Source organism: Planctomycetota bacterium, from assembly GCA_033763975.1.
Taxonomy (GTDB): domain Bacteria; phylum Planctomycetota; class Phycisphaerae; order Phycisphaerales; family UBA1924; genus RI-211.
In genome coordinates this window covers 230,118-287,788 of the sequence record JANRJM010000017.1, presented here as the reverse complement: position 1 = coordinate 287,788, position 57,671 = coordinate 230,118, and the positions used below count along the sequence as shown (strand labels likewise).

At 70.9% G+C, this 57,671-nt stretch carries 48 protein-coding genes and 1 tRNA gene (2 of these 49 cut by a window edge); 31 read left to right on the top strand and 18 right to left on the bottom strand.

Translation table 11 applies throughout. The features are described from left to right. The 13 genes in view from SFY69_11790 to SFY69_11730 are tightly spaced (at most 23 nt apart) and all read left to right on the top strand, a layout consistent with a single transcriptional unit that may run on beyond the window. Window positions 1–1,107: the 3' portion of a hypothetical protein gene (locus SFY69_11790; protein MDX2132721.1), read on the top strand. The gene continues 270 nt to the left of window position 1, outside the view; 1,107 of the gene's 1,377 nt are visible here — the last part of the coding sequence; its start codon lies off the left edge, out of view; the stop codon is at window positions 1,105–1,107. Beyond that, a complete protein-coding gene (locus SFY69_11785; protein ID MDX2132720.1) occupies window positions 1,104–2,051 on the top strand; it encodes a glycosyltransferase family 2 protein in 948 nt (315 codons plus the stop codon). Before SFY69_11790 ends, SFY69_11785 begins: the two co-directional genes overlap by 4 nt. Further along, window positions 2,044–2,688, top strand: a complete 645-nt coding sequence (locus SFY69_11780; GenBank protein MDX2132719.1) for an acyltransferase — start codon at window positions 2,044–2,046, stop codon at window positions 2,686–2,688. Before SFY69_11785 ends, SFY69_11780 begins: the two co-directional genes overlap by 8 nt. Continuing rightward, entirely contained in the window at window positions 2,685–3,575 is an 891-nt protein-coding gene (locus SFY69_11775) for a glycosyltransferase (GenBank protein ID MDX2132718.1), read from the top strand. Before SFY69_11780 ends, SFY69_11775 begins: the two co-directional genes overlap by 4 nt. Next, a complete protein-coding gene (locus tag SFY69_11770; GenBank protein MDX2132717.1) occupies window positions 3,572–4,036 on the top strand; it encodes a UDP-N-acetylglucosamine--LPS N-acetylglucosamine transferase in 465 nt (154 codons plus the stop codon). The genes SFY69_11775 and SFY69_11770 overlap by 4 nt, the downstream gene beginning before the upstream one ends. Further along, a complete protein-coding gene (locus tag SFY69_11765; protein MDX2132716.1) occupies window positions 4,033–4,512 on the top strand; it encodes a glycosyltransferase in 480 nt (159 codons plus the stop codon). Before SFY69_11770 ends, SFY69_11765 begins: the two co-directional genes overlap by 4 nt. Further along, window positions 4,509–5,852: a nucleotide sugar dehydrogenase gene (locus SFY69_11760; protein ID MDX2132715.1), complete on the top strand. Its 1,344-nt coding sequence runs from the start codon at window positions 4,509–4,511 to the stop codon at window positions 5,850–5,852. Before SFY69_11765 ends, SFY69_11760 begins: the two co-directional genes overlap by 4 nt. A 23-nt stretch (window positions 5,853–5,875) precedes the next feature. Beyond that, window positions 5,876–6,808, top strand: coding sequence for a hypothetical protein (locus SFY69_11755; GenBank protein MDX2132714.1), 933 nt, complete (start codon window positions 5,876–5,878; stop codon window positions 6,806–6,808). Between the two features lie 19 nt (window positions 6,809–6,827). After that, the gene (locus SFY69_11750) at window positions 6,828–7,691 is read left to right on the top strand and encodes an exosortase/archaeosortase family protein (GenBank protein MDX2132713.1); all 864 of its coding nucleotides are present in this window, start codon (window positions 6,828–6,830) and stop codon (window positions 7,689–7,691) included. Then, window positions 7,688–8,422, top strand: coding sequence for an exosortase-associated EpsI family protein (locus tag SFY69_11745; GenBank protein MDX2132712.1), 735 nt, complete (start codon window positions 7,688–7,690; stop codon window positions 8,420–8,422). The genes SFY69_11750 and SFY69_11745 overlap by 4 nt, the downstream gene beginning before the upstream one ends. Beyond that, window positions 8,419–10,689, top strand: coding sequence for an AAA family ATPase (locus tag SFY69_11740; GenBank protein MDX2132711.1), 2,271 nt, complete (start codon window positions 8,419–8,421; stop codon window positions 10,687–10,689). The genes SFY69_11745 and SFY69_11740 overlap by 4 nt, the downstream gene beginning before the upstream one ends. Further along, entirely contained in the window at window positions 10,686–12,101 is a 1,416-nt protein-coding gene (locus SFY69_11735) for a sugar transferase (GenBank protein MDX2132710.1), read from the top strand. The genes SFY69_11740 and SFY69_11735 overlap by 4 nt, the downstream gene beginning before the upstream one ends. 22 nt (window positions 12,102–12,123) lie before the next feature. Next, window positions 12,124–16,311 carry a tetratricopeptide repeat protein gene (locus SFY69_11730; GenBank protein ID MDX2132709.1) on the top strand — a complete coding sequence of 1,396 codons (4,188 nt, stop codon included), beginning with the start codon at window positions 12,124–12,126 and terminating at the stop codon, window positions 16,309–16,311. A 404-nt stretch (window positions 16,312–16,715) separates the two neighbouring features. Here SFY69_11730 and SFY69_11725 read toward each other — a convergent pair whose 3' ends face one another. The 3 genes from SFY69_11725 to SFY69_11715 all read right to left on the bottom strand — a co-directional run bounded on the left by SFY69_11725 (window position 16,716) and on the right by SFY69_11715 (window position 19,269). Continuing rightward, complete coding sequence (locus SFY69_11725) at window positions 16,716–17,648, bottom strand: hypothetical protein (GenBank protein MDX2132708.1); 933 nt, start codon at window positions 17,646–17,648, stop codon at window positions 16,716–16,718. A gap of 398 nt (window positions 17,649–18,046) precedes the next feature. Further along, window positions 18,047–18,766: a hypothetical protein gene (locus SFY69_11720; protein MDX2132707.1), complete on the bottom strand. Its 720-nt coding sequence runs from the start codon at window positions 18,764–18,766 to the stop codon at window positions 18,047–18,049. Window positions 18,767–18,777: 11 nt separating this feature from the next. Next, window positions 18,778–19,269 carry a hypothetical protein gene (locus SFY69_11715; GenBank protein ID MDX2132706.1) on the bottom strand — a complete coding sequence of 164 codons (492 nt, stop codon included), beginning with the start codon at window positions 19,267–19,269 and terminating at the stop codon, window positions 18,778–18,780. Window positions 19,270–19,394: 125 nt separating this feature from the next. Here SFY69_11715 and SFY69_11710 point away from each other — a divergent pair, with 125 nt between their 5' ends. Both SFY69_11710 and SFY69_11705 read left to right on the top strand, forming a co-directional pair. After that, window positions 19,395–19,892 (top strand): hypothetical protein, encoded by a 498-nt coding sequence (locus SFY69_11710; GenBank protein ID MDX2132705.1) that lies wholly within the window; start codon window positions 19,395–19,397, stop codon window positions 19,890–19,892. 162 nt (window positions 19,893–20,054) lie between these two features. Then, window positions 20,055–22,625 carry a serine/threonine-protein kinase gene (locus tag SFY69_11705; protein ID MDX2132704.1) on the top strand — a complete coding sequence of 857 codons (2,571 nt, stop codon included), beginning with the start codon at window positions 20,055–20,057 and terminating at the stop codon, window positions 22,623–22,625. Window positions 22,626–22,647: 22 nt separating this feature from the next. On the opposite strand, the gene SFY69_11700 is transcribed toward SFY69_11705, so the two are convergent. The 3 genes from SFY69_11700 to SFY69_11690 all read right to left on the bottom strand — a co-directional run bounded on the left by SFY69_11700 (window position 22,648) and on the right by SFY69_11690 (window position 27,590). Next, window positions 22,648–23,310 carry a hypothetical protein gene (locus tag SFY69_11700; GenBank protein ID MDX2132703.1) on the bottom strand — a complete coding sequence of 221 codons (663 nt, stop codon included), beginning with the start codon at window positions 23,308–23,310 and terminating at the stop codon, window positions 22,648–22,650. A 174-nt stretch (window positions 23,311–23,484) separates the two neighbouring features. After that, a complete protein-coding gene (locus SFY69_11695; protein MDX2132702.1) occupies window positions 23,485–26,982 on the bottom strand; it encodes a protein kinase in 3,498 nt (1,165 codons plus the stop codon). Beyond that, entirely contained in the window at window positions 26,979–27,590 is a 612-nt protein-coding gene (locus SFY69_11690; protein MDX2132701.1) for an ECF-type sigma factor, read from the bottom strand. Before SFY69_11690 ends, SFY69_11695 begins: the two co-directional genes overlap by 4 nt. Window positions 27,591–27,793: 203 nt before the next feature. Between SFY69_11690 and SFY69_11685 the strand changes: the two genes are divergently transcribed. From SFY69_11685 to SFY69_11660, 6 genes are all read left to right on the top strand, one after another. Beyond that, window positions 27,794–30,061 carry a hypothetical protein gene (locus SFY69_11685; GenBank protein MDX2132700.1) on the top strand — a complete coding sequence of 756 codons (2,268 nt, stop codon included), beginning with the start codon at window positions 27,794–27,796 and terminating at the stop codon, window positions 30,059–30,061. Between the two features lie 351 nt (window positions 30,062–30,412). After that, window positions 30,413–31,300 (top strand): acyl-CoA desaturase, encoded by an 888-nt coding sequence (locus SFY69_11680; protein ID MDX2132699.1) that lies wholly within the window; start codon window positions 30,413–30,415, stop codon window positions 31,298–31,300. Further along, entirely contained in the window at window positions 31,297–32,538 is a 1,242-nt protein-coding gene (locus tag SFY69_11675; GenBank protein ID MDX2132698.1) for an NAD(P)-binding protein, read from the top strand. The genes SFY69_11680 and SFY69_11675 overlap by 4 nt, the downstream gene beginning before the upstream one ends. Beyond that, complete coding sequence (locus SFY69_11670; GenBank protein MDX2132697.1) at window positions 32,535–33,338, top strand: DUF1365 domain-containing protein; 804 nt, start codon at window positions 32,535–32,537, stop codon at window positions 33,336–33,338. The genes SFY69_11675 and SFY69_11670 overlap by 4 nt, the downstream gene beginning before the upstream one ends. Further along, window positions 33,335–34,669, top strand: a complete 1,335-nt coding sequence (locus SFY69_11665) for a cyclopropane-fatty-acyl-phospholipid synthase family protein (protein MDX2132696.1) — start codon at window positions 33,335–33,337, stop codon at window positions 34,667–34,669. The genes SFY69_11670 and SFY69_11665 overlap by 4 nt, the downstream gene beginning before the upstream one ends. After that, window positions 34,666–35,247, top strand: coding sequence for a DUF2878 domain-containing protein (locus tag SFY69_11660; protein MDX2132695.1), 582 nt, complete (start codon window positions 34,666–34,668; stop codon window positions 35,245–35,247). The genes SFY69_11665 and SFY69_11660 overlap by 4 nt, the downstream gene beginning before the upstream one ends. Here SFY69_11660 and SFY69_11655 read toward each other — a convergent pair. Beyond that, a complete protein-coding gene (locus tag SFY69_11655; GenBank protein MDX2132694.1) occupies window positions 35,171–35,500 on the bottom strand; it encodes a DUF1475 family protein in 330 nt (109 codons plus the stop codon). The genes SFY69_11660 and SFY69_11655 overlap by 77 nt on opposite strands. Before the next feature lie 60 nt (window positions 35,501–35,560). On the opposite strand from SFY69_11655, the gene SFY69_11650 reads away from it, so the two are divergent. Together SFY69_11650 and SFY69_11645 are read left to right on the top strand one after the other, a co-directional pair. Next, entirely contained in the window at window positions 35,561–36,376 is an 816-nt protein-coding gene (locus tag SFY69_11650) for a DUF1295 domain-containing protein (protein ID MDX2132693.1), read from the top strand. Further along, a complete protein-coding gene (locus tag SFY69_11645; GenBank protein ID MDX2132692.1) occupies window positions 36,373–37,452 on the top strand; it encodes a cyclopropane-fatty-acyl-phospholipid synthase family protein in 1,080 nt (359 codons plus the stop codon). Before SFY69_11650 ends, SFY69_11645 begins: the two co-directional genes overlap by 4 nt. 61 nt (window positions 37,453–37,513) lie before the next feature. Here SFY69_11645 and SFY69_11640 read toward each other — a convergent pair. Continuing rightward, window positions 37,514–37,586: transfer RNA gene (locus SFY69_11640), tRNA-Phe, on the bottom strand. Between the two features lie 127 nt (window positions 37,587–37,713). Here SFY69_11640 and SFY69_11635 point away from each other — a divergent pair. Continuing rightward, window positions 37,714–38,532 (top strand): ATP-binding cassette domain-containing protein, encoded by an 819-nt coding sequence (locus tag SFY69_11635; GenBank protein ID MDX2132691.1) that lies wholly within the window; start codon window positions 37,714–37,716, stop codon window positions 38,530–38,532. Here the strand turns inward: SFY69_11635 and SFY69_11630 are convergent. The 5 genes from SFY69_11630 to SFY69_11610 all read right to left on the bottom strand — a co-directional run bounded on the left by SFY69_11630 (window position 38,496) and on the right by SFY69_11610 (window position 44,996). Further along, entirely contained in the window at window positions 38,496–39,167 is a 672-nt protein-coding gene (locus SFY69_11630) for a DnaJ domain-containing protein (GenBank protein MDX2132690.1), read from the bottom strand. The genes SFY69_11635 and SFY69_11630 overlap by 37 nt on opposite strands. 95 nt (window positions 39,168–39,262) lie before the next feature. Further along, entirely contained in the window at window positions 39,263–41,116 is a 1,854-nt protein-coding gene (gene asnB / locus SFY69_11625; protein MDX2132689.1) for an asparagine synthase (glutamine-hydrolyzing), read from the bottom strand. A 124-nt stretch (window positions 41,117–41,240) separates the two neighbouring features. Continuing rightward, a complete protein-coding gene (locus SFY69_11620) occupies window positions 41,241–41,591 on the bottom strand; it encodes a hypothetical protein (GenBank protein ID MDX2132688.1) in 351 nt (116 codons plus the stop codon). Window positions 41,592–41,746: 155 nt separating this feature from the next. Then, window positions 41,747–44,542, bottom strand: a complete 2,796-nt coding sequence (locus tag SFY69_11615; protein ID MDX2132687.1) for a DNA methyltransferase — start codon at window positions 44,540–44,542, stop codon at window positions 41,747–41,749. Between the two features lie 58 nt (window positions 44,543–44,600). Further along, window positions 44,601–44,996 (bottom strand): hypothetical protein, encoded by a 396-nt coding sequence (locus SFY69_11610; protein ID MDX2132686.1) that lies wholly within the window; start codon window positions 44,994–44,996, stop codon window positions 44,601–44,603. A gap of 147 nt (window positions 44,997–45,143) precedes the next feature. Here SFY69_11610 and SFY69_11605 point away from each other — a divergent pair, with 147 nt between their 5' ends. The 3 genes from SFY69_11605 (at window position 45,144) to ahcY (ending at window position 48,519) form a co-directional block, all read left to right on the top strand. Then, window positions 45,144–45,872, top strand: coding sequence for a tetratricopeptide repeat protein (locus SFY69_11605; GenBank protein MDX2132685.1), 729 nt, complete (start codon window positions 45,144–45,146; stop codon window positions 45,870–45,872). Between the two features lie 57 nt (window positions 45,873–45,929). After that, window positions 45,930–46,886, top strand: a complete 957-nt coding sequence (locus SFY69_11600) for a metalloregulator ArsR/SmtB family transcription factor (GenBank protein ID MDX2132684.1) — start codon at window positions 45,930–45,932, stop codon at window positions 46,884–46,886. A gap of 100 nt (window positions 46,887–46,986) precedes the next feature. Continuing rightward, the gene (gene ahcY, locus SFY69_11595; protein MDX2132683.1) at window positions 46,987–48,519 is read left to right on the top strand and encodes an adenosylhomocysteinase; all 1,533 of its coding nucleotides are present in this window, start codon (window positions 46,987–46,989) and stop codon (window positions 48,517–48,519) included. A gap of 50 nt (window positions 48,520–48,569) precedes the next feature. Here the strand turns inward: ahcY and SFY69_11590 are convergent, their stop codons facing one another. The 5 genes from SFY69_11590 to SFY69_11570 are packed head-to-tail and all read right to left on the bottom strand — an operon-like array spanning window position 48,570 to window position 53,241. After that, window positions 48,570–49,652, bottom strand: a complete 1,083-nt coding sequence (locus SFY69_11590) for a type III polyketide synthase (GenBank protein MDX2132682.1) — start codon at window positions 49,650–49,652, stop codon at window positions 48,570–48,572. Next, the gene (locus SFY69_11585; GenBank protein ID MDX2132681.1) at window positions 49,649–50,839 is read right to left on the bottom strand and encodes an FAD-dependent monooxygenase; all 1,191 of its coding nucleotides are present in this window, start codon (window positions 50,837–50,839) and stop codon (window positions 49,649–49,651) included. The genes SFY69_11590 and SFY69_11585 overlap by 4 nt, the downstream gene beginning before the upstream one ends. Next, window positions 50,836–51,528: a methyltransferase domain-containing protein gene (locus SFY69_11580; protein ID MDX2132680.1), complete on the bottom strand. Its 693-nt coding sequence runs from the start codon at window positions 51,526–51,528 to the stop codon at window positions 50,836–50,838. Before SFY69_11580 ends, SFY69_11585 begins: the two co-directional genes overlap by 4 nt. A gap of 40 nt (window positions 51,529–51,568) precedes the next feature. Then, the gene (locus SFY69_11575; protein ID MDX2132679.1) at window positions 51,569–52,678 is read right to left on the bottom strand and encodes an alkaline phosphatase D family protein; all 1,110 of its coding nucleotides are present in this window, start codon (window positions 52,676–52,678) and stop codon (window positions 51,569–51,571) included. Next, window positions 52,675–53,241 carry an HD domain-containing protein gene (locus tag SFY69_11570; GenBank protein ID MDX2132678.1) on the bottom strand — a complete coding sequence of 189 codons (567 nt, stop codon included), beginning with the start codon at window positions 53,239–53,241 and terminating at the stop codon, window positions 52,675–52,677. Before SFY69_11570 ends, SFY69_11575 begins: the two co-directional genes overlap by 4 nt. A 153-nt stretch (window positions 53,242–53,394) precedes the next feature. Between SFY69_11570 and SFY69_11565 the strand changes: the two genes are divergently transcribed. The 4 genes from SFY69_11565 to SFY69_11550 all read left to right on the top strand — a co-directional run. Continuing rightward, window positions 53,395–54,771: a DUF5690 family protein gene (locus SFY69_11565; protein ID MDX2132677.1), complete on the top strand. Its 1,377-nt coding sequence runs from the start codon at window positions 53,395–53,397 to the stop codon at window positions 54,769–54,771. A gap of 22 nt (window positions 54,772–54,793) precedes the next feature. Next, window positions 54,794–55,690, top strand: coding sequence for a hypothetical protein (locus SFY69_11560; GenBank protein ID MDX2132676.1), 897 nt, complete (start codon window positions 54,794–54,796; stop codon window positions 55,688–55,690). Window positions 55,691–55,849: 159 nt separating this feature from the next. Further along, a complete protein-coding gene (gene metF / locus SFY69_11555; protein ID MDX2132675.1) occupies window positions 55,850–56,764 on the top strand; it encodes a methylenetetrahydrofolate reductase [NAD(P)H] in 915 nt (304 codons plus the stop codon). A gap of 73 nt (window positions 56,765–56,837) precedes the next feature. Further along, window positions 56,838–57,671: the 5' portion of a hypothetical protein gene (locus SFY69_11550; GenBank protein ID MDX2132674.1), read on the top strand. It continues 546 nt past the right edge of the window; 834 of the gene's 1,380 nt are visible here — the first part of the coding sequence; the start codon lies at window positions 56,838–56,840; its stop codon lies off the right edge, out of view.

The window sequence follows — 57,671 nt, the reverse complement described above, 5'->3', positions numbered from 1 at the left end:
CGCCGAGAGGCGTCGGATGTCTCCTGGAACCGCCTCGACGCGCTCGTCCTCGGGTTCAGCGTGGTCCGTACGGCGATGTACACGCTCCAGCACATGACGCCTCAGGCGCTCATCTTCCAACTCGGGATGACCTTTGACACCGTCGGGCTCTACTTCCTGATGCGAGTGCTCCTTCGCACGCGCGCGGACATCGTCCGCGCGATCGTCGGGTTCGTCCTCGCTGCCGCCCCGGTGTGCGCGTTCTTCGCGCTCGAAAAGTCCACTGGGCGCAACATGTTCTCGGTGTTCGGAGGAGTGCCTGCCGTTACCGCAATCCGAGAAGGCCGCCTCCGCTGCCAGGGCGCGTTCTCTCATCCGATCATCGCCGGCTGCTTCTGGGCAAGTGTGCTTCCGCTCATGGGCGTGCTCTGGTTTGCGCACGGGTGGCTGCGGCTCGCGGGCCTTGTCGGCATCGCGTGCGTGCTGGCGATTGTGTTCTTCTGCGCCTCCAGTACACCTGTGGCTGGCGTGCTCGCCGCCGGCATCGGAGCGGCGTTCTACGTGCTCCGACGGCGCATGTTCGCGGTGCGCCTGGCAGCCGGCGCATTGCTCGTGCTACTTCATTTTGTCATGGAGGCGCCGGTATGGCACCTCATCTCCCGCGTCAGCCTCGCCCAGGGCAGCACGAGTTACTTTCGCTTTCGCCTGATCGACAGCGCCATCCACCGTTTCGACGAGTGGGCACTCATCGGCACGTCCTCCACCGCTCACTGGTTCTGGGGAGCTCAGGACATCACCAACCACTACATTCTCGAGGGCGTGCGAGGAGGGGCGTTGTCGCTCATGCTCTTCATCGCCATCATTGCCGTCGCGTTCGCGATGGTCGGCAGAGTCCGGATGTCGACAGAAGGGCAACGCCTGCCCACGTTCTTCGTGTGGGCGCTCGGCGTCAGCCTCTTTGTGCACTGCATTAACTTTCTGGGCGTGTCGTACTTCGGGCAGGCGCCGCTCGTGTGGTTCTTTACCCTTGCCGCCGTGGCGAGCACATTCGAGCAGTCTACGCCCCGCGTGCGCGCCGCCGAGCCGGCGCCCCCGCGCGGCTTCACGCAGCTCGCGATCTCCGCGTGAATCACGAACTCGCCATCGTGATCATCAGCTTCAACACACGCGAGCTCACGCTCGCATGCCTCCGGTCCATCTTCGAGCAGACGGCGCCGGGCAGCTTCCGCGTAGTGGTGTACGACAACGCATCGTCGGACGGCTCCGCGGATGCCATCGCAGCCGAGTTCGGACGCCGGGTTGACCTGACGCGGTCGGATGTCAATCACGGATTTGCCAAGGCCAACAATCTGGTGGTGGCCACGCTCGGCGAAGAGTGGGTGCTCCTGCTCAACCCCGACACGCTGATCTACGACCGGGCCATCGATCGGCTGCTCGAGTTCGCGAAGTCAACGCCGCGGTACGCAATCTTCGGCGGGCGAACGGTGTTCCCGGACGGCTCGCTGAACATTGCCTCGTGCTGGGGGCGGATCACCCCTTGGAGTTTGTTCTGCCGTGCCAGCGGGCTCGCCGCTGCCTTGCACACGTCTGAGATCTTCAACCCCGAAGGAATGGGTGCGTGGAAGCGTGACTCGGTGCGAGAAGTCGACATCGTCGTCGGCTGCTTCCTGCTGATCCGCCGCGAGCACTGGAACGCGCTCGGCGGCTTTGATGCGTCTTTCTGGATGTACGGCGAAGAGGCCGACCTGTGTCTTCGCGCCCGTCGACTGGGCCTGCGAGCGGTGATCCAGCCGCAAGCCACCATCATGCACCTCGTCGGCGCCAGCTTCGGCAATCGGGCCGACAAGATGATGCTCGTGGCCAAGGCCAAGTCGACGCTCGTGCGCAGGCATTGGTCGGTGCCCGCCCGCTGGTGGGGCCTGCTGATGCTGTGGCTCTGGGCGTTTGGTCGACGGACGATCACGGGTCTTCTGGGCGTTCTGGGCGTGCCTGGCTTTGATCGACGGGCCGCCGTGTGGCGGGAGATCTGGGGGCGCCGGCGCGACTGGCTCGCAGGCTATCCGCATGGCTGACCAATCACCCGTTGATGCATCCCGAGGGCTGTCCGGCGCTTCGCTTCCCACGATCGGCGCACGCAAGCGGTCGTTGTCCAAGCCCGCGCGGGCACTGCGGCTCGTGCTGTCGGCGATCGATCCACGGGCGTACGCACACCTCTTCCGGATGATCAACTTCTACAATCACACGCACGTCATCCCTCGGCGCGCGGCGGCCATTCATCCATCCGCCGCCGTCAGCCCGGACGCGATGTTCTCGCACGGCGAGCGGATCGAGATCGCGCGGGGCGCGCGCATCGGAAGCCGCTGCTGCATCTGGGCCGGCCCCTCGCGGGCCCGAGTTGTCATCGGCGAGAACGCGCTGTTCGGACCGGAAGTAATGATCACCGCCGCGGGGTATCGCTTTAACGACGGCAGCCCCGTCACCGATCAGCGGATGGACGAGGCAGATGTGATCATCGGTCGGGATGTGTGGCTGGCCACCCGCGTCATTGTGTTGCCGGGGGTCACAATCGGCGACGGTGCCATCGTCGGCGCGGGCGCGGTCGTTACCAAGAGCGTCGAGCCGGGCGCGATCGTTGTCGGTGCTCCAGCGCGAGTCGTCGGCCAGCGCCGGATCGTCGCCGCGAGCGGTTCCGTGGGCGAGGCGCGATGAGCGGTCCGATCTCCGTCATTGTGCCGGCTCACAACGAGGAGGCCGTCATTTCGGGCTGCCTTGAGCGGCTCACGCGTGGCGCCCAGCCCGGGGACATCGAGGTGATTGTGGTGCCAAATGGATGTTCCGACTCCACGGCGCAGGTGGCGCGGAAGTTCGGTGCGGGCGTGCAGGTAGTTGAGTTGTCGAAGGGCTCCAAGCCCGCGGCCTTGAACGCCGGCATTGCTCGTGCGAGCGGGGATGTCGTCTTTGTAGTCGACGCGGACGTCCTCGTTGACCTGCACAGTCTTCGTGCCGCCGCCGCTCCGCTCCGCTCTGATGAGGCGTCCGTCGCCGCGCCGGCGCTGCGGGTTGATTGCAGCACGACCTCCCGCGCGGTCAGCGCCTACTACGCCGTCTGGACTCGGCTGCCCTACGTCACCGAGGGGCTCGTCGGTTCGGGGGTGTACGGCCTGTCTCGCACCGCGCTCCGAGCACTCGGCCCGTTCCCGAACATCATCGGTGATGATGCGCTAGTGCGGACCTCGTTCCCCGTCGAACGTCGTCGAACGGTCTCCAGCACCCCCGAAGGGCGCGACGCGTGCTTCGTAGTCACACCTCCCGCAAGCCTGCGCGATCTGCTACGGATAGAGGTGCGTCGGAGAGCAGCGGACCAGGAGATGCGAGAACTCCTCGGCGCGAGCGGCACCGCGCCGGGGCGTCAGCTTGCTCTCGCGATGCGGTTGTGGCGGGCGAAGCAGATTTCCACATTCTCCGTCATCGTCTTTGTCTTCGTGAAGATCGCCTGTCGCGTGCTGTATGCATTTTCCCGTCTGCGGGGCACGAACAAGCGCTGGCGCCGCGACGAGTCGTCTCGGGCGCGGCCATCTCAGCGGGGAGTCACATGAGCGGCTCCCCACCCGTGCGCGTCCTCGCCGTCGCCTCCGCCGGCGGGCACTGGACGCAGCTCCTGCGTCTGCGGCCGGCGTTCGACGGGTGCGACGTGACCTTCCTCACGACGGACAAGGGGGACGGCAACGCCGCGGGCGAGGGGGCGCGTGTGCTCCGCGTCAACGATGCGAGCCGCTGGAACAAGTTCGGCGTGCTCCGCATGGCGGCGCGCGTGCTCTTTGCCGTGCTGCGCGTGCGCCCGGACGTCATCGTCTCCACCGGCGCGGCGCCAGGCTATTTCGCACTTCGGTTCGGTCGGTGGGTGGGCGCGAGAACTGTGTGGCTCGACAGCATCGCGAACGCGGACGAACTCTCGATGACCGGGCGCATGGTGCGTCCGTACGCGGACCTCTGGCTGACGCAGTGGGAGCACCTCGCGGCACCGGAGGGCCCCGAGTTCGCGGGGGCCGTGCTGTGATCCTCGTCGTGGTCGGCACCCAACTCCCCTTTGATCGGATGACGCGCGCGGTCGACGACTGGTGCGGGCGGACCGCGCAGCGCGACGTCTTCGCGCAGATCGGCCCCACAAAGTGGCGCCCCAAGCACATGCAGTTCGCCGAGTTTCTCGATCCCGCCGAGTATCGCCGGCGCTTCGTCGAGTCGACGCTGCTCGTCGCGCACGCCGGCATGGGGTCCATCATCGACGCGCTCACCGCCGCCAAGCCCATCGTCATCATGCCGCGAAGGGCAGCGCTCGGCGAGCACCGCAATGATCACCAGTTGGCGACGGTGTCCAGGTTCTCGCGCTACCCCGGGGTCTACGCGGCCTCCGATGAGAACGCGTTGCCCCGGATTCTTGACGAGGCCCGCGTGCTCACCGCGGGTTCGGCGGTTGGCCCGCACGCATCCCCGCAGTTGGTCGAACGGCTCCGGTCCTTCATCCACCGCACATGACGCAGTTTGAACACGCATATCAGCGGGTTTCGTCCACCGACGCCCTCGTCGGCATCATCGGCCTGGGGTATGTCGGGCTGCCGCTCGCGCACACGCTGCACGCCGGGGGCGTGCGGATCCTCGGCTTCGACATCGACCCCGCGAAGATACTCGCGCTGCAGGAGGGGCGGAACTACCTCCAGCACCTGGGCGACGAGATGGTCACCGACCTCTCGCGCAGCGATCGCTTCTCGGCCACGACCGACATGGGGCGGCTTGGCGAATGCGATGTCATCATCGTCTGCGTCCCCACGCCGCTCGGGCGCCACCAGGAGCCGGATCTCACGTACGTCGTCAAGACGGGCGAGGCGATCGGCCGGACCCTCCGGGCCGGGCAGCTCATCGTGCTGGAATCCACCACCTACCCCGGCACGACGCGCGACGACTTCCTCCCCGCGATCCTCCGCGCCGCGAGCGGCCCGGCGAAGCACTTCAAGGTCGGCGAGGACATCTTCGTCGCGTTCTCGCCCGAGCGCGAGGACCCGGGCCGCAAGACCCACACCACCCGCACCACCCCCAAGCTCGTCGGGGGCATGGACCCGCGCTCGACAGAGCTCGCGGCGATGCTGTACGAGCGTGGCGTCGAGACCGTCGTCCGAGTGAGCAGCGCCGAGGTCGCCGAGGCCGCCAAGCTGCTTGAGAACATCTTCCGCGCCGTCAACATCGCGATGGTCAACGAGATGAAGATCGTGCTGACGGCGATGGGCATCGACATCTGGGAGGTCGTCCGCGCCGCCTCCACCAAGCCCTTCGGGTTCATGCCGTTCTATCCCGGGCCCGGGCTGGGCGGGCACTGCATCCCCATCGACCCGTTCTACCTGACGTGGAAGGCCCGCGAGTTCGGGCGGCCGACCCGCTTCATCGAGCTCGCGGGCGAGATCAACACCTCCATGCCGCACTACGTCATCGATCGGCTCATGCACGCGATGAACGAGCGGGGCAAGCCGGTCAAGGGCGCGCGGGCGCTCGTCGTCGGGCTGGCGTACAAGGCCAACGTGGACGACACGCGCGAGAGCCCGTCGTTCGAGCTCATCGAGCTCCTCCGCGAGCGCGGCGCGCACGTCGAGTACCACGACCCGCACGTGCCCGAGGCCTACCCCGTCCGCAAGCACGACCTGCGCATGCGCAGCGTGACCCTGACGCCCGAGAGCGTCGCGGGCTTCGATGTCGTGCTCATCTCCACCGCTCACAGCGCGGTCGACTACGGGCTGCTCGCCTCGCACGCCGCGCTGGTCGTCGACACGCGCGACGCGATGCGCGCCTTCCGCGCGCAGATGGGCGACCGCCTGGTGCTCGCCTAACGACCGGGCCGGCGCCGATCATCATGGACCAGTCCGTCCCCACCTCGCTCCCGATCACGCAGGCCGATGTCGGTGACGCACGCCCCGCGCCGGCGCCGGCGATGGTCGCGCGGGTCATCCTGCTGGCGGGCGGGCCCAAGCCCTCCCCGCTCGCCGCGGCGTGCGGCGCGACCCCCCTCTTGCTCCCCGCGACGCCCGCGGGCACCACCCTCCTCGCCCACTGGAGCGACGCGGTGGGGCGGGCCTTGGGAGATGGGCCCCTCGACGCCGTCATCTGCGCCGGCGCCGGGTGCCCGGCGCCCATCCGCCAGCTCGCGGCCCGCGAAGGCTGGCGCGTTGTCGAAGACGGCGCCACCTACCGGGGTCCCGCGGGCGTGCTCCGCGACGCGACGGCCGACCTTCCCCCAGACGCGACCGTCTTGGTGCTCGAGGCCGCCCGGATCGCGCGCAGCCCGCTCGAGCCCGCCATCGCCGGGCACGTGCGTTCCGGGGCGGACGCGACGGTGGGCATGAACCCCGACCGCACGCCGGCCGGGCTGCTGCTGCTGCGGGCCGGCACGCTCGACCGTGTGCCGCCGATCGGGTACATGGACCTCAAGGAGCAGTTCCTGACGAAGTTGAAGCTGGCCGGGCTGCGAGTTCGTATAGCAGCCGTGCCCGCCCCGGGGTTGGTTGGTTTCCGGACGCGCGCCGAGTTTCTCGACGCGGTGCTGGGGCGCGACGATGGCGCCCCGGGCGCGGGGGCGTCGGTGCGCTCGGGGATGATCGTGTCAGGTGAGGCGCGCGTGCACGAGGGAGCGCATGTTGTGCGGAGTGTTATCGGCGCGGGGTGCCGGGTGGAGGAAGGGGCCGTGGTGGTGCGGTCGATCGTGACAGACGGCGCGGTCGTCGCCGCCGGACGGGCGGTGAGCGACGCCGTGGTTACGAATCGTGGACTTGTCCGGGACTTGGAATAGAGTTGCCGCAGAGGGGACGATGCAACTGCCACGCACGATGATGCCGACTCAGGTGGCGATGGCGACCGCGCTCGTCGTGCTGTCGGTCGCCGCCGGCTGGGCCGCGTGGCGCGACATGATCTCCGTCGCGACCGAGCGCGAAGACCAGTCCCATATCCTGCTCGCGGTCCCGGTCGCCATCTGGCTGGGCGTGGTGCGGGCCGGACGCCTGCGGTTCGTGTCGATCGAGCCGAGCTGGTGGGGCGCCGCGGCGTGCGTTGGGGGCATCCTTCTCTCCGCCGCCGGCTTCCGCCTGGGCATCGACCTGCTCTGGCACGCGGGCGCCGTCGTGTCCGTGGGCGGGGCGGTGGTGTCGGTGTTCGGCGTGTCGGCCGCCCGCAAGTTCCTGCCCAGCTTCCTCGCGCTGGGCTTCCTGCTGCCCGTGCCGGGCCGGCTGCGCCAGCCCATCGCCCTCCCGCTGCAGGAGATCTCCGCACGCGTCACCGAGTTCGTGCTCGACCTGATCGCGCTGCCCATCGCGCGGTCGGGCAACATCCTGGTTATCAACGATCAGGAAGTCGCCGTCGCGGAGGCCTGCAACGGCATGCGGATGGTCGGGTCGCTCGCGCTCGTCACCTTCGCCTTCGCCTTCTCCATCCCCATGCGCAACCGCATCCGCCTCGCGCTGCTCATCGCCAGCCCGCTCGTCGCGCTGCTCGTCAACATCGTCCGGCTCATCCCCACCACGCTCATGTACGGGTATTCCTCCAAGCCCGCCGCCGACACCTTCCACGACGTCAGCGGCTGGGCCGTCCTCGCCCTCGCGCTGGGCATCCTCTGGCTCATGCTGCACGTCATGCAATGGATGGAGATCCGGACCGTCAACTACGCGGTGGACGCATGACGACCCGACGCACCAGCACCGCCCGCTCCCGCGGGGCGCGGCCCGGCCGCGTCGGCGCCGCGCCCCTCGCCGCCGCCCTGGGCCTGCTGGTCCTCCTGGGGTGGTCGCTCTTCGTCGCCCCGCGTCCGCGCGCGTCGGAGGCGTACCTCGCCGAGATCCGCACGCTCGTGCAGGACATCCCCTACGCCATCGGCCCGATGGTGGGGACCGACATCGAGGTCGTCCCCGCCGCCGCCCGCATGCTCAAGCCCAACGCCATCTTCCAGCGTGTCTACCGCGATCCGCTCAAGGGCCACTCGCTCAGCCTCGTCATCGTCCACTGCCAGGACGTCCGCGACCTCGCGGGGCATTACCCGCCGATCTGCTATCCCAGCGCCGGCTGGCGCGAGTCGGCGCCGCGTGACGTCGCCCCCATCGCGATGGAGGAGCTCCAGATCCCCGTCACCCGGTACGAGTTCCTCCGACGCCAGCAGCACAACGAGGAAACCGTCCGGGTCTTCAGCTTCTTCGTGAAGCCCTCCGGCGAACGCCTCGTGCCCGACATGGGCGACGTCGAGCGTTCCGCCCGCATGCCCGAGGCCGCCTCGCTCGGCGCCGCCCACATCATGATCGGCATCCCCGCCGACCAGGACCCGCAGACCACCGACCGCCTTGTGCGCGACGCACTCCGCGAGATCCGCCCGCTCGTGCGGGCGATCATGCGGCACGACGCCGACGGATCACACTCATGAGTTCCCTGAGCGCGTTCGATCCGCCCCCGTCGCAGTACGACCCCGGCGCCGCCGCGCCCGGGCCCGAGGCCGCCGCGCCCCCGCCCAACCCGCTGCTCCTGCTCCACCGCGGGCTGCGCGGGCGCTACCCGCTGGCCCTCGCCGCCGGCGCCGTGCTCGCGGTGCTGTGCGCCGGCGCGGGGTACGTCGCGGTCAAGCCCGCCTACCGCAGCACCGCCCTCATCCGCGTGGCGCCCACGCAGGCCCGCATCATCTACCAGACCGAGGACAACGGCCAGATGGCCAACTGGGATTCCTTCGTCGGCGCCCAGGTCTCCTTCATCCAGAGCCGCCGCGTCATCCAGCTCGCCCTCGCCAGCGACCGCCTCGCCGGCGTCGGCTGGGCCAAGGACGCCGCAGGTGAGGCCATGCTCGCCGGGGGCCTGCAGGTCAACCGCGGGCGCGGCTCGGAGATCATCACCGTCTCCTTCGACCACCCCAGGCCCGACGTCGCGCAGGCAGCCGCCAACGCCATCGTCGACGCGTACAACGAACTGAAAGACGAGACCTTCGGCCTCGAGGCCGGCACCCAGGAACGCGTCATCCAGGACCGCGTCCGCACCCTGCAGAACCGTCTCGACGGCCTGCGCGAAGAAGAAAACCAGCTCGCCGGGCGGTTCGGCGTCGCCGACATCGAGACGCACCATCGCATCAAGAGCGAGATCCTCTCCGAACTCGAACGCGTCGGCGTCGAGCTCCGCCAGCGCCTCGCCCAGGCCGAACTCCTCGCCCGCACTGCGGCGCCCGGTGCGTCCGGTGCGCCCGGCACGTCCGACCCGGGCGCCCCGGCCCCCGCGGGCGATCTCCCGTCCGACGACCAGCTCGCGCAGACCTCGCCCCGCATCGCCGAGCTGCTCCAGATGAAGCGCGCGATCGAGCACGAGATCCGCCAGCGATTCAACCTCCAGCCCGACCACCGCGCGATGATCGCGCTGCGCGAGAACCTCGTCGCGGTCGAGGAGCAGTTGCGGGCCGCCCGCGAGGCCGTGCTCCGCGAGCCGCCCGTCGTCATCGGCAGGAACGGCGTCGAGGCGCCGATCTCGGCGAGCGCCCTCGCCGAGCAGGTCCGTCTGCACGACGAGGCCGTCACCGCTCTGCGCGAAGAGGTCCGCGCCATCGGCACCACCCGCCAGCAGATCGCCACGCTCCGCGAGCGCAAGGAAGAGGTCAAACGCGACCTCGACATCGCGCAGTCTCGCCTGACCGCCCTCGAGGTCGAACGCAACAACACGCGCACCGGGCGCATCACCGTCCTGCAGATGGGCGACGCGCCCATGCGTCCCCAGTCCGACAGGCGGTTGCCCCTCGCCGGCGCGGGCGGGGTCGCCGGGCTCGGCCTCGGCGTGGGCATCGTCTGGGTGCTCGGGTTCGTCCGCGGGGGGTTCCGCTTCGCCGACGACATCGAGCACTCGGCGGTCTCCACCCCCGTCCTGGAGATCCTCCCGCACATCGACGAGCGCGACGCCCAGTGGGTCGAGATGGCCGCGCACCGCGTGCACCACATCCGCAGCTACCTCAACAGCCAGCGCGCGACCCCGGACACCCCGCTCGTCGTGCTCGTGACGAGCGCCACCGCCGGCGACGGCAAGACCTACCTCACCAACGCCCTCTCGCACTCATTCGCCATCTCCGGACACCGCACCTGCGTGGTCGACGCCGACCTCATCGGCCGCCAGCTCTCCAAGCGCCTCGGCTGCGTCAACGTGCCGGGCCTCAGCGACGCGGCCCTCGCCGACCAGACCCCGTCGACCACGCGCGTCGAGGAACTTCTCGACATCCTGCCGGCCGGGCGGCGCGACGACTACCAGCCCGAGCAGCTCAATCGCGCGTACATCGAGCGCACCATCGACGACCTCCGCCGCAAGTACAACACGATCATCATCGACACCGGCCCCGCGCTGGGAAGCCTCGAGGCGAACCTCCTCGCCCCCATCGCCGACCGCGTGCTCCTCGTCATCTCCCGCGGGCAGCAGCCGGCCCTCGTTCGCGCGGCCGTCTCCCGCATCCGCATCCTCGGCGGGCGCATCGCGGGCGTCGTCTTCAACCGCGCCACCAAGAAGGACCACCTCTCCCGGTCGCCCACCAGCAACTTCGCCAGCTACAGCAGCGTCCTCTCCCGCTCCGTGCGCTCCGCCGGCGGAACGCCCGCCATCACGCACTCCCCCCTCATCACCTCGATGCGACAGTCGCTCAACGCCATCGACCGGAGCAACGGCGGGCCCGGATGACCCAGAGCCTCGCACCAGCGCCCACCCCCCTCGCCCCGCCGCGGCCTCCCGCGACCACGGTCTGGGGGCTTGATGTGCACGCGCTGCACGAGCGGTTCTGGGCCTCACGGTGCGTGCAGGTCGTCCGGTGCGCCGGAGGCCATGTCGACCGCGGGCCGCAGCTCTACCTCCTCACCGATCCGCACACGCTCGCGATCTTCGACCCCGCGGGCCTGCTCGACCAGCTCCGCTGGCTCAAGCCGCGCTGCGTGCGCGTCCGCCTGGTCGATCATCACGAGCAGGACTACGAGGAACGCGTGCTCGCCGAGCCCAACGGCGACTTCCTCGCCATCCAGCGCATCTACCGCGCCCGCACGCGCGCCACCAGAGGCGTCTGGCTGACCGAAGACCGGCGCGTCGCCGAGCGCTGGGCCGCCGCGCCCTCCCGCGACGCCGCCACCCGCGAACTGAAGGCGACCCACCCCCGCGGCACGGTCTTCCCGTGGCGCCAGCCCGGCATCGTCTGCGACGCCGACACCGAGCAGGACCGCTTCCGCACCGCCGTGCTGGGTCGCTGGAAGGACCCGCGCAGCGTCGTCGACACCGTCTACTGCTACGAGCCGGGCGTCTGGCTGCACGAGACGGTGCGCCCCCCGCCGAGCGTGCGGTTCATCCCGCCCGTGTGGGCCGGCGCGGGCGTCCGCTTCAGCCCCGGGCAACTCGTCGTCGGTCCCGCCGTGCTCGCCGACGCCGCGTCGGCGCCCGTCACACCGTCCGACGTCGATTGGCACGACGTGCAGGCCCGCCCCTCGCTCGTGAACCCCGGCGCCGTCACCCGCCTCGCGCAGCAGCGCAAGCGCATCTTCGACGTCGCGTTCAGCGCCACCGCGCTCGCCCTCACGCTCCCGCTCTATCCCCCGATCCTCCTGGCCATTCTGCTCGAGGACGGGCGCCCGTTCTTCTTCGCGCACCGCCGCCAGACCATCGGCGGACGCGAGTTCCCCTGCCTGAAGTTCCGCACCATGGTCCGCAACGCCGAGCGCATCAAGGCGGACCTCGTCGCCGCCAATCTCTCCGACGGCGCGCACTTCTACATCAAGAACGACCCCCGCGTGACGCGCGTCGGGCGCATCCTGCGCAAGTTCCACCTCGACGAACTCCCGCAGTTCTGGAACGTCCTCGCCGGGCACATGAGCGTCGTGGGCCCCCGCCCCAGCCCCGACAAGGAAAACCAGTTCTGCCCCGCCTGGCGCGAGGCGCGCCTGAGCGTCCGCCCCGGCGTCACAGGCCTCTGGCAGGTCCGGCGCACACGCGCCCCCGCAACCGACTTCCAGGAATGGGTACGCTACGACCTGGAGTACGTCCAACGCCAGAGCTTCATGCTCGACCTTCGCATTATCGCCGACACGGTGCGACAGATCCTGCACCTCTAACCGCACGGGGTTCAGCATCGCGATGAAACGCCGAACAAAGAAACTGCTGGTCGTGCTCGCCGTGCTCGGCGTCCTCGCCGTCGGCGCGGGCGGGGCCTACGTCGCCCGTGACGGCGTGCGCGAACGCCGCGCCCAGGCCGGTCTGCGCGACGGCACCGCCGCGTTCGAGGCCCGCGAGTACGCGCGCGCCATGGACGGCCTGGGCCGCTACCTCTCCCGACACCCCGACGACGCCGACGTGCTCCTGCTCATCGCCCGTGCCCGCGCGCAGGTGCCCCTCGAGAACCGGCGGCACCTCGCCTCGGCCGTCATGTTCGCGCGGCGCGCCTCCGACCTCCGCCCGACCGACGTTCCCACCCTCGAACTCGTCATCGACCTGTACGCGCAGCTCGGCTTCAACACCGAGACGCGCCAGTTCGCGCAGCGCCTCATCGCCGCCGATCCCTCGAACATCGCCGGGCACCAGGCGCTCGTCGGCAGCCTCGCCGCGACCAACCGCCTCGACGAAGCGCTCGCCGCCGCCGAGGCCTTTGTCGCCGCCCGCCCCGACGACGTGCTGCCCTACCAGTTGCTGATCGAGGTCATGGTGCTGCGGGGCGACGATCCGCGCACGCTGCTCGAGCGCGCCCTCGCCGGCATGGAGCGACTGCCCGACAGCCTGGCGATGCGCATCCTGGCCGCGCGCGCCGCCGGCGCCGCCGGAAACCGCGCCGAGTTCGACCGCCTCTCGCAGGAGGCCCTCGCGCTGCCCTTGTCGTCCGAGTCCGAACTGGTCGACCTGCTCGCGCTGCTCGAACGCTCGGACGACGCCGACGCGCGCATCGCCGAACTGCTCACCCGCCTCCGCGACGATCCCCGCCTCGGGCCGACCGCGCGCGACCTGGGCGCCGAGCGCGACTGGAAGTTCGGGCGGTTCCTCGCCGCGCAAGAGCCCCTCCGCGCCGCGATCGCCACCCCCCAGACCGCCTCCAGCCGCGCCATCGGCCTGGCGGTGGTGGTGCTCACCGCCCCCGCCGACGCGCCCGGCGTCGACGCGGCCCTCGCCGAACTCTCCTCCCGCGGCGATCCTCAGGACCGCTACTGGAAGACCCTCGCCGAGGGCGTTCGCGCCGTGCGTGCCGAAGACTTCCGCGCGGCACGCGAGCACCTCGCCGAGGCCGTCCGACTCGACCCCCGCCCCGGCTTCGCCCAGTTCTTCCTGGCCGAACTCCTCTTCCCGCTGGGGGAGCAGGACGAGGCCATCCGCCTGCTCGAGAACATCGCGGGCGACGAGCGCGCGATCGCCGACCCCGCGTGGCGCGTGGCCCGCTCGCAGCTCGTGACGATGAAGATCCGCGCCGGACGCCTCAGCGAGGCCCGCACCGCCGCCAACCTCGCGCTGGGCCTGCGTCCCTCGGCGCCCGAGGCGCTCGCCGTCGGGTACGCCGCCCTCACTAGCTTCGACGCGGGCAGCGCGTCCGCCGCCGACATCGAGTCGCTCGCCAAGGCCCTGGCCTCGTTCGATGGTGAACTCGCGCAGGACCCCACGATCCTGGGGCTGCGCGCCTGGGCCGCCTACGGGCTCGCCCGCCCCGCCGAGGCCCGCCCGCTGGTGCAGCGCGTCGTCGCGGCCTCCGCCGCCCCCGCCTCCGAAATCGCCCTGCGCCTCCTCGCGTTCACACGCGCCGACGACGCCACCCTGCACGCGTCGCTGCTCACGCACCTGCGCACCGTCGCCCCGGCCGACATGGCGCTCGTCGAGTACGAGGCCGCCTTCCGCGCGCTCACGCAGGGGCCTCAGTCTGCCCGCGACTTCATCGCGTCGCTCGCGCGCCCCGACGACACCCCGCAGCGTCAGGCCATGCTGCAGTACACCCTCGCCGCGGCGATCGAACCGCTCGAGCCCGCCGCCGCCGCCGACATCCACGAGCGTCTCGTCGCCCTCCCCGACCCGCCCCTGCCCGTCGTCCTCGCGATCGCCAACTCCGACGTCGCCTGGACCCGGCGCGAACTCATCAGCCGCACGCTCTCTCTCCTGCGCGAGCCGCTCGGCTCGGCCTCCACCCGCTTCCGCGTGCTCGACGCGCGCTACCAGCTCGCCTTTGAACGATCCGAGAAGTCCGCCTCGCAGGTCGTGACCTCGCTCGCGCCCATCGCCGCCGCCAACCCGCGCGACCCCATCGCCGCCGTCCTCCTCGCCGACGCCTACACCATCCTCGGCAACCGGCGCGGCGGCATCGAGGCCCTCGAGAGCACCCTCTCCGCCACCGGCTCGCCCCTGCTCTTCCCCCCGCTCATCGCCCTGCTGCAGGCCGATGCCCGCGGCCCGGAGGCCGACCGCCAACTCCGCCAGTTCCTCGTCTACCGCGAACTGCCCGACGAATCCCGTCGTGCCCGGTCCCGGCTCGCCGCCACGCAGGGCTTGCTCAAGGAGGCCGTCGCCGACATCGACGCGCTCGCCGATCGACGCACCGCCGACGATCGCCTGCTCGCCGCGGCCATCCGCGTCCGCCTCGGCGATCTCACCGGCGCCGCCGCCGATGTCGAGGCCGCTCGCGCCGCCTCGCCCGCCTCGCTCCCCGCGATCTTCGCCGCCGCCGAGTTGCTCGCGAAAGGCGGCGATCTCGACGGCGCGGTCCGCCTCATTGAGCAGTCGCCCTCCGCCGTCACCCCCGCCGACCGCCGGAACCTCGTCAACGCCCTGCTGGCGCTCTACGCAGACCCGGCGCGCGCCGAGGCCGCGCTGCGGGATGCGACCCGCGAGGGTGGGAACGCCGAGTCCTGGGCCCAACTCGCGAACTTCCTGATGAAGCAGAACCGCCTCGAAGAGGCGCTCGCCGCCGTCGACCAGGGGCTCAAGGGTTCGCCGAACGACTCGCGTCTGTCCTGGCTCCGCGGCACCATCGTGCTCGCCACCGGGGGCGAGAGCGCGCTCAACGACAGCCTCTCCATGCTCAGCCGCGCCGCCGAAGACCCCAACGCCACGCCGTCGCTCCGCGCCGTCCTCGATGTCATGCGCCGCGTTGCCGTCGAGAAGCCCGATTGGGGCCGCGCCGCACGCGACCTCGAGGAGATCGTCGAGAAGTACCCCACCGAGGTCGACATCCGCTCGCTCCTCGTCGCGGCCCACTTCAACGCCGGCGCGCCCGACCGCGCCATCGCCGCCGCGCTCCTCGCCGCCGACGCCGCCCCGGGCGATCCGCGCGGCGCCAAGCTCGCCGCCCAGTCGCTCGCGTCCGTCGGGCGGTGGGAAGAAGCCCTCACGCAGGCCCGCGCCTGGAAGACGCGCTCCGCCGACTCGTACGAAGCCGACGTCTTCCTCGCCGGCTCCCTCCTCACGCTGGGCCGTGCGACCGAAGGCCTCGACGTCGTGCTGCCGCAGCGCGCCCGGATTTCCGGGGCCTCTCCCCCGGACCTCCCCGCGCTCGACGTGCTCTCCCGCGCCCTCGCCGGGTCGGGAAAGATCGCCGACGCCCGCGCCCTCCTCGAGCCGCGCCTCTCCGGTGATCCGCGCGTCTTCGACCTGTCCGTGTCGGTCATCCGGTCGAGCATCGGCGAGCCGACGCGCGCCGAACCACTCCGCGAATGGCTCGCGAGCCTCGACGGGCTCGCCACGTCGCCCCCCATGCACATGCTCGTGGCGGAGTGCTGGGTCGATCTGGGCATCAGTTCCAACTCGAAGGACGACCTCGCCCGCGCCATCGCCGCCGCCGACAAGGCCAAGGGCGATCCCGCCACGGCCCCGTTCGCCCACCTCGTCACCGCGACGGCGTACGACTACGTGGACGACGCCGATCGCGCCATCGAGGCGTACGACCAGGCCCGCACGCTCCTCCCCGAAAACCCGATCATCCTCAACAACCTCGCCTACCGCCTCACCCTGAAGCGCATCCGTGCCGCCGACGCGGTGCAGTACGCCACCAAGGCCGTCGCGCTCAGCGCCAACGAATCTCCCGCGGCCCGCGCCAACTTCATGGACACGCTCGCGCAGGCCCAGCTCGCTGGCGGAGCGCCCAAGGACGCCCTCGCCACGTTCACCACCGCCCAATCGCTCGCGCCGGGCATGCCCGACCTGTTCGTCGGCCTGGCCGAGTGCCACCAGACGCTCGGCGACGCCGCCCAGGCCCGCGAGCAACTCCGCCGCCTCGACGCCACCCTTGGCGGACGCCCGCTCTCGCCCGGGCTGCAGCGCCGCGCCGACGCCGTCCGCACCGCGCTCGGCCCGGGCTAAGCTCGGCCTCGGCTGACGCCGCCCCGTTCGACATCCCGTCTGCCCACCCCACCGGGCCGCCCTCTCGCAGGGCGGCCCGCGTCGTTTCAGGAACGGTGCTCGCGAGCGGTGCGCGCGGTCCAGCCCCGCCGCCGCCCCGCCGCGCAGCGCGGACGCATCACCGCGCCGGCCGGTCCGCGACGCGCAGGTGCCGGCGAGCGCCGACGCATTGCGCTCAACGGTCGAAACGCCTCCGCCGTCGCGGCGTCGCCGAGCTCCGCCCCTCCGCGCAGCGAGGGCGGCAAACACGGCGCGCGGCCGACACGCTCGGTGCCCCGACAACGAACGGGACAAAAAGAAAAGGACCGGCTCCTTCGAGCCGGTCCTCGGGAATCGCTGCGATGAAGCGATCCGATCCCGCGTGATTAGCGAGTCGTGCGCCGGCGGATCGCCAGCACGCCCATGCCCGCGAACGCCAGAGCGGCGCCGGAGGGCAGGGGGATCAGGGTCAGCTGGTCCTGGCTGTTGCCCGAGTACACACCCGTCTGGGAGTTGAACCCGGTCCACAGGCGAAGCACGCGCACCTGGCCGAGCGTGTTGCCATGCACCGAGGACTGGTTGGCCCAGTTGAAGATCCGCATGCCGAGGGCGCGGACCGTGGCGTCGCCGTACGTGGTGATGTCCGCGTCGCTGAGCTCGTTCTCGGCGTACCAGATGGCCCACTGGACCGCGGACGACATCCGGCGGCCCGCGGCTTCGTTCGAGCCGGCGCCGTAGGAGGGGATGTTGATGTTGCTGTTGACGCCGAAGGCGTTCGCCGCGCCGGCGAAGGCGCTGTAGCCTCCGAGAACCGTGCCGACGCCACCGAAGTTACCGCCGTTGCGGAACTCCCGGTAGATCGCGGCCGTGGCGAAGCTGATCACGTCCTCGCTGGCACCGTTGTTGCGAGGGCCAGCGGCGCGAGCGTTGCTCGTGCCGCTGCCGCCGTTCTTCGCGGAATCAGCGATCTGCGCGAAGTAGCGGTTGCCGTTCGCGTTCGAGTTGCCCAGAGACACGTTCTCGCCGCGCTCGATGCAGAACGTGTAGAACTGATTCCCGCCGAGGCCGTTGTTCGTGCCGAACGTCGACCCGACGTAGCCGGCGTTGAACTGCGCCGTGTGGTAGTAGTTCGTCGACGTGCCGTGGTTCGGGCCGGCAGCGGAACTCGAGTTCCCGATGCGGTTCATGATGAACGCGCCGCCCTGAGCGTCGTGGCCGTTGTAACGGCCCGTCGCGTCCTGGGCCCAGATGCGGCCGTCGGCGTACGCCGAACCAGCCGCGGCGGCGAGCGCGAGGCCCGCCAGAACACACTTCTTCATACCCAAACCCTCCGTCGAGCTGCCCCCGAGATTGGCCACGTATCCGGCAGTGGATCCTGCCGCCGCGAATACGCTTCCCGCACACAAGGTTCCACGGGTTGCCACGCACTCCGCGCAGCTACAAAGACCCGTGGGTGTTTTCTCCCGCTCGACACCCTCAGCATAGTTGCCTAGGTGGATACCCGCAAGTAGTTCCCGGCACATTTCACGGCCGCTTCATACTGGGGAAAGCATTTGGTTCGAGTGGCGCTCTCACCCCAAGTGCTTTGAAGAAACCGGTTTGTGCAGCACCCCGACACCCGTGTCGACCGAAGTGCTCTCCCTGGTACTAACAAAACACGATCTGCGATTTCTGCGCAAATCGTGTGCTTCGGTGCCCCGCCCACGTCACGCGGCGGTCATTCCCCACCCTGCTCGGGCTCCGCCGGCCGCCCGGCCTCGATCCAGCACAGCGTGCACGCCCCGTTCCCGATCCGGTCCGCGATGGCGAAGGACTCCCACTGCGCCGACCGCACCGGTACGCCCGCGTCCACCGCCCGGTGCAGCGCGACCTGCAGGTCGTGCTCCGCCACCTCCCGCGCGACCGTGAACAGCACCACCAGCACCGCGCCGTTCAGAATCGCCGGGTCGCGTGCCAGTTTCCGGACGTCGGTCCGGGCGGCCCGCAGCAGGCTCGACGCGTACGACCGGTTCGGCACAGGCACATCCGCCACGAACTCGAACTGCCCGACGCACTTCATCTCGAGCCAGTACGCGTCTTCGGGCGTCACGTCGCCCTCGGGGTGCAGCGGGGCCCCCTCGAACAGCGTGCCCCGCAGCGCGTCCGCCGCGATGCGCTCCGCCATCGGGTCCACGAGTCTTCTGCCCCCGGACGGCAGCAGCACCAGGTCGCACCGCTCGCGTTCGAACCCCCTGGCACGCGCCCCGGCCGGCCCGGGGTAGACCTGCTCGCGCAGCACCGCAACGCCCGCCCGGGCGAACCCGTCCGCCAGCAGCGGGTGCAGGTCAACCTCGTGGCACGCGTCGAGCCCGCGCACGCTCTGCTCGGCGTCGAGCGCCGCGTCTTGCTCGCGGAGCGCGCCGGTCGCGAGGGACAGCAGTTCGCGGGCATCCCACATCGGCGCGAAGGCTACGCGCCCAGGGCCGCCCGGATGTCGGCGATGATCTCGAGCGCGTGCGACTCCGCCGCCCGGCGCGAGCGTTTCCACAGCCGCACGCACGCCCAGGGCAGGGGCAGCACCGTCACCGGCAGGTACCACATCCACGTGGCGTAGTCGTACCCGGTCCAGTACGACCGCAGCATCGAGTCGGTGAGCCACACGCCGGGCCAGATGGTGAACACCAGCACCGCCGCGAAGATCAGGGGCGTGCGGGGCAAGACCTTCAGCGAGAACGCAAGCCGCGTCCCTTCGGGCGACGCCTCGCCCTGCGCCGACAGCAGGTAATCAAAGGGCTGGCCCGCGGTGGTCACCGAGAAGAGCCCGGGCGGGGGTCCGGCGCGAAACTCCGCCATCTTTCCCCGGCGGGCCCGCTCGTCCAGACGCGCCACGACCTCCTGCGGGGTTTGCGGCACAAGCAGCGGGGGCGGCGGCCAGGCGGAATCCGGGGGGGGCTCGGTCATGCGCCGCTCAGGTTAGCGGCTCGTCCCCGTGAATTCCGTCTATGACGCCCGATCCGACGGATTGTCGGGGCACTTCAGGCCTCAGGACTGGCGAACCGCGCAACGGGCCGTACCGTTTCAGAAGCATGAACGTGCGCGCGGACGGCTTCGGAACGGCGGGTCGACTTCGGCTGATCCGGGCCGAGGACGACGCCGACCCGGCGCTCGGGCAAGCCCCGCCGGCGCCGCCCGCCGCCTCGCGCGTGTCCGACGTGGCACGCGAGAACCACCTCGCCGCGCGCCTCGACGACGCCGACGTGCGGGCCGCCTTCGCGATCGACGTCGCCCGCGCGATCGAGGGCGGGCGGGCGGCCGTCCTGCGCCCCGAAAACCGCCGACGGCTGGTGGCGGCGGCCGTGAAGCAGGGCCTCCGCGAGTTCGATGCGCACCTCGTGATCGCCATCGTGCAGGACGCCGCCCGGCGCGCAGAGCCGGTGCACTCCGGCCCCGTTCACGCCCGACTCTCGATGCTCGCGCCGCCGGCAGACGCGTCGTACGCCTGGCGGTTCGCGATCGCGGTGGCGCTCGCGGGCGCGATGGTGGTGGGGGTGCTCACCTGGCTCCTCGCCGACGTGCCGGGCTGAGCCCGGCGTGCCCGACGCGCGTCCGCCCAGCGCGAACTTCGCGCGAATGTCCGCCTCTGAACCGTCAAGACGCGCGAACTCACTGTCGGATGCGTCGGCGGCGTGCTCCGGTCGAACAACCGCCCACGCACCCGCGGTACCATGTCATTCGGGAGTTTCGTCATGGCGTCCGGGCGCGGTGAGAGCACAGTCGACGTCGCGGCGCAGCGCGCCGCCGCGTTGTACACCTCCCGGCGAGCCAGCGGCGCCAGCGTCACGCTCGAGGAACTCATCCCCGGCACGCCCGGCAGCCCCGAGTTCGAGGCCACGCGCACCCGCGCCATGGCGTTCATCGCCGACGACCCCGCAACGCAGGCCGACGTCCGCCCGGACGCCCGCACCATCGCCGACGTGGGACCCGGCGCGCCCGGCCCGGATGCTCGGTCGACGCGCGCCACCGCCGGCGGCATCGCCGACCGCGCCACGCGCCTCGAGAGCGCCAACACGATCGGGCCGGGCGGCGACGGCGCGGCCCTCCCCGCGATCGAGGGCTACGAGGTCCGCTCGTGCCTCGGGCGGGGCGGCATGGGCGCGGTCTTCGAGGCCGTTCAACTCTCCACCGGGCGGCGCGTCGCGGTGAAGTTGATGATCGACGCGGCGGGGGTGTCCGACGCCGCCCGACAGCGGTTCGAGCGCGAGGTCGAGGTGGTGGCGCGCCTCGAGCACCCGGGCATCGTGTCGGTGGTGGACTCGGGCGTTCGCAAGGGGCGGTACTACTACGTGATGGAGTACGTGCCCGGCGACGCCCTCGACCGGGCGCTCCCGCCGGGCAAGGGCGACGTGCGGCGCGTCGTCGAGATGCTCGTCGAGATCTGCGAGGCGGTCGACTACGCCCACCAGCGCGGCGTGCTGCACCGCGACCTGAAGCCCTCGAACGTGATCGTCGACAAGCGGGGGCGGCCCCGCCTGCTCGACTTCGGCATCGCCAAGCTCGTCGACGACAAGACCGACGAGCGTCACGGGCAGCGGGGAATGACCATCGGCCAGCCGGGCCAACTGCTCGGGACGGTCGCGTACATGTCGCCCGAGCAGGCGCAGGCCCGCAACGACCTCACGAGCGTGCGGACCGACGTGTACGCGCTCGGCGCGATCGGGTACGAACTGCTGACCGGGCACCTGCCTTGCTCGGCCGAGGGCTCGCTCCGCGAGGTGCTGGCGCGGATCGCCGAGGTGGACCCGGCGCCGCCCTCGAAGCTGCGCCGGGCCGTCCCGCGCGACATCGACGCCGTGCTCCTGCGCGCCCTGGAGAAAGACCCGCAGCGCCGGTACGCGACGGCGGGCGAACTGGCGCAGGACCTCTCGCGCTGGCTGCGGGGCGAGCCGGTGTCCGCCCGGCGCGTCGGGCCCACGGGGCGATTCTGGCGCTTCGTGAAGCGCAACCGCACGGTGTCGATGGCGGCGGCCATCGCCGCGGTGGTGCTGTGCTCGGTCTCCACCCTGCTCATCATCCGGATCGTCGACGAGCGCGACCGCGCGGTCGCGAACTTCGCGCTGCTGCGTGGCGTGCTGGAATCCGCCGATCCCGAGCGATCCAACAGCATCGTGCAGCTGCTCGACAACGCGACCAAGAAGATCGAGGAAAGCCCCCCGGGGGTTGACCTCGCCGAGGCCGACGTGCGGGCCATCCTGGGCGTCGTGTACCGCAAGTTCGGCGAGTACGGGAAGGCCCGGGCGCAGCAGCAGCGCGTGCTGGAGATCTACGACGCGCGCGACGAGCACGACACCGACGCCCGCGCCGAGGCGATCCACAACCTCGCGGCGACGCTCTGGTGGGAGGGGAGTTATTCCCAGGCCGAGACGCTCTACACCCGCTCGCTCAACATGCGCCGGCGCCTGCACCGGGGCGATCATCCGGACGTCGCGATGAGCCTGACGCACCTGGCGGCGTGCCGCCTGCGGATGGGGCGCCTGCCCGAGGCGACGCAGCTCTACGCCGAGGCGCTCGACATGCGTCAGCGTCTGTACAAGGGCCCGCACGAGGAGGTCGCCCAGGCGCTGAACAACGTCGCGAAGTGCGAGCTGGACGCCGAGGCGTTCGAGCGTGCGGAGGTGCTGTTCCGTCGCGCGCTCGACATGATCGTGAGCCTGCGGGGCGAGCAGTACGCGGGCACCGCCGCCGCCTCGCAGAACCTGGGAGACTGCCTGCTGCGCCGATGCGACGCGGCGTTGGTGCAGGGCGACGGCGCGGGTGCCCGGACGTTCGCCGAGCAGGCCGACGAGGCGTTCTCCCGCGCGCTCGCCATCCGGCTGCAGATGTTCCCGCGCGGGCACCACCTCGTGGCGATGAGCCGCGCAGGCCAGGCGCGCGCCAAGGCCGCCCACGGGGCCGCCTCCGACGCCCGCGAGGCCGCGACGCAGGCCCTCGCCATGATCCGCCAGACCCGCCCCGCGAACCACCCCGACATCGTGGACGTGCTGGACGCGAACGCCGAGGCGCACCTCGCCGCCGGCGACGTCGCGGGCGCGCTCGACTTCCTCGACCAGGCGCTGGCGATCTCCGGCTCGGTCGAGCCGCGGCGCGCGGAGATCGTCGCGCGCCGGGGCGTCCTGCTCGTACGCCTCGGGCGCACGTCCGAGGGCGAGCAGGCCCTGGCCGAGGGGCTCGCGGCGCTGCGACAAGCGCGCGGCACCACAAGCGTGCGTGTCACACGCCTGGAGCAACTCGCCCACGAGGCCGGCGCGCCGACGAACTGACCACCGTTCGGCCGACCGCCGTTCAGCGGCGACGACGCGCCGAGCGCAGCAGGCCCAGCCCCAGCAGGGCGGCCCCGGCCGGCGCCGGCACGTCGATGTAGCCCACGCCGTCGAGGTCGATCTGGTACGTCCCCCCGACGCCCGAGCCGATCCAGCCCGACAGCGGGTTCAGCCCGCCGGGGCCGTCCGGGCCCGAAAGCTCGGTGCGGCTCTTGAAGTCGAAGATCTCGCCGTTGAGGCCCACGGGGCGGACGTCGAACGTCGTGATGCAGAGCGCGTACTCGCCCGGGTTGAGCACCGCCGCGCCCGTGCCGTCGTTCGCGACGGGCATGGCGATCCCGGCTTCGAACGAGTCGCTCATGAGGTCGTTGTTCCCCAGAAGGCCGAACGCTTCCTTGCCCAGGGTGATGTTGAAGAGGAACACCTGCGAGTCGAACGGCGCGTTGCCCGCGCGGAAGCTGAACGACATCGGGGTCTCGATCCGGATCAGGTACATGTCGACCTGGTCCGGGCCGCCCAGCGAGGTATCCAGCGAGCCCACGATCGCGCGCGGCACGCCAATCCCCAGGATGGCCTGCGCGGTCTCGAGGGCCTCGCCCGCGTCACCGTTCTCGATCCAGTCCGGTCCCGCCACCGCAACGCCGGCCCCGGCGCACACGACCACCGCGGCACAAAGACGATTCATGGTCTTGCTCCCTCCATGCAGACAGCGCGAGGCGCGAACACGGATTCCCCGCGAGGTCTCTCTCGGGCGGCAGCGTATCCAACCGCGAACGGCTGTCGAGAGGATCTGCGTGCGATGTGCCGGAATTTACGTGGTCTGAACGGGGGATGCCCGCCCGGGGTACCGCGGGGTGGGTCAGTGCGCCGTTTGCGCCTCGATCAGCCGCGCCCACTCGAGCAGGCCCGCGCGGTCCGAATCCGACAAGGCGTTTGCATCTTCTTGATGCACAAGCTGATACGGCAGATTGCCCGCGATGTGCAGGTTGTAGTGCAGCAGGTTCCACGACATCATCACCCGCTCGCGGAACATGCCGAACACCTCGTGCCCGCCCGGCGCGAACGCCACCGACGCGCATTCGCCCCGGCGGGGCGTGATCGTCACCAGCGCCCGGTTGCTCGTCGGATCCCACAGACGCAGCAGCCCGTCGTCGCCCCCGGTGGCCAGCACCCGCCCCGATGGACTGAACCCCAGCGCGTAGCACGGCGACGAGTGCGCATCCAGCACGATGCGCCGCTCGCCCGTCGCGAGATCAAAGATGATCACTCGCCCGGCCTCCGTGCCCGCGGCGAGCGACTCACCCCCCGGGGCCAGCGCGATGTTGTGCGTCGGCGAGTCCGTCGGCAGGTGACGCCGCAACGCGAGGTCGGGGAACGACCACTCGCACACGCCCCGCCCGCTGCCGTTGCAGTAGAGCGTCTTCCCGTCGCGGCTGAAGAGCAGCGCCTTGACGAAACTGGCGGGCGACTCGAGGCGCGCGTCGCGCCGGAACTCGAGCGTCTGCGCGTCGTACACGCGGAGCGTCCACCAGTAGCCCCCGACGACGATCTCGCTTCCGTCGGGCGAGAACGCCAGGGACGCCACCTCGCGGGCCCAGTCCTTCGCCCCCGGCGGACAGCCTACGAACGTGCGGCGCGCCTCCAGGGTTGTCGGGTCGAGAATGTGGACCGTGCCGTCCGAGCCGCAGGCGTAGAGCGCCGATCCGTCGGGCGAGAATCGCAGGAATCGCACGCGGGGCGAGCCGGTGGCTCGCTCGGCCAGCAGGCGCCCGTCGCGCGTCCACAGCCGGACGGTCCCCTCGCCCCCGCCCGACGCGACGTTGCCCGACTGCGGGTGGAACGCCGCCTCGAACGCCCAGGTCTTGTGCCCTTCGAACCGGCGTGTCCCGGGCAGCGACCGGGGCTCCCACAGGCGCACGCGCCCGTCCGGGCCGACGGTGGCGGCCAGGCCCGCGTCGGCGCTCAGCGCCGCATCCGTGATCTTTCCGGCGTGCGACGCGATGAGACGCACGCCCCCGCCTGGCGCGAGCGACCAGACCTGCGCGGCGCTCTCGCCCGCGCTGATCGCGAACTCGCCCGACGGCGCGGCCGCCACGCGCCGGGTGGTCTCGAACGCCGGCAGGTGCGGCACGCGGCGCATCGTGCCCGCGGCGAGGTCAATGATCGACAGCGCCCGGTCTCTGGAGCCCGCGAGCAGCAAGCCGGCGTCGGGCGTGAACTCGAGCGACCACACGGGCACCTCGGCCACGTGCCAAGCGCCGACCTCCGCGCCGTCCGACGCGCGCAGCACGCGCACGCCACCGGACTCCGAGGCCAGGGCGATCAGCGTGCCCCCGTTCGACACGGCGAGAGCCATGAGACGCTCGCCCGCGGCGTAGGACAGGGCGCCGGGCGGGTCGGCGCCGTCCGTACGCCGCACCTCGATTCCCCCGCCCGCACGCGCGTACGCGACGTGCGCGCCGTCGGGCGCGAGGGCGAGGAGCTCCACCCCGGGCAGCGCGACGCCCGCCTCGTTCACACCCGGGGATGCGAACCGGGCGACGGGCTCGACGACGCAGCGTCCGTCGGCGACCGGCGAGACGCTCCAGGTCACGACGTTGCACCCGGGCGCGCCGCCCCCGCCGCTGGGCGCACCCCAGCCGACGCCGACGAGCCGTCGTCCGTCCTGGGTGAACCGCAGTTCGAGCGCGTTGGGCAGTGCACCGCCGAGAGTCGCGAGCGTGTCGCCGGCGCGTGCCCCCAGCAGCACGAGCGTGCCGTCCGCGGCGATCGTCGCGACGACGCCGTCGTTGCTGAGCGCGACCACGTTCAGCCGCACCGCCCCGGGGGTGGGCACGCGCGTCCAGCGGCATGGATGACGCTCGTACAACTCCCACAGCGCCCAGCGGGCGCGCGTGTCCTTCGGGCGCGCGAGGTATGAGCGCCACAGCATGTCCTCGGCCAGCGAGACGTTCCCGGTCACGCCCTCCAGGCGCCCGCGCTCGAGCATGCTGAGCCAGAGTTCGTTCTGCAGACGGGCGGCCTGCTCGTTGGCGCGGGCCGCCTCGTCCGCCGCCAGCTTCAGCGCCGTCTGCGCCGCCTCGCGCGCCGAGGTCTCGCGGTCGGCCAGGCGCCCCATCCGCCCCGCCTGCACCCACGCGTACGCCGAGAAGACCAGCAGCGCCGCGAGCAGCGTGCCCCCCGCCGCCACGACGACCTTGTTCCGTCGGAGCTGCTTGGCGAGCACGTACAGCGCCGAGTGCTCCTTCGCCATGATCGGCAGCCCGGCGATGTGCCGGCGGAGGTCCTCGGCCAGGTCCGCGGCGGACTGGTACCGCCGGGCCTTGTCCTTCTCCAGCGCCTGGCTCACGATCGTCTCGACGTCGCCCCGGAAGACCCGGCTGACGGCGCTGAGGCGGCTGGGCGCTTCCTCGCGGATGATCCGGGCCGCCTCGGGCAGCGACCGGCTCGACACGTCGTGCGGGAGCTTGCCCGTGAGCAACTGGAACAGCAGCACGCCGAGCGCATAGACGTCGCTGCGCGTGTCGACCTCGCCGGGGTCGCCGGTCACCTGCTCGGGGCTCATGTAGGGCAGCGTGCCGATGAGCTGGCCCACGCTGGTCTGCATGGTGGTGACGCGCAGATCGGCGTCGGCGGCGCGCGCCACGCCGAAGTCCAGGATCTTCGGCTGACCCCGCTCGTCGACCAGGATGTTCGCGGGCTTGAGGTCGCGGTGGATGACGCCCCGCTGGTGCGCGTGGTGCACCGCGTCGCACACCTTCGCGATCAGTTCCATGCGCTCGCGGGGCGTCAGGTCCAGCCGCGCGCAGTGCTCGGTGAGCGACTGCCCGCGGACGAGCTCCATCGCGATGTACGGCTGCGCGGGCTTGTCGGCGTCCACGCTCGCCGAACCCGCCTCGAAGATCTGCGCGATCCCGGGGTGATGAAGCCGCCCCAGCATCTCGGCCTCGTGCTCAAAGCGCCGCAGCAGCGAGGGGCCCGCGTACCCGCGCCGAACAACCTTGAGCGCCACCGTCCGGCTCGGGCGCTCCTGGCGCGCCACGTACACCGTGCCCATGCCCCCCGCGCCCAGCACCCCCTCGATCACGTACTCGCCGAACTTCGTGCCCGTGCGCAGCTCCGCGTCCTCGTGCCCTCCGCGGCGTCCGAAGAACCCGTGGCGAAGGTCCACGATCTCCGCCCCGTCGAGGAAGCCCTCCGCCCGGACGTGACATTCCAGCAGGCTCCGCACTTCCTGCAGCAGCGCCTCGTCCCCCGCGCACCGCGCGTTCACCGCGTCGGTCCACTCTTCGGGCGGTAGCTCGCAGATCGCGAAGAACGCCTCCTCTGCGCGGCGATTCCGGTCCGTCGTGTTCATGCCCCGCCCGCCGGCCCCATCTCGCGCGTCTGCGAGCTGCTCAGTTCCCGCAGCAGCCACGCCCGCGCGAACGTCCATTCGTTGCGCACCGTCGCGGACGAAACCCCGAGCGCCGCCGCGGCCTCGTCGTTCGTCAGGCCCGCGAAGTACTTCAGCATCACGACCTCGCACTTGCGTCGGTCGTACGCCGCGAGTTTCTCAAGCGCATCGTCCAGCGCGATCAGGTCGGTCCCGGGAGACTCGGAGAGTGCCGCGTAGTCGTCCAGGTCGACCCGCTTGCGGTCGCCCCCGTGCTTCACGCGCTTGCGATGGCGGGCCCGCTCGACCAGGATCCGGCGCATCGCCATCGCCGCCGCGGCGAAGAAGTGCCCGCGGTGGTCCCAGGAATACTCCTGCCCGCCCACCAGACGCACATACGCCTCGTGCACCAGCGCCGTCGCCTGGATCGTCTGCCCGGGCTGCTCGTTCTGCATGTACCCGCGCGCCAGACGACGCAGTTCCTCATACACGAGCGGGAGCAGGCGGTCCGAGGCGCCACGCTCCCCGTCGCGTACGGCGTGCAGGATCTGCGTGACCTCGGTCTGGGCGCTGGTCGGTTCGGGCTGCATGCTGGCGTAAAGGAGGATACCACGCGCCATCGCACCCGAGAAAAAAACGCGATTGTCCTTAGCGCCCCGCGCGCCCCGCGTCGCATGATGTCCGTCAGCCCTCAACGGGCACGAACACAACCCGGCGACAGGCAGGATCGGACGTGGACGCGTGGTCCACGTTTCGCCCATCGTGCGCGCCGGTGAGAACCTCGGGGACACCCATGAAGACCTGTGCAACGTCCATTCTCTCCGCGTCGCTCCTCCTCGCCTGCGCGGGCACGCAGGCCTCCGCCCAGTGCGCTACCACCCAGAAGCTCCAGCGCGTCGCGGCCGAGCCGTTCGACGTCTTCGGCTTCTCGGTGGCGATCGGCCCCGGCCCGAGCAGCACCCGCCTGGTTATCGGCACCCCGAACCAGGAAGGGCCCGCGGGCGTCGACACCGGCGCGTTCAGCGTCTGGGGCTCCAACGGCGGGGCGTGGACCTCGCTCGGCGGCGCGTTCAACGGCACCGGGCAGCCCGGCGACTGGATGGGCTACTCTGTCGACCAGGCCGACCCGTACATCATCGCTGGTGCGCCGGGCGCCTCGAACTTCCGGGGCAAGGCCCTCATCTACGTGCGCTCCGGCAACAGCAACTGGGTCCTCGAGGACACGGTGACCTCGAACCTGCTCACCGACGGCAACCGCTTCGGCGAGTCGTCGGCCATCAGCACGTACGGCGGCGGGTGGGCCGTCGTCGGCGCGCCATACCACTCCTTCCACGGCGTGAGCAACGCCGGCGCCGCGTTCTTCTACACCCGCACCGCCGCGGGCGACTGGGTGAACGCGTACACGATCTGGGGCGGCGACTTCGGCGGGGACACGAACGAGAACCGCGGCTCGAGCGTGGCGATGTCGAAGACGTCGCGCTGGGCCGCGGTCGGCGGGCCCAACGCCACCTACTCCGACAACCCGGCGCAGAGCGGGGTGGTGTACGTCGTGCAGCGTCTGGACAACGGGCTGGTGGGCGCGCCCGAGATCATCGAGCCGCCGATCCCGCAGCTCGACGCCGACTTCGGGCGCTCCGTCGCGATCGAGGGTAATGTCCTGGTGGTCGGCGCCCCCGCGCAGGACATCACGGCCAACGAGAACTTCCCCGCCGGCGCCCGCACCGACGCCGGGCGCGTCTTCGTCTTCGAGCACAACGGCACGTCGTGGGTCCACACCGCGTCGCTGCGCCTGAGCCCCGCCGTGTCGAGCACGTTCCTGGGTCACCGCGTCACGACCGACGGCAACCAGATCCTGGCCTATGCCGCCGGCACCTCCGAGGTGTACGTCTTCGAGAAGCTCGAAGGCACGTGGACGCAGACCAGCAAGCTCACCGACCCGGACGTGGAGAGCGGGCTCGGCGGGCCGGTGGGCATCTACAACGGCTTCGCGGTGGTCGGCGACCCCTCTGACAGCGAGGGCAACATCGCCTCGCGCGGCGCGGTGTACTCCACCCGCCTGATGCCCGGCCAGCCCGCGGACACCTGCGGGGGCGCCACCGAACTCCCGACCTCGGAGTTCACCGTCTGCACGCGCTTCGCCACGCCCAGCTCGCCGGCCAACGTCTCGACCTGCGGCACGGGCGGCAACGGGCAGGGCAACGACATCTGGTACAGCTTCAGCCCCACCTGCTCGGGCAATGCAATCATCGACACCTTCGGGTCCGACTTTGACACCGTGCTCTCGGTGCACCCCTCCTGCCCCGGGCTGCTCCTGCCCACGACGATCGTCTGCAACGACGACGCGTCCTTCCCCGCGCCCAACAACCGCGCCAGCCTCGTGACCTTCAACTTCACCGCCGGCGAGACGTACTACGTCCGCGTCACCGGCTACAACGGCGCCTCGGGCACCGCCACCATCCGCCCGTCCTTCTACTACCAGCACCCCAACGACACCTGCGGCACCGCCCTGCCGGTCGGCTTCGGGCAGTTCGACTTCAACACCTGCTCCGCCAGCGACAGCAACATCACCACGTCCTGCAACGGCGGGCTCTTCCGGCGCGACATCTGGTTCAACTTCGTCGCGCCCCAGTCCGGCCTGGTCCGCTTCGACACCTGCTCGAACACCGCCTTCGACACCATGCTGTCCGCCTATGACGGCGCGCCCGACCCCTGCCCCACCAACCTGACCCCGATGCTGGCCTGCTCCGACGACGCGTGCGGCGTGCAGTCCGCGCTCGAGATCGACTGCGTCGCCGGCCAGTCCTACCGCATCCGCCTGGGTGGGTACACGCCCAACAGCTTCGGCCCGGGCACGCTCACCATCGCCCCGGTCCCGACCTGCGACCCCGACGTCAACTGCGACGGCAACGTCGACCAGGACGACGTCGGCTGCCTGACGCAGGCCGTCGCGGGCGAAGCGTCGTGCCTCTGCGGTGATCCCGACTTCAACCAGGACGGCAACGTCGATCAGGACGACATCAGCGCGCTGACGCAGGTCGTCGGCGGGTCGCCCTGCCCGTAACCGATCCCGGTACGTGCGTCGAGAGGAGAGAGGAGCCGGCCCGTCCGAAAGGATGGGCCGGCTTCGTTTGCGCAGTCACCGGCCGCGGCGGGGTGCACCCGATGACCCCTTGGGGGGAATGGCGCGCGGGCGTGCGCGCACCGGGCGCTTCGGCTATCCTCACCCGTTCACGCCGGCGAACCGGGCGGCGCACCCGCCCGGCGCCGGAGCCGGTTGAACGAGGCCCGCCTCGGCGGGCCCCTTGTGTTGTTCCGTGACGCAGAACCACCCCGCCGGACTCCAGGAGCGACGCGAGAGGCCGCCGTCCGGCCGAAGGGTCATCCAACGGGCTCATTCATCGAAAGGACCAGCATGGACGACCGCCGAATCCGATTTCGGGACGCGATGCCCATCACGATCATCCACGCGATGTGCCTGGGGGTGATCTGGACGGGCTGGAGCTGGGTCGCGGTCGGGGTCGCGGTCGCGCTGTACTTCATGCGGATGTTCGTCATCACCGCGTTCTACCACCGCTATTTCTCGCATCGCACGTTCAAGACGCACCGCGTGGTTCAGTTCCTGTTCGCGCTCGCCGGGACGAGCGCGGCGCAGCGCGGCCCGCTCTGGTGGGCGGCCCACCACCGAGAGCATCACCGGCACTCCGATGAAGAACCCGACCCACATTCTCCCGGGTGGAAGGGCGTGCTCTGGAGCCACACCGCGTGGTTCCTGACGGAGAAGGGACGCGCCACGAAGTGGAAGGCGATCCCGGATTGGGCGCGCTACCCCGAACTGGTGTGGTTGGAGCGGAACCACCTGATCGGGCCCGCGCTGCTGATCGCGGGGCTCGCGGCGGCGGGGTGGGCGCTCCTGGTCTGGGCGCCGTCGCTCGGAACGGGCCCGGTCCAGATGATTGTCTGGGGCTTTGGCATTTCGACCACGCTGCTGTACCACGGCACGTTCACCATCAACTCGCTCGCGCACTGCTTCGGCTCGCAGCGCTTCGACACGGGCGACGACAGCCGCAACAACTGGGTGCTTGCCATCATCACGCTGGGCGAGGGGTGGCACAACAACCACCACTTCCACCCGGGGACGGTGCGGCAGGGGTTCTTCTGGTGGGAGTTCGACCCGTCGTACTGGGCGCTGCGGGCGATGTCGTGGGTCCGGCTGGTGTGGGACCTTCGTCCGGTGCCGGCGTGGGTGTACGAGCGGGCGGCGGGCAACGGGCCGCCGCTCCGCGCTGGGGGTGGTGCGTGAGGATTGCGGTGGTGGGGGGCGGGATCAGCGGGCTGGTGTGCGCGTACCTGCTGGCACCCGTGCACGAGGTCGTGCTGTTCGAGAAGGAGCCCCGCCTGGGCGGGCACACGCACACGGTGGACGTGTCGCACGAGGGACGCACGCTCGCGGTGGACACGGGGTTCATCGTGTTCAACGAGCGGAACTACCCGAACTTCTGCGCACTGCTGGCGCGCCTGGGGGTGCGGTCGCGTCCGACGACGATGTCGTTCAGCGTGCGCGACGACGCCGCCGGGTTCGAGTACGGGGGCTCGTCGCTGGCGGGCGTCGTGGGATCGTGGGGCAACCTGGCGAGCCGGCGCTGGTGGGGGGTGGTGCGCGGGGTGGCGTCGCTCGGGCGGCGCGGGAAGTCGCTGCTGGCATCGATGAGCCCGGACGCGACGCTGGCGGACCTGTGCGCGTCGGGCGCGATGTCGGGGAGTGTGCTCGAAGACTACCTGGTGCCGATGGCCGGGGCGATCTGGTCGGCGCCCCGCCGGGCGGTGCGGGCATTGCCCGCGCGGTTCCTGCTGCGGTTCTTCGACAACCACGGCATGCTCGACCTGCGCGAGCGCCCGCGCTGGCGGACGATCGAGGGCGGGTCGCGCCGGTACATCGACGCGATGATGGGCGTCATCGCCCGCTGCGTGCGGGCGGGCGCGGGCGTTGCCTCGGTCGAGCGGCGCGAGGACCGCGTCATGGTGCGCGGCGCGGGCGGCGAGGAATCGTTCGATCACGTCGTCCTCGCCACGCACGCCGACCAGACGCTCGCGATGCTCGCGGACGCCTCCGAGCAGGAGCGCGGCGTGCTCCGCGATCTCCCGTACCAGGCGAACCTCGCGGTGCTCCACACCGACCAGTCCGTGCTGCCGCGCCGGCGGCGCTGCTGGGCGGCGTGGAACGCGCGCCTGACGCCCGGCGAGGACGAGCCCGTGTCCGTCACGTACAACATGACGATGCTGCAGGGTCTGGAGACCCGCACGCCGGTGTGCGTCACGCTGAACGACGTCGCGGGGATCGATCCCTCCCGCGTCCTGGGGCGGTACACCTACCACCACCCCGTGCACACGGTCGCGGGCGAGCGGGCGCGCGAGCGCTGGCAGGAGATCAGCGGCGTGCGGCGCACGCACTTCTGCGGCGCGTACTGGGGGAACGGGTTCCACGAGGACGGCGTGGTGAGCGCGCTGCGCGTGTGCCGGGCGCTGGGGGTGGCGCCATGAGCCTGCGCAGCGCGGTGTACCTGGGGCGCGTCCGCCACCGGCGGCGCACGCCCGCGCACGAGTTCGAGTTCCCCATGTTCATGGTCTACCTCGACCTGGCCGAGATCGACCGTGTCTGCTCCATGACGCGGCTATGGGGCACGTCGCGCTTCTGCCCGGCGCGGTTCCGACGCGGGGACTACCTCGCGCGGGGCGGGCTCGGGCTCGACGCGAGCGTGCGGGCGTGCGTGCGCGAGGCGACCGGCCATGCGCCGGCGGGGCCGATCCGGATGCTCACCCACCTGCGGTACTACGGGTACCTGTTCAACCCGGTGACGTTCTATTACTGCTTCGACGAGGCGGAGCGGCTCGCCGCGGTCGTCGCCGAGATCACGAACACGCCGTGGAACGAGCGCCACGCGTACGTGCTCGACGCCGCGGGGGCAGGGGCGTCCGAGGACGAGGCCGGCGCACGGCGCTGGCGCTTCGGGAAGGACTTCCACGTCTCGCCCTTCATGCCGATGGACCTGGAGTACGACTGGACGTTTGGTGTGCCGGGCGAGTCGCTGCTGGTGCACATGAACCTGCGGGGCCGCGCGACGCCGGGCGCCCCGGTCTTCGACGCCACGCTGCGCCTGGAGCGCCAAGAACTGACGCCCGCGCGCATGCGGGGCCTGCTGGTGCGGTACCCGCTCCTGACCGCCCGGGTCATCGCGTCGATCCACTTTCAGGCGCTGCGGCTGTGGCTCAAGCGGGCGCCGGTGTTCGCCCACCCGGGCCGTCGCGTCCCGACGCTCCCGACGCAGGAGGCGGCCCGATGACCTCCGCCCACTCGCAGGAGCCGCAGGGCCCGTTCGCCGAACGGCTGCACGACCGGCTGGAGTCGGTCGCGCCGACGCGACGGCCCCGCGCGCTCGAGTCGCTGGGTCGACGGATCGTGCGCGACGCGATGTCGCGCCTGCGGCACGGGCGGCTGCGCGTCGTCGAGGGCGAGACGACGAGCGTGTTCGGCCAGGCGGAAGCGCCCGCGCCGGAGGTCACGGTGCGCGTGCTCGACCCGGAGTTCTACGCCGCGGCGGCGTTCGGCGGGAGCGTCGGCATCGCCGAGGCGTACATCGATGGCGCGTGGGAGACCGACGACCTCGCGGGGCTGGTCGAGCTGGTCACGCGGAACGACGAAGCGATGGAAGACCTGGAGGGCCCGATGGCCCGGGCGCTGGGCGTGTTCTCGCGGGGCGTGTACTGGCTGGAGCGCAACACGCGGGCGGGCAGCCGGCGCAACATCGTGGCGCACTACGACCTGGGGAACGAGTTCTTCTCGCTGTTCCTGGACCCGTCGATGACGTACTCGTGCGCGATCTTCGAGCCGGGTGCGACATCGCTCGAGGACGCGCAGCGCGAGAAGATCGACCGGGCCTGCCGCAAGCTGGCGCTCGGGCCCGACGACCGGCTGCTGGAGATCGGCACGGGCTGGGGCGCCCTTGCGCTGCACGCGGCGACGCGGTACGGGTGCCGGGTGACGACGACGACGATCTCCGACGAGCAGCACCGGCTGACCACCGCGCGGGTGCGCGAGGCGGGGCTGCACGACCGGGTGACGGTGCTCGCGTGCGACTACCGCGACCTGCCGGCGCGGTTCGCGGGGTCGTTCGACAAGCTCGTGAGCATCGAGATGATCGAGGCGGTGGGGCAGGCGTACCTGGGCACGTTCTTCGACGTGTGCGCGCGCTGCCTGACGCCCGAGGGCACGGCGCTCATCCAGTCGATCGTGATCCGCGACCGGTACTTCGAGCGGGCGGCGTCGCGGCGCGACTTCCTGAAGAAGTACATCTTCCCGGGGAGCTGCCTGCCCAGCGTGTCGGTGATGCTCGAGGCGCTTCGGTCGCACGCCGACCTGGAGGTGACCCACCTGGAGAGCATCGGCCCGCACTACGCCACGACCCTGCGGATGTGGCGCGAGGCGTTCCTCGGGCGGCTCGACGACGTGCGCCGGCTCGGCTACGACGAGCGGTTCGTGCGGATGTGGGAGTACTACCTGGCGTACTGCGAGGGGGCGTTCCGCGCGGGGCACGTGGGCAACGTGCAGATCGTGCTCGACAAGCACACGCGCCGCCGGCGCGTGCCCGCGCCGCCGGGGACGGGCGGCGCGTGAGACGCCTGCTCGCCATCGTGCTGAACGTCGTGGCGTACGACGCGCTGTGGGCGGTCGCGATCGTCGGGGCCACGCGCTCGTGGTGGTGGGCCGGGCCGCTGCTCATCGTCGTGAGCGCGGCGGGGCAGCTGGTGCTGTCGCCCTCGCCGGGGCGCGAGGCGCTGGTGATCCTCGCCGGGTCGCTGGTCGGGGTCGGGCTCGACTACGCGGCGCTCCGCATGGGCCTGCTGAGTTTCGACGGGGGAGCGGGCGCGTTCGTCCTCGTCTTCTTCGCGCTGTGGGTGAACTTCGGGACCACGCTGCGTCCGAGCCTGTCGTGGATGTGGCGGCGGCCCGTGCTCGCCGCGGGCCTGGGCGCCGTCGGCGGCCCGCTCGCGTACTGGGTCGGATCCCGCATCGGGGCGATCGGGCTGGGCGAACGCATGTGGATGACGCTGGCGTGGGTCGGCGTGCAGTACGGCGTGGTGCTGCCGATCTGGATGCGACTCGCCCGGGGCGTGCTCACGCCGCCGGGCGGAACAGATCGTCGATCGTCCGCGCCCGCAGCGACGCCCGCAGAAGGTAGACCAGCAGCGTGAGATTGCCCAGCAGGCACAGCCCGACGAGCCACCCCAGCGTCCGCGCGACGGAGCGCTCGCGGTGCGCGATCCACCCGGCGGCGACGAACAGGCCCAGGTACAGGTCCACCATCGTGGTGAGCCCCCAGTGCGTGTCTACCGTCGCCTTGAGGCCGTTCCACAGCGACATCTCGAGCGACGAGATGACGATGAGCACGAGCAGCATCGCGATGCCCAGCGCGCTGAAGATCCTGACGGCGTGGATCGCGGTCATCTGCATGCTCCTCGGGTGCTCCCGAGCGTACGCGGTGCCCCGCGCGAGGAGGATGATGTGGTGCTGAGCGGATGGGAACAGCTCGGGCTGATCACGCTGGGCGCGTCGCTCGTGATGGTCGCGCTCTGGGTGGTGCAGGTGCGCATCCGCGACGCGGGCGTGGTCGACGTGGGGTGGGCGGCGTGCCTGGGCCTGGCCGCGGTGTTCTGCGCGCTGACCGGCGAGGGCGACGTGATTCGTCGGGCGATCATCGGCGTGATGGGGGGCGTGTGGGGGCTGCGGCTCGCGCTGCACCTGCTGCTCGATCGCGTGCTGCAGGGGCCGGAGGACGGGCGGTACCGGATGATGCGGGAGAAGTTCGGCGCGCGGATGAACGCCGTGTTCTTCGCGTTCTTCCTGGCGCAGGCGCTGCTGGTGGGGATGCTCGCCCCGCCGTTCGTGCTCGCGTCGCTCGACGGGCGTGCGGCGCCGGGCGTGCTCGACTGGGCGGGCCTGGCGGTGTGGGTGGTGGGGCTGGTGGGCGAGACGATCGCCGACCGGCAGCTCAAGGCGTTCAAAGCCCGCCCCGACAGCCGCGGCAAGGTCTGCACCGTCGGCCTGTGGCGGTACTCGCGCCACCCGAACTACTTCTTCGAGTGGATCATGTGGGTTGGGTACGCCGTCGTCGCGACGGGCGCGCCGCACGGGTGGATCGCGTGGGCCTCGCCCGCGCTCATGCTGCTCTTCGTGCTGAAGCTGACGGGCATCCCGCCCACCGAGGCCCGTGCGATCCGCTCACGGGGCGAGGCGTACCGCGCGTATCAGCGCACGACGAGCGCGTTCGTGCCGTGGTTCCCCAAAGCGCCCCGCGATCGCGCGCCGGAGACGCCGTCATGAGCCGCGCCCTGAGCACCGATGCCCCGGGCCTGCGCCGGGAAGCTCCCTCCGCGCCCGCGTGGTACGAGCCCCTGATCGACCGCGGGATCCTGCCCGACGTGCTGCTCCGCGCGGGCATCCGGCGCCGGCTGTGGCACCGCCTCGAGCTCGAGCAGCGCGGGGGCGTCGAGGCCTCGTGGGAGCGGCGGCGGGCGCTCATCGCGGATCTGTCGCGATCTCCCCTCGCCATCCACACGCGCGAGGCCAACGAGCAGCACTACGAACTGCCCCCCGCGTTCTTCCGCCTGTGCCTCGGGCCCCGGCTCAAGTACAGCTGCGCATACTGGCCCGACGGCGTCGCGGACCTCGCCCGCGCCGAGGAGGCCATGCTCGACCTGACCTGCCGCCGCGCGGGCATCGAGGACGGCATGGACATCCTCGAACTGGGCTGCGGCTGGGGCTCGCTCACGCTCTGGATCGCCGAGCACTACCCCGGCGCCCGCGTGACCGCCGTGTCGAACTCGCGCCCCCAGCGCGAGTTCATCCTCGCCGAGGCCGACCGGCGTGGCGTTCGCCCCCCGACGGTGATCACCGCCGACGTCAACGACTTCGCGCCCGGCGCGACGTTCGACCGCATCGTCTCGGTCGAGATGTTCGAGCACGTGAAGAACTACGGCACGCTGTTCGAGCGGTTGTCCTCGTGGCTGCGTCCGTCGGGGCGGCTGTTCGTGCACGTCTTCTCGCACGTGCACGCCGCGTATCACTTCGAGGCCGACGACTGGATCGGGCGGTACTTCTTCACGGGCGGGATCATGCCGTCCGACGACCTGCTCCTGCACTTCTGCGGAGACCTGCGTCCGCGCGACCACTGGCGCGTGGAGGGCACGCACTACGCGCGGACCGCGCGGGCCTGGCTCGAGAATCTCGACGCGCGCCGCGAGGAAGCGCTCGCGGTGCTCCGCGAGCCGTACGGGCAGGACGCGACGACGTGGCTGCGCCGCTGGCGCGTGTTCTTCATCGCGTGCGAGGAGCTGTGGGGGCTCGACGCGGGGCGACAGTGGATCGTCTCGCACTACGCGTTCGACAAGGCGTCCTGAGCAAAGGCGTGTTCCGCCGGTGGACGAGCATCGAGAGCGACGCCGTGGAATCCGGACGAAATGGGCAGAGCCGGACTTGAACCGGCAACCCCCGCATTTTCAATGCGGTGCTCTACCAATTGAGCTACCTGCCCGAACAGGACCGACAGGGTACGCCGCCCGGGTACGTCTGCCAAGCCCCCGGCCGAGACTTGGGCGGACGAGGCAAGTCGGGCCGGCGCGTTCCGCAACGCACCCCGCACAACCACCTAGCATCCCCGCATGCCCGACGCCGGCGCCATCCTCCGCGTTCGATCGCTCGGCGTCGCGTTCGCGTCGCGGGGCCCGCTGTGGCGGCGGCATCCCGCGCACGTCGCCGTGCGGGACATCTCGTTCGACCTGCACGCGTCGCGGACGCTGGGCCTCGTCGGCGAGTCAGGATCAGGAAAGTCCACCGTCGCCCGCGCCATCCTCGGGCTGGTGCCTTTCACCGGCGAGATCCTGCTCGACGGCTCGCCGGTGGTGCCGGGCGTCGGGTCGTCTCGGCGGGCGCTGCGAGACGCCGTGCAGGCGGTCTTCCAGGATCCCGGCGGGTCGCTCAATCCGCGCCAGCGCGTGCGTGACGCGGTGGCCGAGCCGCTGGTGGTCCGCGGCACGCCGCTCTCTCGCGCTGTGCGGAGCGCGAACGAACTGCTGGCCCGGTGCGGCATCGATCCCGCGCAGGGCGGGCTGTACCCGCACCAGTTCAGCGGCGGGCAGCGCCAGCGCATCGCCATCGCCCGCGCGCTCGCCCCCTCGCCCCGCGTGCTCATCTGCGACGAACCCACGAGCGCGCTCGACGTCTCCGTGCAGGCCCAGATCCTGAATCTCCTTGTCGAACTCCAGCGCGACGCGGGCGTGGCCATCCTCCTCATCACGCACGATCTCGGCGTCGTCCGCCACATGGCCGACGACATCGGCGTGCTGCGCACCGGCTCCATGGTCGAACTCGGCCCGCGCGAACGCGTGCTGCACGAGCCCGCATCCGAGTACACGCGGGCCCTGCTGGCCGAGAGCCCCGACCCTCACGCGGCCTGGGCGCTGGAGAGCAGCGCGTCGTAGCGTGCCCGCAGGTCGGACGCGCGCAGCACCTTGTACGCCTTCGCCAGGTCGGCGAACCGCGCCGCCGCGTCGTCCGACGAGTTCCGGTCCGGGTGCAGTTCCAGCGCACGGGCGTGGTACGCCTTTTTGATCTCGTCCTCGGTCGCGGTCCGCGGCACCCCGAGCATCGAGTACAGGTCTTCGACCTCGATCGACGCCGTCATCGGCGGACGCGCCCCATCGGGCGTGGCCGGCTTCTCGGCGGGCGCTTCGGCCCGCGCCGGGTCTTCCGGCGGCAGCACGCACGCGTCGGCGTCGGTTGTGATGAACCCGAACCGCGCGAGCTGCACGAGCGCCGCCGCCACGCCCGGGCGCACCTGCTCGAACTTCGCGCCCAGTTCCCCGCCCCGCATGCCCGAGCGCCGCACCCAGGCCACCCGCGCCGGCACGCGCACGCGCTGCGATTCCGAGGCGATCACCATGTCGAACATGTCGCCCGGCTGCACGCTCGGCGCCTGCACGAAGCGCACCCGCACGCCCAGCGCCGACAGGTCCACGACCTCGCCGATGGCGCACCGAAGCCCGACGGTCCGGAATCGCTCGGCCGAACGCGAGCGATTCGCGGGCGCTGCCCGTCGTTTGAGCCAGTCGAGCATGGTGTCCCCCACATCGGCCCGCCGCCCCGGGCGGATGCGGCCGCCCGGGAATCCCCCGCGTCGCACATGCCGCCTGTGCCGGTCTCGCCCGGTTATCAGAACGTCCGCGACCACAGCGCCAGGTTGGCCATGGGCCACGACAGGCGCCAGAGATCCCGCCCGCGCGCGATCACCGTCTCGATCGCTGCCTCGGTGAACAGCTCGCGAACCAGCCCGCTCTCCCGGAGCACACTCGCGCCATCGCCGCCCACCCAGGCGCCCACCCACGCCTGGAACGGCAGCGGGAAGCTCGCCTTCGCCCGTTGCAGCACCTCGGGCGGCACGCCATCGGCGAACGCCCGGCGCAGCGCCACCTTCGTGCCGGCCGTGCCCGGCGTCCGCTCGTCGAACTTCTCGTCCATCGGCAGCGCGTCCGCCAGCGACGCGACCTCGACATCCGCGAACGGCGTGCGTCCTTCGACGCCCGCCAGCATCGTCGCCGTGTCGAGCCGCCCCAACAGCCCCGCGAGGTTCACCCGCCGCAGAAACCGCAGGTGCGGGTCCAGCGGATGCGCCCCTCGGTCCGCCGCGCCGCGCGCCTCGGCGGCGCACGCATCAAACGTCTCGACATACCAGCGCTGCAGCTCGGCGTCGCCCTCGATCCCGCGCCACACCTCGTCGCGCAGCACGCCCGGCTTCGCGGAAGGCGGCACCCACGCCGCATCCAGCAACTGGAACGCGCCCCCGTTCGCCGGCGGGTCACCACCGCCGCTCCACGCGCCGCGCTCGAACGCCGCCGCGGCCCGCATCGGCGCCTCGTACCCGCCGAACAACTCGTCCGCACCCTCGCCCGTCAACGCCACCACGTGCCCGTCCGCCCGCAGTCGCGTCGCGACGCGCTCGATCGCCACCTCGTTCGGCGTCGACAGCGGCACGCCGAGCCGCGCCACCATCCGCGCCCAGGTGCCCACGAAATCGTCGCGCTCGATGATCGCCTCCGCGTGACGCGTGCCGAGCGAGGCCGCCGCTCGCCGCGCGAACACCAGATCCTCGCCGTCCGCGGCTCCCGCGCAGTACGTCCGCACCCGCGGGCAGACGCGCCGCGTGATGCCCGTGATGATCGTGCTGTCCAGCCCGCCGCTCAGCAGCGTGCACGTCGGCACGTCGGCGCGCAGGTGGGCCGACACCGAGGCCTCGATCACCTCGCGCACGCGAGCCCGCGCATCCTCGCCCGTCCCGCGAAACACCGGCACGCCCCGGCGCTCGATCGCCCGCATCCGCACGCGCCCCGCGCCGGCCTCGACCCACGCCGCCCCGCCGGGCTCGAGCGTGCGCACGCCCTCGTACAACGTGCGTTCGCCCAGCGTGGTGCGGATCGTCGTGAGATACGCGCTCGCCGCGACGATGTCCGCCCGCTTCACGACGCCGGGCAGTTCCAGCAGCGCCGCGATCTCGCTGGCGAACGCCACGTGCTCGACCCCGCCCCGCGTGAGCCGCGTCCAGAACAGGGGCTTGATCCCCAGCGGATCGCGCGCCAGCAGCACGCGCCGCCCGCCCGCCTCGACAAACGCCAGCGCGTACATCCCGCGCAGCCGATCGAGCCCATCCTCGCCCCACGTCATCAACGCCGCCAGCACCGTCTCGCTGTCGGCCTGCGAACGGAACGTCCACCCCGCGCGGCTCAACTCCTCACGCAGGGCCGCGTCGTTGTACAACTCGCCGTTGTACACCAGCACGCCCGGGCACCCGGCGTCAGCCGCCGCCGCGCGTGCGAGCATCGGCTGCGCGCCGGCCTCGCTCGGGTCGATCACCGCGAGGCGCCGATGCGCCAGCACGACGTGCCCGCCGTCCCACACCCCCGCGCCGTCGGGCCCGCGATGCGCCATCCGGTCGCGGCATCGCACGACCTCGCTCGGCGTCACCGCCACGCGCTGCCCGACCGACGTCACGATGCCCAGAATGCCGCACACGCCGAGATCATCGGACCGCCGGACGGTGTCTCATCACCCGCGAACCGCGTCGCCGCATGACCGCGTGGCCGCAGCCCCCATCCCCATTTGGCAATTTGGCCATTTGACCATTTGGCCATTTTCCTCACACCCACACCTGCACGATCAAGTGCGGCTCTTTCCCCAGCTTCCCCGTCCACTCGCCCACCTTCGACGACGTGAACTTCACCTCGTACTGCGGGTGCGCGTCCAGCCACTCGTTGATCTGCTGGTCCAGGTACCCGATCGCGTCGTCCGACAGCTTGCAGTGGAACGTCCGCACGTGGATCGCCCCGTGCCCGCTGATCGTCGGCGTGCGCTTCCACGTGTCCTCGTGCCGCTTCGACCCGATCTTCGACTCGAACGCCTGGATCTTCGGCGGCGGCGGCTCCGCCGGCAGCCCCGGCGTCCCCTCAGGATGCAGCCGAATCGTCCGACCCTCCGCGATGTGACTCATGGCGACAAGCCTCCCGCTTCGCCCCCCCTCCTCACACGCCGCGACCGCGGCACGCGCCGTCAGCCTACCAAGCCGACCCCGGGAGTACCACTGCATCCATGCGACCCCCATCGCCACGTCCTCGGCGCGGCCCATTTGCCATCGGACGCTGATACTCAGTCCTCGGGCTCGGCCTCGGCCGCGCGTTTGCGTCCCTTGACCGGCGCAGTCAGCGGCGTGATGAGCTTCTGGTACAGGTCGAAGAGATACTCCACCCGCTGGCGTTCGCTCGTGAAGGGTTGGGCGCGATAGCACTTGTCGACGGCTCTGTCGAGGTCCTTGTGGGCATCACGCAGAGACTTGGGCATCGCGAGCGGGTCGTAGAGGTCGGCGAGCGTCTGGCCCTTGAACGTGTCGCGGACGGCGAGCACATGCTCGGCGGCGGCGCTGACGGCGGCCTGCTGCTTGGGTGTGGCATCTTGGGGCCAGGGGAAGTTGTTGTAGACCAGCTTGTTGGAGTAGCGGAAGTCGGACTTGAGCCGCCCGCAGACTTGGCGGACCCAGGCCATGTGCATCTCGCTGGTCAGGACGCCGAAGTGGTAGGGCGTGGTTCCAGTGAGTACGAAGAGAAGGTCGCTGGCGATATCCGAGGGCTCCATGAGCCCCATCGGAATGTACGTGCGGCGCTCCGAGGACACTTTGGGGATCACCAAGAACCGCCGTTTGGGCATGTTCTCGACGTGGAAGCGTGTCGGGTTCTTGGCGAGGTCGCGAGTCGGCTTGCTCTTGCTGGCAAGGCGAAACTTCTTCACGTTTTCGATCCGCTGCATGACGCTGGGCATGGCGCGCAGCTCGTCGGGGTCCGCGTCGCCAATCCATAGGCACCAGCGGTGCCCACCGTTGATGAACTCTTCCGATCCGTACCACGGGTGGAAGTACTTCTTGGCCCCTGGCTCAACTTTCACGAAGGCTTTCATTTCTTCCGTCGTGAATAAGTAGTTGCTGTCGTCGATGGGCTTGTTGCCGATGCCGATGTCTGGCGACTCGCACAGGGGCGATGAGCGATTCGTGATGGCGACATCCGGTCCGGGGACCAAGTACGGACTGATGTTGGCGGCCGCGACAGGAATCGGGTCGGCGTCGCTGTCGGGGTAGTCGTAGATGATCTTGCCCGGCCTGTCGAATGCGCCGAAGCCGATGATGACTACGTGCACGTGGGCCTTCCCGCGTGCTTCGCTCATCCACTGGAAGGTGCGGTGGGCGAAGTGAATCTTGATGCCGCGACTGAACAATTCCGGCCAGAGGACGCCGACCTGTTCCCCCTGCGTGATCGAGTTCGTCGAGACGAAGCCGCAACGGATTTGTGTGCCGCGGATGTACGTCGAGGCGACGACGTACCAGCCGCAGACGAAGTCGAGGAGGCCCTCGTTCTTGATGCCTTTGCAGACGTGCTCCATATCGGCACGTTGGGCATCGCTTTGGTACTTCGCGCCCACGAATGGCGGATTTCCCAGCACGTAGCTGCACTTGCTCGCGGGCAGCACCGTGTTCCAATCGGTTTGCAGCGCGTTGGCGTGGGCAATCTTCGCGCTCTTCTTGAGGGGCAAGCGCCGCACCGGCTGCCCGAAGGCTTCGCCGACCTTCTGGTTCATCTGGTGGTCGATGAGCCACATCGCCACCTCGGCGATGCGCGCGGGCCACTCCTCGATCTCGATCCCGTGCATCTGGTCCACATCCACCTTGAGCAGCGAATCCAGCAGCAGGCGGGCGGAGTCCACCTTGCCGCCGGAGAGGAGCATCAGGGCTTCGAGTTCCAAGAGCCGCAGTTCCCGGTAGGTGACCACAAGGAAGTTGCCGCAGCCGCAGGCCGGGTCGAGGAAGCGCAGCGAGGCCAGCTTGTCCTGGAAGGCCTGGAGTTTCTTCTTGTCCTTGCCGCACGCGGCGAGCTCGGCTTTGAGGTCATCGAGGAACAGGCTGCGCACCAGCTTCATGATGTCCCGCTCGCTGGTGTAGTGGGCCCCGATCTGGCGGCGTTTCCTCGCGCCGCTCTCGCCCGCCATAATGGACTGGAAGAGCGAGCCGAAGACGGCGGGGCTGATGCGGGACCAGTTGAACTCGCAGCACTCCAGCAGCGCGGCCCGCATGGCGGCATCGAACTCGGCGAAGCCCAGGTCCTCGCGGAAGAGCTCGCCGTTCACGTACGGCAGTTCACGCAGTTCTTCGGGGAGTTTGGCGGGGCGGTCCCCCTTCTCCTGATCGAGCACCTTGAAGAAGCGGGCCAGCAGCGGGCCCAGGTCGCTCCCATCTTCGCGGGAGCCTTTGACAAGCGCCTTGAACTCTTCGTTCTCGAATATGGCCGTGTCGTCGGCGAAGAGGCAGAAGAGGACGCGCACGAGGAAGCGTTCGAGTTGATGGCCCGAATAGCCGCCCTTTTCCAGCGCATCGTGCAGCTTGCCGAGGACTTCGACCGCCTCGATGTTGATGGGGTCTTCGGGATCAACGGGTTTGGTGGTGTAGCCCGACAGGAAGCCAAGGTGCTTGATGTTGTCGTGCAGATTGGCGGTCTTGAACGACGCCACCGGCACCGATGAGTCTTTGCTGTCCAGGTCGTACACAACGATGGTCTGGAAGTCACTGACGACGATGAACTGCGGCAGGTCGGCGTCCCGCCCTTCGCGCTGCAGCGACTGCACGTAATCGAACGCCTGGCTTGCGGCCTTGGAGAGGTCTTCTCCCTTGCTCTTGTGCTCGCCCAGCATGACGCCTGCGTAGAAGACGTCGATGCGGTCGTAGGCCCCTTTGAGGTTTTTGACCTTTTCCTCGAAACTGGCGACGGCGCGGCGGCGGATGCCGAAGACATCGAAGAGATCGGTCCAGAAGGATTGGGCTTCGGCGCGTTCGCTCGCGACGTTCGTCCACTCGGCCGCGAACTTCATCGCTCGAGCGCGGATCTCAGACAGCGATAGACGCATGGATGTTGAGTGTACCGATCACTGGAAGACCCGCTTGCTTCCCACCGGCCGCACGAGTCTACGCGAACTCCGCCTCAAACACCCACTCCACTCCCTCCCGCCTCCCACGCAGCCGCACGGCTCCCGCACCCCAGTCCGCGACGATCTCCACGGTCGCGAGCCCGTCGTCGCCGGTGAGCGAGACCCGCGTGGCCTCGCCGCGGGCGACCCGCGTGACGGTGCCGCGCCCGCCCCCGATGTCGCCCTCGAACTCCAGGTACGCGCGGCGGTGGTCGGGCAGGCGTTCCGCGCGGAATGTGCGCATCTCTGACGTCGCGTCGCTCCGCGCCAGGTCGATCCGCGCCGAGACCCTGAAGGTCAGCAGCCGCTCGGCGCCCGGCGTCGCCTCGATCATCCAGTCGTAGTGCGACGATCCATCGGGCAGGTCGTGCCGCAGCAGCACCATGCGTCCCATCGGCCGCACCCCTTCGCCGGTCCGGCGGCCCGGGAATCCAGCCCGGCCTGCGGGAGAACTGCCCGCCGGCCATTCACGCTGCCGCGTCCCGTCGCACGATAGCATCATCCCCGCGTCCGCCCGCGAGGGACGCCCGGAGACCGCTCGATGCCGATTCCTCGTTTCACCGCCTGTTCCGGCCGCTCCGCGCGGCTCGCCGCGCTCGCCGTGTGCCTGCCGCTCGCCGGGCTCCTGGCGCTGGGCGGCTGCGCGAAAGGTCGCCCGCTGCACAAGGTGCTCGCCGACGCCGACGACAACTTCGGGCGGCAGAACTACGCCGAGGCGGTGCCCGACTACGCGACGTATGTCGATCGTCGCCCCGAGGCGGTCGAGGCCCGGTACCGCTACGGCGTGGCGCTGATCCGTTCCGGCCAGCCTCGCGAGGCCATCGAGCAACTCACCATTTGCACCGACGTCTTCCCGCTGCGCGACGACTACACCGACGCGCTGGCCGAGGCGATGTACCAGGCGGGCGAGCGCGAGGCGCTGCAGGTGCTGCTGGCGCGGGCCACGACCGAGCGCGGGCGCGTGTTCGATTTCCTCCGCCAGGCCCGCTACGCCACGCGCCTGGGCAACCTCGACGAGGCCCGCCAAGCGCTGCTGACGGCGTCGAAGCTCGACCAGGGCCGCTCGTGGCAGGTGCAGCGCGAGATCGCCGACTTCTACGGCGCGATCAACGATCGCCCGCGGCAGGTGCGGCGGCTGCGGATGGCGTACTTCCTGAACCCCGATAACCCGGAGATCATCGAGGAGGCCCGCCGCCTGGGCGAGGTTCCCGGACCGACCTTCGGGATCCCGCCAGAGGAACTTCGGGAGTTGAGCACCGGAGCGCGATAATCCGCCAGGGCGCTTGACAAGCGTGGGGGGCGTTCTACGCTTCATCCGGATACACGGATGAAAGCCCGCCGCGAATCATCTCTGCTTGACCGGCTCGCCTCGCTCAGCGAGGTTGCGCGGCTGCGTCTGCTGCGCCTTGTGGAGATGCAGGAGCTGTCGGTGGGCGAGATCGCCCAGGTGCTGCAGCTCCCGCAATCGACGGTGAGCCGGCACCTCAAGACCCTGGCCGACGCGGGCTGGCTGGTGCGGCGGCAGGAGGGCACGGCGAGCTACTTCAGCCTCGTGCCCGACGAGTTGTCGCCCGAGGCGCGCACGCTGTGGTCGGCGGTGCGCGATCAGATCGGGGGCGATGCCGATCTGGCCGACGATCTCCGCCGCCTCAAGGGCGTGCTGGCCGAGCGGCGAACGGACAGTCAGGCGTTTTTCGGGCGTCACGCGGGCGAGTGGGACACGCTGCGGGCCGAGCTCTTCGGCGGGCGGTTCACGAGCGTGGCGCTGCTGAGCCTCATCCACCGCGACTGGGTCATCGCCGACCTGGGCTGCGGGACGGGGAACGCGTCGGAGTTTCTCGCGCCGTTCGTGGAGCGCGTGTACGCGGTGGATCTGTCGGGCCCGATGCTGGACGCGGCCCGCAAGCGTCTTGATCACGTGGCGAACGTGGACTTTGTCGAGGCGGGGCTCGAGCAAACCGGGCTGCCCGACGCGTGCGTCGACGCCGCGGTCTGCGTGCTGGTGCTGCACCACATCGATCACCCGGACCAGGCGCTGGCGGAGATCCGGCGGATCCTGCGTCGGGAGCGATCGGGCGGGAAGGTGCTCATCGTGGACATGATCGAGCACGAGCGTGAGGAATACCGCCGCCTGATGGGGCACAAGAAGCTGGGATTCTCGCGCGAGGAGATCCTGGGGCTGATGCAGGCGGCGGGGTTCGCCGATTGCGTGTACCACGAACTCCCGGGCGATCCGGGCGCCAAGGGTCCCGGGTTGTTCGCCGCCACGGGACGAGTGAAGTAGGCAGGGAATCCGAAGCGCACGACAGACGAAGCACCGGAGAGATCCGGTCGGACGAATCACCCATCGAACCGCGGCGTGCGACGCCGCAACGGAGACACGAATGACCACCGCAGCCGCCAAGCCCGTGACGCCCTCCACCGTTCGCACCGACGCGCCCGACTTCAAGGTGCGCGACCTGTCGCTCGCCACGCTCGGGCGCCACGAGATCCGCCTTGCCGAGCACGAGATGCCCGGGCTGATGGCGCTCCGCGAGAAGTACGGCCCGGGCAAGCCCCTCGCGGGCGCCCGCATCGCCGGCTCGCTGCACATGACCGTGCAGACGGCGGTGCTGATCGAGACGCTCGTCGAGCTCGGCGCGGACGTGCGCTGGGCGTCGTGCAACATCTTCAGCACGCAGGACTCCGCCGCCGCCGCGGTCGCGGTGGGGCGGCACGGCACTCCCGAGGCCCCGCGCGGGACGCCCGTCTTCGCCTGGAAGGGCGAGACGCTGGACGAGTACTGGTGGTGCACCGACCAGATCTTCAACTTCGCCGGCGGGCAGGGGCCCAACATGCTCCTCGACGACGGGGGCGACGCCACGCTGCTCGTGCACAAGGGCTTTGAGTTCGAGGGCGCCGGCAAGGTGCCCGCGTTCGACGAGGCCAACGACCCCGAGGAGTGGGGCGTGATCCTCAAACTCCTCCGCCAGGACCAGGCGAACAAGCCCGGGCGCTGGACGCGCGTCATCCAGGGCATCAAGGGCGTGTCGGAAGAGACCACCACCGGCGTGCACCGCCTCTACGACATGCAGAAGAGCGGGAAGCTCATGTTCCCCGCGATCAACGTGAACGACAGCGCCACCAAGAGCAAGTTCGACAACCTCTACGGCTGCCGGCACTCGCTGGTCGACGGGCTCAACCGCGCGACCGACGTGATGCTGAGCGGAAAGGTCGCGGTCGTGCTGGGCTACGGCGACGTGGGCAAGGGCTGCTGCCAGGCGCTCAAGGGCCAGGGCGCCCGCGTGGTGGTGACGGAGATCGACCCGATCTGCGCGCTCCAGGCCGCCATGGAGGGGTACCAGGTCGTGACGCTCGAGGACGTGCTGGGCACGGCGGACATCTTCATCACCGCCACGGGCAACAGAAACGTGATCACCGTCGACCACATGCGCGCGATGAAGGACAAGGCGATCGTCGCGAACATCGGGCACTTCGACAACGAGATCGACATGGCCGGGCTGGCGAAGCACCCGGGCGTGAAGCGCGTGAACATCAAGCCCCAGTACGACGAGTTCGTCTTCCCCGCCGCCGGAGCGGGCGGGCGCGAGAAGTCGATCCTCATCCTCGCCGAGGGCCGCCTGATGAACCTGGGCTGCGCCACCGGGCACCCCTCGTTCGTGATGTCCGCGTCGTTCACGAACCAGGTCGTCGCGCAGATGGACCTGTGGGCGAACGCGCAGGGCAAGCCGACGATGGCCGGCATCAAGTACGAGACGGGCAAGGTCTACACGCTGCCCAAGAAGCTCGACGAGATGGTCGCCCGCCTGCACCTCGAGAAGCTCGGCGTGCGCCTCACCACGCTCCGCGACGACCAGGCGTCGTACCTCGGCGTGCCGAAGGACGGCCCGTACAAGCCCGACCACTACCGCTATTGAGCGGACCCCACGGTCCGCAGTTGACTCACCACGCCGCAGGCGGGTGCTCTTCAGGGAGCACTCGCCTTCTGTGGCGCGCCGAGCACGACCGCCTCGCCCGCGAGCCCGGGGCCGAACGCCATGCCGACCCAGGGCGTGGCGGCGTCGCGCGCCCAGAGGTCGCGCAAGATGAACAGCACCGTCGCGGACGACATGTTCCCGTGGCTGCGGAGCACCTTGCGTGAGGGCTCGACCTGATCGTCGCGGAGCCCGAGCGATTCTCGCAGCACGTCGACGATGCGCGGGCCGCCCGGGTGGATCGCCCACCCGCCGACGTCCGCGCGGGCGAGGCCTCGGTCGCGCAGCACGCCGTCGATCCAGGCGGGGACGTGGGTCGCGAGCACGTCGGGCACCTTGGGCGACAGCCGCATCCGAAAGCCGTGGTCGCCGATGTCCCAGCGCATGAGGGTGTGTGAATCCGGGATGAGCACGCTGGCGGTCGAACAGATGTGCGGGCATCCCGGCGCGGGGCGCCCGGTGAGGATTGCGGCCGCGGCGCCGTCGGCGAAGAGCGTGTTGGCGAGGACATGATCGGGCTCATCGTCGAACGAGAAGTGCAGCCCGCAGACCTCGACCGCGCACACGAGCACGACGGCGTCGGGGTCGGCGTGCGTGAACGCGGCGCCCACGGCCAGGGCGTTGATCGCGCCGTGGCACCCCATGAACCCGACGATCGTGCGTCGCGCGTCGCGCGGAATGCCGAGCCCGCGCATCAGCGCCTGGTCGATCCCCGGCGCGCCGAACCCGGTGCACGACGCGACCACGACGTGCGTGACGGACGAGGCGTCGACGCCCGCACGCCGCAGCGCGTCGCGGCACGCCGGCTCGGCCATGCCCAGGCTCGCCCCGCGGTAGGCCTCCATGCGCTCGCCCGTGGTCGGCGGGCGCCCCGCGCGGTAGAACGACTGCCCGCCCGTGCCGTCGGCGATCGTCAGCCCGCGACGGTCGATCCCCGTTCGGTCGGCCAGGGCGCGCAGCATCCGCGCGCGGCGCTCGTCGGCGCCGGAGATCTCGCCCGCCAGTCGCGCGGCCTCGGCGCGCGTGAGCGCGTGCTCGGGCACGCACGTCCCGATCGCTCGCAGGGTGGCCGTCACCCGCGCGTCCCCGCGAGCGCGCCCATGAACACCGGTCGCGACATACGCCGCGCGATCGCGTTGACGATCCCCGGCGCCACGGCGCCCGCGGCGTGCACGACGCCGGCCAGGACCGGCGCGCTGCGCACGCCCAATGACACCACCCGGCAGCGAAGGCGCGCAGGGGCGAGCAGGCGGCGCAGGTGCGAGGTCCACGCGCCCGCCGGGGCGCGGGCGTGCAGCATCTCGAGCGCCACGGGCACGCACGCCGCCCCGCACCGCAGCGCCCAGGTCATGCCCTCGCCGGTGAAGGGCTCGACGTAGCCCGCGGCGTCGCCGACCAGGAGCAGCCGGTCGCCCTCGACGCGCCGGCGCATGCGGGTGAGCGCGGGCGTGCCGGCGAGCGTCAGGCGTTCGAACGGCGCGGGGTCCACGCCGCACGACGCGGCGATGGCGCCGAGCGCCCCGGCGGGCCCGCGGGCGCGGATCGTGGCGGGGTTGACCGCCGCCGCGACCGATGCGCGCCCGTCGCGCAGCGGCGCGATGCCGACGTAGCCCGCGCGGGCGCACAGCATGGTGATCGCGCCGTCCCGCACGGGAAGGCCGTCCGCTGGCGCGATCGCGCCCAGCCCCACGCGTGGCCCGCGCGCGACGCGCCACGCGAATCGGGGGTCGTGCGAAAGGGATGACCCCGCCAGCCCGTCGGCCGCGATCACCACGCCGCCTCGCAGGGCATGCACGCCGGCGCCGTCGTCGGCCTCGACGACGCCCGTCGCGATGCAGCGCGCCCGCGCGACGACGAACGTCGCGCCCGCGCGCACCGCCGCGCCGGCCACGCACGCGTCCAGGTCCGCGCGAGGGATCGACACGAAGGGCGTCACCGTCGCGCGCAGCGAGCGGCCTCGCACGCGCAGCGCGAACTCGCCGAGCGTGGGATGGTCGCGCAGCGCGTCCGGCCCGCACGCCTCACGCACCAGCGCGGCGCCGGCGTCGGACAGGCACCCGCCGCAGACCTTGCGCCGGGGCAGCGGATCGCGGTTGATGAGCAGCGTGCGCGCGCCCGCGCGGGCCAGGTGCACCGCCGCGAGCGCGCCCGCCGGGCCAGCGCCGATGACAATCGCGTCCCACCGTTGCATGGCGGCGTGCTCGAGCGGCGTGGCCTCGACCGACGTGGGCACGGCGGGCGACATCGAGGGGGCGAGGGTCATGACGGGCGGTTCCACTCCAGTTGCATTCGCTGCGGCCAGACATGGCGGATGCGATGCCCCCGCATTCCCGCCTCGTCCGCCATCGCGCCCAGTTCGCGCGACGTGAACGCCCCGCGCACCGATCGCACGGCGTCGATGTGCACCACCCGCGAGCGCGTGCCGACGCGCGACGCCGCCCACGCCAACGCCAGCCCGAGCCGCGTGCGGCGCAGGTCGTTCACGAGCACCCGCGCGCCGCTGCGAGCAAGCGCTCGCAGCACACGGACGACGTCCGCCTCGTCGACATGGTGCAGGAACAGGTTGCACGTCGCCAGGTGAAAGCCCTCCGGCAGTTCACCCCGGATTGCGTCGGCCTCATGGAATGTGAGTGAAACCCCGACGTCCTGCGCGCGCCGCGACGCGTGCGAGAGCGCTACGGGCGAGATGTCGCACGCGTGCGCGTCGAGCGCGATGCCCCGCCGGGCGCACCACGCCCCGACTGCGACGGGGATGTCGCCCGCGCCGGTCGCCACGTCGAGCCATCGCACGGGCCGGTGGCGGGCGGCGAGCTCGAGGAGGTGCGGGCGGATCGACGAGGCCACGCCCGAAACAGCGTTCAGACGTGAGAGGGCCCGCAGCGCCCGGCGGTGTTCGGCAGGGTCGATGCCCGGATCGTCCATCAGTTCCGGGCGCCGGTCGCGGGTACGCACGGCGCACTGTATGGGAACGCGTGGGCCGGGCCCGCCGGTGTTACTTCCCGCCGCTCGCCGCCGAGCCAGCCTCGATCTCCGAGAAGTTCACGCGGTACGCGATCTCGACCTGCCCGGTGCTGCTGTTAAAGACGCGGAAGAGCACGTGCGCCGGCTCGTAGTCGTCGGCGTCCCAGCGGATGTCGATCATCGCGTCGCTGTGCAGCGCCGTCGCGCAGGGCGAGACGCGGAACGGGTTGAACTCGGGCTTCTCGGTCTGGTTGATCCCCGCGAACTGCAGCTCGATCGCGTCGTACCCGAACGAGCCGCGCCGGCGGCAGACTTCCGCGTAGTGCTGGTCGCCCGTGACGAGCAGCACCCGCTGCGCCCGCTTCTCGCGCACGAGCGCGAACAGTCGGTCCCGGGCCGCGGGGTACTCGTCCCACGTCTCCGAGCCGGCTTCCTTGGGCAGCAGCACCTGCGACCCCGTCACCAGCAGGCGCAGGTCCGCCGGCTCCGCGAGGCGCTCGCCCAGCCACGCCCACTGCGCCTCGCCCAGCATGTCCGCGCTCGGGCCCGGCTCGTCGCGATGCCAGCGGCAGTCGAGCAGGATCACCTGCAGCCGCTTGCCCGACGTCTCGATCACCCGCGACCACCAGATGCCCGTCTGCGTGCTCGGGATCTCCTTCTCGAGACCCCAGAACCGCACGAACATCTCGCGGCTCTCGTTCTTGAGCGTGTAGTGCTTCGTCTCGTTGTTGTCGCCGTAGTCGTGGTCGTCCCACGTCACCATCGCCGGGGCGATCGCCCGCAGGCGCTGAAAGTCCGGGTTCGCGCCGAGCTGGTCGTAGCAGCGCTGGATGATGCCCGGGTCGTCCTTCGCGTCGGCGTAGATGTTGTCGCCCACCCACAGCGCCAGATCCGGGCGATGCTCGACGTAGCGCGCCAGCCCCGGCGCGGGCTTGTTCTGACGCAGGCACCCGAGCACCGACACGCGGAAATCGCGCGGGTCCTTCGCGGGCACCGGCAGCGTGCGCGCGGGCTGCGCCTGCCCGGCGACGCTCGGGCCCGGCGGGGCGTTCTGCGCCGCCGCGGCTCCCGTGACGCACGCGCCCGCCGCGACGGCGGCCCGCCACATCCGTGCCGTGCGCATCGTGCGCGGTCGGCTCATCGCGCGTGCTCCGACGCCAGGCCGGCGGCCTCGTCGAGGTACGGCGCGAAGTGCTCGATCGGGGGCGTCTCGAGCGCCGGGTCCTTCGCCTGGTCGTCCCACCGGCGCAGGCGCACGGCACGATCGCGGTGCGGGTGCGACTCGAACGCCGCCAGTTCATTCCCCTTCATCGGCCCGCCCTGCAGCATCAGGCTCTGGCGCGACGGCTCGCTCAGCAGCTCCAGATACCCGCGCTCCGCGGCGCACAGGTACCGCTTCGCGTCCACGTGCAGCCGGACCGGCTCCACCACGCGATCCGAGAAGTGCTTGTCCAGCCAGCGCTCGCCCAGCACCTCGTGCCGGTCGTCGATCCCCTGGTCGGGCGCGTCGTCGGGCAGGTCGTGCAGCAGGTGCCCGACGTCGTGCAGCAACGCCGCCGAGATCAACTCCGCGTCGGCGCCCTCCTTCTCCGCGAGCCAGGCGGCCTGCAGGCCGTGCTGCAACTGCGTGACCGCCTCGTGCCCGTACTGCGACGAGCCCCGCGAGCGGAACATCTCGATGATCTGTGCGGTGATGGGGTGCATGGCGCTCCTTTCGCCCCGGGCGATCCCGGGCGACGACAAGCCCACACGCTAGCAGAGGGCGCGGGGCCCCGCGCGCCGCGGGCGTGTTGAGATTTCGTCAAACCTGCCCGCACCCGCGCACGCGAGGGCCAACGCTGGCACACTACCTCCCCCATGACCAAGGACACCACGCCGCAGGGAACGCCCGGGGAAACCTGGCCCACGCTCCAGCCATCGCACACGCCCCCGAACGGCGCGACGCCCGCGCCCCGGTCCGTGTCGCGCGACGCGTTCTGGGCGACGTGGTCGATCCTCGCGGCGTTCGTCACCTACTTCGCGATGTACGGCTTCCGCAAGCCGTTCACCGCCGCCTCGTTCGACGAGGAGTTCTTCGGCTACGGGTTCAAGATCATCGTCGTCGTGGCGCAGGTGCTGGGCTACACGCTGTCGAAGTTCATCGGCATCAAGGTCATCGCCGAGATGCCCCCGGCGCGACGGGCGATCGCCATCATCGTGCTCATCGGCATCGCGCAGGGGGCGCTCGTGCTGTTCGGCGTCGTGCCGCGTCCGTGGAACGCGGCCTGCCTGTTCCTCAACGGCCTGCCGCTGGGCATGGTCTTCGGGCTTGTGCTCGGGTTCCTGGAAGGCCGCCGCCTGACGGAACTGCTCACCGCCGGGTTGTGCGCGAGTTTTATCCTGGCCGACGGCGTGACGAAATCGCTCGGGTCGTGGCTGCTCAAGTCGGGCGTGGCGGAGGATTGGATGCCCGCGCTCGCGGGGCTGATCTCGGCGCCGGCGCTGGCGGTGGGGGTGGTGATGCTCCGCCGGATCCCCCGGCCGACCGAGGCCGACGAGGCCGCCCGCTCCGCGCGAACGGTGATGACGAAGCACGAACGCCGGGCGCTGTTCATGCGGTACGCGGTGGCGATCGTCCCGCTGGTGGCGATGTACCTGGCGCTCACGGTGCTGCGCAGCATGCGCGCGGACTTCATGCCCGAACTGTGGAAGGCGCTGGGCGTGGAGAGCACGCCGGGCGTCTTTACCCGCACCGAGATGCTCGTGGCGGCGGTCGTCCTCGTGCTGAACGGGGCGATCGTGGTGATGAAGGACAACCGCCTGGCGTTCTTCACCTCCCTGGGCATGTGCCTGGTCGGGTTCGCCGTGCTGGGGGCGCTGTTCCTGGCCCATCGTGCCGGGGCGATCGGCGCGTACTGGTACATGGTGCTCATGGGGCTGGGGCTGTACTTGCCGTACGTCGCGATGCACACGACGGTCTTCGAGCGCATGCTCGCCATGACCCGCGAGAAGGGCAACCTGGGGTTCCTCATGTACCTCGCCGACGCCTTCGGCTACCTGGGCTACGTGCTCGTGCTGCTCGGCAAGAACCTGGTGAACCGCGGGAGCAACGTGCTCGAGTTCTTCACCTCCGCGAGCGTCGTGATGCTCTCGGTGTGCGTGGTCGGCGTGGTGGTGGCGTGGGCGTTCTTCCTGCGCCGGCGCGCCGGCGATGCAACCGCCCTGGCGGAGGCGTCCGCGGCCCGCTCCGTATGATCGCGCTGATCCGGAGAACGCCATGAAACTCGTCAAGCGTCTGGTCATCGTGCTCGGCGTGCTGGGGGTGCTGCTGGTCGGGGGCGTCGTGCTCGCGGCCGTCTACATCGATTCCATCGCCAAGAGCGCGATCGAGAAGGGGGGCACGTACGCGATGGGCGTGCCCACCACCGTGTCCGACGTTGATGTCGGGCTGCGCTCGGGCACGTTCGCCATGCGCGAACTGCAGATCGCCAACCCGGCCGGGTTCACGGGAGACCACTTCGTCCGCCTGGCGTCCGGCGGCGTGGCCGCCGACCTCGGCTCCGTGCGTGCCCCCGTGGTCGAGGTTCCCCGCCTCGCGCTCGACGGGATTCGCGTCAACCTGGAACGCTCCGCCGCGGGCTCGAACTACGGGGTCATTCTCGACAACCTCAAGCGCTTCGAGAGCGGCGGCGGCGCCACCACGCCCGACGCGCCCTCGGAGGGTGACGCCAAGAAGTTCATCGTCCGCGAACTCGTGATCACCGATGTCGAAGTGCGGCTGCAGTTGACGGGCCTGCCCGGAGACCTCGCCGCCGTCACGGTGCCCATTCATGAGATCCGGCTGTCCAATGTCGGATCGGCCTCTGGCGGCATGACCGCCGGGCAGATCACGGCGGTGGTCGTAAAGGCGGTGCTCGAATCTGCATCGGAGCGCGGCGGGGATCTCTTCCCGCCGGAGATTCTGGGCGAGATTCGGGGGTCGCTGGCGCAACTCCAAGAAATCAAGGGCCTTGGCGTGGAGGTCGTGGGCAAGGCCGGCGAGGCGGCGCAGAAGTTGACCGAGGGATTGTCGCGGATGGGCGCGGACGCGGGCGAAAAACTCGACAAGGCCACGGACGACCTGCGGAAAGGCGCGGAAGACGCCCTGAAGAAGCTGCTGCCGGGCAAGAACTAGGGGCCGCGGGCAACTCGACCCGGGGGCAGGCTGGAGGGGCGAGCGCGGGCGGCCGATGTTCTCGGGCCGAACGGCGAAGGGCTTTTATCCATTCATCCGCATGGACGGCTATCATGGCCGTCGGGCGGGTTCCGCGACGCGGCAGCACAGGACGTGGGCATGCACATTCGGGACATCATCGCGGAGCAAGGGACGACGTTCTCGTTCGAGTTCTTCCCGCCCAAGAGCGGGGACGCGTTCGGGGAGTTGTTCGCGAACATCCGCGAGTTGGAGCCGCTGCGGCCTTCGTTCGTGTCGGTGACGTACGGCGCGGGGGGCTCCACGCGCGAGATGACGCACGAACTGGTCGTGCGCCTGCGCAGCGAGACGACGCTGGACCCGATCCCGCACCTCACGTGCGTGTGCCACTCGCCCGAGGACATCGATGGGATCCTCGCGCGGTACGCGGGCGCGGGGATCGGCAACATCATGGCCCTGCGGGGCGACGTGCCCCGCACGCTGACGAACGGCGATTCGCCCTGGAAGGGCCTGCGGTACGCGGCCGACCTGGTCGCGCGCATCCGCGCGTTCGGCGATCGGCGGCTGCACCCGGACCGGCGCGGGTTCGGGGTCGGCGTCGCGGGCTACCCGGAGGGGCACGCCGAGACGCCCAACCGGCTGAAGGAACTGGACCACCTCAAGGCGAAGGTCGACGCGGGCGCGGACTTCATCGTCACGCAGTTGTTCTTCGACAACCGGGACTTCTACGACTTCCGGGCACGCTGCGAACTGGCGGGGATCCGGATCCCGATCATCGCGGGCGTGATGCCGGTGACGAGCCTGCCCGGGATGCGCCGCATGGCGGACCTGGCGCTGGGATCGCGCTTCCCGGCGCCGCTGGTGCGTGCGATCAACCGGACGGCGGGGGACGAAGAGGCGGTGAAGCGGGTGGGCGTGCACTGGGCGACGGAGCAATGCCGCGACTTGCTGGACCACGGCGTCAAGGGCATTCACTTCTACACGCTGAACCGTTCGACGGCGACGCGGGAGATCTTCGCGAACCTCGGCGTGCGCGACGCGCGGGGGTTGCGGTAGAGGCAGGCACCGGGCACTGTGGTACGGTGACCGGGGTACGGCGTCCGGCGGAAGGTGAGCAGGAGGGGGACGGGTGCAACGGGCCGCGCTGATCAGCCTGGTGCTGGTGCTCGTGCTGGGCGCGGGGGCGTGGCTGGCGCTGCGGGGCGGGAGCGCCCCGGGGCCCGGGAAGAGCGAGCAGCCGGCACGGGTGCTCGCGGGGCTCGAGGCGGCGCGGGTGCGCTCGATCGAGGTGGCGAACGCCGCGGGCCCGATCGCGATGCTCGCGAGGCTCGACGTGCCGGACGTGTGGGTGCTCGACGCGCGCGCGGACGGCGTGCGCGTGCCCGCGCAGGAGTCGGCGGTGCGGGGCGCTATCCGCGTGCTGGCCGAACTCGACGCGCTGCCTGCGCAGGAGGACCACGACCCGGGTGAGGGGAGCGTGGACGTGCGGCTCACGCTGGACGACGGCGCGACGCGCGCGGTGCGGATCGGGGGCACGAGGCTGGGCGGACGCGTCGCCTGTCGGCTCACCGGCGAGACGGGATCGAAGACCGTGCTGGCCGAGGCGAACGTGGTGGGGCTGTTCCGGCGCGAGTCGATGGAGGGGTGGGCCGAGGGAGCGCTGGTGCCCGCCGGCGCGGGGCGGATCGCCGAGGTGACGGTGACGCGGGGCGACGCGCGCGTGCGGCTCATCGCGGGGCGACGCTGGGGCATGATGGAGCCGGTGGTGACCGTCGCCGACGCCGACGCGTGCGCCGCGCTCGTGCGTGTGCTGACGAGCGGCGGGCGGGCGCGGGCGGGGCGCCAGGCGAGCGAACTGGACGACCTGGCAACGCTGTTTGTCGTGCGCGTGCGTACCGAGTCGCGCGCGATGAAGGGCGACGGCGTGGAGTCGGTGGCGGTCGTGCACACGGTGCGCGGGGTG

Excerpts from the sequence above, each read along its gene's own strand:
- SFY69_11715 (MDX2132706.1), bottom strand. The coding sequence starts at position 19,269 with ATGACCGAGCCCCCCCCGGATTCCGCCTGGCCGCCGCCCCCGCTGCTT.
- SFY69_11645 (MDX2132692.1), top strand. The coding sequence starts at position 36,373 with ATGAGCCGCGCCCTGAGCACCGATGCCCCGGGCCTGCGCCGGGAAGCT.
- SFY69_11745 (MDX2132712.1), top strand. The coding sequence starts at position 7,688 with ATGACGACCCGACGCACCAGCACCGCCCGCTCCCGCGGGGCGCGGCCC.
- SFY69_11720 (MDX2132707.1), bottom strand. The coding sequence starts at position 18,766 with ATGTGGGATGCCCGCGAACTGCTGTCCCTCGCGACCGGCGCGCTCCGC.
- SFY69_11735 (MDX2132710.1), top strand. The coding sequence starts at position 10,686 with ATGACCCAGAGCCTCGCACCAGCGCCCACCCCCCTCGCCCCGCCGCGG.
- SFY69_11700 (MDX2132703.1), bottom strand. The coding sequence starts at position 23,310 with ATGAATCGTCTTTGTGCCGCGGTGGTCGTGTGCGCCGGGGCCGGCGTT.
- SFY69_11750 (MDX2132713.1), top strand. The coding sequence starts at position 6,828 with ATGCAACTGCCACGCACGATGATGCCGACTCAGGTGGCGATGGCGACC.
- SFY69_11730 (MDX2132709.1), top strand. The coding sequence starts at position 12,124 with ATGAAACGCCGAACAAAGAAACTGCTGGTCGTGCTCGCCGTGCTCGGC.
- SFY69_11685 (MDX2132700.1), top strand. The coding sequence starts at position 27,794 with ATGAAGACCTGTGCAACGTCCATTCTCTCCGCGTCGCTCCTCCTCGCC.
- SFY69_11710 (MDX2132705.1), top strand. The coding sequence starts at position 19,395 with ATGAACGTGCGCGCGGACGGCTTCGGAACGGCGGGTCGACTTCGGCTG.
- SFY69_11705 (MDX2132704.1), top strand. The coding sequence starts at position 20,055 with ATGGCGTCCGGGCGCGGTGAGAGCACAGTCGACGTCGCGGCGCAGCGC.
- SFY69_11690 (MDX2132701.1), bottom strand. The coding sequence starts at position 27,590 with ATGCAGCCCGAACCGACCAGCGCCCAGACCGAGGTCACGCAGATCCTG.
- SFY69_11615 (MDX2132687.1), bottom strand. The coding sequence starts at position 44,542 with ATGCGTCTATCGCTGTCTGAGATCCGCGCTCGAGCGATGAAGTTCGCG.
- SFY69_11560 (MDX2132676.1), top strand. The coding sequence starts at position 54,794 with ATGAAACTCGTCAAGCGTCTGGTCATCGTGCTCGGCGTGCTGGGGGTG.
- SFY69_11630 (MDX2132690.1), bottom strand. The coding sequence starts at position 39,167 with ATGCTCGACTGGCTCAAACGACGGGCAGCGCCCGCGAATCGCTCGCGT.
- SFY69_11695 (MDX2132702.1), bottom strand. The coding sequence starts at position 26,982 with ATGAACACGACGGACCGGAATCGCCGCGCAGAGGAGGCGTTCTTCGCG.
- SFY69_11610 (MDX2132686.1), bottom strand. The coding sequence starts at position 44,996 with ATGGGACGCATGGTGCTGCTGCGGCACGACCTGCCCGATGGATCGTCG.
- SFY69_11575 (MDX2132679.1), bottom strand. The coding sequence starts at position 52,678 with ATGAGCCGACCGCGCACGATGCGCACGGCACGGATGTGGCGGGCCGCC.
- SFY69_11680 (MDX2132699.1), top strand. The coding sequence starts at position 30,413 with ATGGACGACCGCCGAATCCGATTTCGGGACGCGATGCCCATCACGATC.
- SFY69_11605 (MDX2132685.1), top strand. The coding sequence starts at position 45,144 with ATGCCGATTCCTCGTTTCACCGCCTGTTCCGGCCGCTCCGCGCGGCTC.
- SFY69_11565 (MDX2132677.1), top strand. The coding sequence starts at position 53,395 with ATGACCAAGGACACCACGCCGCAGGGAACGCCCGGGGAAACCTGGCCC.
- SFY69_11620 (MDX2132688.1), bottom strand. The coding sequence starts at position 41,591 with ATGAGTCACATCGCGGAGGGTCGGACGATTCGGCTGCATCCTGAGGGG.
- SFY69_11655 (MDX2132694.1), bottom strand. The coding sequence starts at position 35,500 with ATGACCGCGATCCACGCCGTCAGGATCTTCAGCGCGCTGGGCATCGCG.
- ahcY (MDX2132683.1), top strand. The coding sequence starts at position 46,987 with ATGACCACCGCAGCCGCCAAGCCCGTGACGCCCTCCACCGTTCGCACC.
- SFY69_11770 (MDX2132717.1), top strand. The coding sequence starts at position 3,572 with ATGAGCGGCTCCCCACCCGTGCGCGTCCTCGCCGTCGCCTCCGCCGGC.
- SFY69_11760 (MDX2132715.1), top strand. The coding sequence starts at position 4,509 with ATGACGCAGTTTGAACACGCATATCAGCGGGTTTCGTCCACCGACGCC.
- SFY69_11670 (MDX2132697.1), top strand. The coding sequence starts at position 32,535 with ATGAGCCTGCGCAGCGCGGTGTACCTGGGGCGCGTCCGCCACCGGCGG.
- SFY69_11775 (MDX2132718.1), top strand. The coding sequence starts at position 2,685 with ATGAGCGGTCCGATCTCCGTCATTGTGCCGGCTCACAACGAGGAGGCC.
- SFY69_11600 (MDX2132684.1), top strand. The coding sequence starts at position 45,930 with ATGAAAGCCCGCCGCGAATCATCTCTGCTTGACCGGCTCGCCTCGCTC.
- SFY69_11740 (MDX2132711.1), top strand. The coding sequence starts at position 8,419 with ATGAGTTCCCTGAGCGCGTTCGATCCGCCCCCGTCGCAGTACGACCCC.
- SFY69_11780 (MDX2132719.1), top strand. The coding sequence starts at position 2,044 with ATGGCTGACCAATCACCCGTTGATGCATCCCGAGGGCTGTCCGGCGCT.
- metF (MDX2132675.1), top strand. The coding sequence starts at position 55,850 with ATGCACATTCGGGACATCATCGCGGAGCAAGGGACGACGTTCTCGTTC.
- SFY69_11725 (MDX2132708.1), bottom strand. The coding sequence starts at position 17,648 with ATGAAGAAGTGTGTTCTGGCGGGCCTCGCGCTCGCCGCCGCGGCTGGT.
- SFY69_11585 (MDX2132681.1), bottom strand. The coding sequence starts at position 50,839 with ATGACCCTCGCCCCCTCGATGTCGCCCGCCGTGCCCACGTCGGTCGAG.
- SFY69_11665 (MDX2132696.1), top strand. The coding sequence starts at position 33,335 with ATGACCTCCGCCCACTCGCAGGAGCCGCAGGGCCCGTTCGCCGAACGG.
- SFY69_11755 (MDX2132714.1), top strand. The coding sequence starts at position 5,876 with ATGGACCAGTCCGTCCCCACCTCGCTCCCGATCACGCAGGCCGATGTC.
- SFY69_11635 (MDX2132691.1), top strand. The coding sequence starts at position 37,714 with ATGCCCGACGCCGGCGCCATCCTCCGCGTTCGATCGCTCGGCGTCGCG.
- SFY69_11570 (MDX2132678.1), bottom strand. The coding sequence starts at position 53,241 with ATGCACCCCATCACCGCACAGATCATCGAGATGTTCCGCTCGCGGGGC.